56 protein-coding genes, 1 tRNA gene and 4 pseudogenes (1 of these 61 running past the window's edge) are annotated in these 55904 nt (G+C 62.9%); 21 read left to right on the forward strand and 40 right to left on the reverse strand.

Translation table 11 applies throughout. From position 1 onward, the window contains the following. Positions 1-94: 94 nt before the first annotated feature. Together mhpT and G1E_RS17525 are read right to left on the reverse strand one after the other, a co-directional pair. Positions 95-1327 (reverse strand): 3-(3-hydroxy-phenyl)propionate transporter MhpT, encoded by a 1233-nt coding sequence (gene mhpT, locus G1E_RS17520; protein WP_009685839.1) that lies wholly within the window; start codon positions 1325-1327, stop codon positions 95-97. Positions 1328-1360: 33 nt separating this feature from the next. Further along, a complete protein-coding gene (locus tag G1E_RS17525) occupies positions 1361-2752 on the reverse strand; it encodes an alginate export family protein (protein ID WP_009685840.1) in 1392 nt (463 codons plus the stop codon). Between the two features lie 249 nt (positions 2753-3001). Here G1E_RS17525 and G1E_RS17530 point away from each other — a divergent pair, with 249 nt between their 5' ends. Both G1E_RS17530 and G1E_RS17535 read left to right on the forward strand, forming a co-directional pair. Then, the gene (locus tag G1E_RS17530; RefSeq protein WP_047149970.1) at positions 3002-4684 is read left to right on the forward strand and encodes an arylsulfatase; all 1683 of its coding nucleotides are present in this window, start codon (positions 3002-3004) and stop codon (positions 4682-4684) included. Continuing rightward, the gene (locus G1E_RS17535; RefSeq protein ID WP_009685843.1) at positions 4681-5703 is read left to right on the forward strand and encodes a formylglycine-generating enzyme family protein; all 1023 of its coding nucleotides are present in this window, start codon (positions 4681-4683) and stop codon (positions 5701-5703) included. Before G1E_RS17530 ends, G1E_RS17535 begins: the two co-directional genes overlap by 4 nt. Here the strand turns inward: G1E_RS17535 and G1E_RS17540 are convergent. The 5 genes and pseudogenes from G1E_RS17540 to G1E_RS17560 all read right to left on the reverse strand — a co-directional run bounded on the left by G1E_RS17540 (position 5687) and on the right by G1E_RS17560 (position 12996). Then, a pseudogene (locus G1E_RS17540) lies at positions 5687-7437 on the reverse strand (acyl-CoA dehydrogenase family protein). The gene G1E_RS17535 and the pseudogene G1E_RS17540 sit on opposite strands and share 17 nt — an antisense overlap. A 14-nt stretch (positions 7438-7451) precedes the next feature. Continuing rightward, a complete protein-coding gene (locus G1E_RS17545) occupies positions 7452-8690 on the reverse strand; it encodes a thiolase family protein (protein WP_047149971.1) in 1239 nt (412 codons plus the stop codon). Next, a complete protein-coding gene (locus G1E_RS17550; protein WP_047149972.1) occupies positions 8687-10570 on the reverse strand; it encodes a feruloyl-CoA synthase in 1884 nt (627 codons plus the stop codon). Before G1E_RS17550 ends, G1E_RS17545 begins: the two co-directional genes overlap by 4 nt. Positions 10571-10644: 74 nt before the next feature. Then, entirely contained in the window at positions 10645-12093 is a 1449-nt protein-coding gene (locus G1E_RS17555) for an aldehyde dehydrogenase (RefSeq protein WP_047149973.1), read from the reverse strand. 72 nt (positions 12094-12165) lie between these two features. Further along, positions 12166-12996 carry a p-hydroxycinnamoyl CoA hydratase/lyase gene (locus G1E_RS17560; RefSeq protein ID WP_009685852.1) on the reverse strand — a complete coding sequence of 277 codons (831 nt, stop codon included), beginning with the start codon at positions 12994-12996 and terminating at the stop codon, positions 12166-12168. Positions 12997-13194: 198 nt separating this feature from the next. Here G1E_RS17560 and G1E_RS17565 point away from each other — a divergent pair, with 198 nt between their 5' ends. From G1E_RS17565 to G1E_RS17575, 3 genes are all read left to right on the forward strand, one after another. Further along, a complete protein-coding gene (locus G1E_RS17565) occupies positions 13195-13665 on the forward strand; it encodes a MarR family winged helix-turn-helix transcriptional regulator (RefSeq protein ID WP_009685853.1) in 471 nt (156 codons plus the stop codon). 102 nt (positions 13666-13767) lie between these two features. Next, positions 13768-14538: an SDR family NAD(P)-dependent oxidoreductase gene (locus G1E_RS17570; protein WP_047149983.1), complete on the forward strand. Its 771-nt coding sequence runs from the start codon at positions 13768-13770 to the stop codon at positions 14536-14538. Positions 14539-14713: 175 nt separating this feature from the next. After that, the gene (locus G1E_RS17575; RefSeq protein WP_009685855.1) at positions 14714-15478 is read left to right on the forward strand and encodes a hypothetical protein; all 765 of its coding nucleotides are present in this window, start codon (positions 14714-14716) and stop codon (positions 15476-15478) included. Between the two features lie 49 nt (positions 15479-15527). Here the strand turns inward: G1E_RS17575 and G1E_RS17580 are convergent, their stop codons facing one another. From G1E_RS17580 to G1E_RS17605, 6 genes are all read right to left on the reverse strand, one after another. Continuing rightward, on the reverse strand, positions 15528-15836 hold the full coding sequence (locus tag G1E_RS17580) for a hypothetical protein (protein WP_009685856.1): 309 nt from the start codon (positions 15834-15836) through the stop codon (positions 15528-15530). A gap of 195 nt (positions 15837-16031) precedes the next feature. Continuing rightward, the gene (locus G1E_RS17585; RefSeq protein WP_009685858.1) at positions 16032-17105 is read right to left on the reverse strand and encodes an aldo/keto reductase; all 1074 of its coding nucleotides are present in this window, start codon (positions 17103-17105) and stop codon (positions 16032-16034) included. A 116-nt stretch (positions 17106-17221) separates the two neighbouring features. Beyond that, positions 17222-18130 (reverse strand): glutaminase B, encoded by a 909-nt coding sequence (glsB, locus tag G1E_RS17590; protein WP_009685859.1) that lies wholly within the window; start codon positions 18128-18130, stop codon positions 17222-17224. Positions 18131-18280: 150 nt separating this feature from the next. Continuing rightward, positions 18281-19855 carry an aldehyde dehydrogenase (NADP(+)) gene (locus tag G1E_RS17595; protein WP_009685860.1) on the reverse strand — a complete coding sequence of 525 codons (1575 nt, stop codon included), beginning with the start codon at positions 19853-19855 and terminating at the stop codon, positions 18281-18283. Between the two features lie 35 nt (positions 19856-19890). Further along, entirely contained in the window at positions 19891-20880 is a 990-nt protein-coding gene (gene araD1 / locus G1E_RS17600) for an AraD1 family protein (RefSeq protein ID WP_009685861.1), read from the reverse strand. A gap of 31 nt (positions 20881-20911) precedes the next feature. Then, positions 20912-22219 (reverse strand): MFS transporter, encoded by a 1308-nt coding sequence (locus G1E_RS17605; RefSeq protein ID WP_009685862.1) that lies wholly within the window; start codon positions 22217-22219, stop codon positions 20912-20914. A 185-nt stretch (positions 22220-22404) separates the two neighbouring features. On the opposite strand from G1E_RS17605, the gene G1E_RS17610 reads away from it, so the two are divergent. Both G1E_RS17610 and G1E_RS17615 read left to right on the forward strand, forming a co-directional pair. Continuing rightward, positions 22405-24138 (forward strand): IlvD/Edd family dehydratase, encoded by a 1734-nt coding sequence (locus G1E_RS17610; protein ID WP_009685863.1) that lies wholly within the window; start codon positions 22405-22407, stop codon positions 24136-24138. 177 nt (positions 24139-24315) lie between these two features. Next, the gene (locus G1E_RS17615; protein WP_009685864.1) at positions 24316-25038 is read left to right on the forward strand and encodes a FadR/GntR family transcriptional regulator; all 723 of its coding nucleotides are present in this window, start codon (positions 24316-24318) and stop codon (positions 25036-25038) included. Positions 25039-25058: 20 nt separating this feature from the next. On the opposite strand, the gene G1E_RS17620 is transcribed toward G1E_RS17615, so the two are convergent. Both G1E_RS17620 and G1E_RS17625 read right to left on the reverse strand, forming a co-directional pair. Beyond that, positions 25059-25358: a hypothetical protein gene (locus G1E_RS17620; protein ID WP_029884935.1), complete on the reverse strand. Its 300-nt coding sequence runs from the start codon at positions 25356-25358 to the stop codon at positions 25059-25061. Between the two features lie 258 nt (positions 25359-25616). Next, the gene (locus G1E_RS17625) at positions 25617-26015 is read right to left on the reverse strand and encodes an NUDIX domain-containing protein (RefSeq protein ID WP_009685866.1); all 399 of its coding nucleotides are present in this window, start codon (positions 26013-26015) and stop codon (positions 25617-25619) included. A 377-nt stretch (positions 26016-26392) separates the two neighbouring features. Here G1E_RS17625 and G1E_RS17635 point away from each other — a divergent pair, with 377 nt between their 5' ends. After that, positions 26393-26755: a YceK/YidQ family lipoprotein gene (locus tag G1E_RS17635; RefSeq protein ID WP_009685868.1), complete on the forward strand. Its 363-nt coding sequence runs from the start codon at positions 26393-26395 to the stop codon at positions 26753-26755. Positions 26756-26814: 59 nt separating this feature from the next. On the opposite strand, the gene G1E_RS17640 is transcribed toward G1E_RS17635, so the two are convergent. The 3 genes from G1E_RS17640 to G1E_RS17650 all read right to left on the reverse strand — a co-directional run bounded on the left by G1E_RS17640 (position 26815) and on the right by G1E_RS17650 (position 29045). Beyond that, positions 26815-27078, reverse strand: a complete 264-nt coding sequence (locus G1E_RS17640) for a hypothetical protein (RefSeq protein ID WP_009685869.1) — start codon at positions 27076-27078, stop codon at positions 26815-26817. A 155-nt stretch (positions 27079-27233) separates the two neighbouring features. After that, positions 27234-27926: a lipopolysaccharide kinase InaA family protein gene (locus tag G1E_RS17645; protein WP_223809599.1), complete on the reverse strand. Its 693-nt coding sequence runs from the start codon at positions 27924-27926 to the stop codon at positions 27234-27236. A 402-nt stretch (positions 27927-28328) separates the two neighbouring features. Next, positions 28329-29045: a hypothetical protein gene (locus tag G1E_RS17650; protein ID WP_009685871.1), complete on the reverse strand. Its 717-nt coding sequence runs from the start codon at positions 29043-29045 to the stop codon at positions 28329-28331. Positions 29046-29528: 483 nt separating this feature from the next. On the opposite strand from G1E_RS17650, the pseudogene G1E_RS29645 reads away from it, so the two are divergent. Next, positions 29529-29771, forward strand: a pseudogene (locus G1E_RS29645) (hypothetical protein). A 160-nt stretch (positions 29772-29931) separates the two neighbouring features. Next, positions 29932-30195: a DUF3077 domain-containing protein gene (locus G1E_RS17660; protein WP_009685873.1), complete on the forward strand. Its 264-nt coding sequence runs from the start codon at positions 29932-29934 to the stop codon at positions 30193-30195. Between the two features lie 394 nt (positions 30196-30589). On the opposite strand, the gene G1E_RS17665 is transcribed toward G1E_RS17660, so the two are convergent. From G1E_RS17665 to G1E_RS27780, 3 genes and pseudogenes are all read right to left on the reverse strand, one after another. Then, positions 30590-30949, reverse strand: a complete 360-nt coding sequence (locus G1E_RS17665; protein ID WP_132475498.1) for a LexA family transcriptional regulator — start codon at positions 30947-30949, stop codon at positions 30590-30592. Positions 30950-31015: 66 nt separating this feature from the next. Further along, positions 31016-31555, reverse strand: a complete 540-nt coding sequence (locus G1E_RS17670) for a DUF2514 family protein (protein WP_047149976.1) — start codon at positions 31553-31555, stop codon at positions 31016-31018. Further along, positions 31521-31973: pseudogene (locus tag G1E_RS27780) on the reverse strand (glycoside hydrolase); the annotation flags it as partial. The gene G1E_RS17670 and the pseudogene G1E_RS27780, both read right to left, overlap by 35 nt. Positions 31974-32300: 327 nt before the next feature. Between G1E_RS27780 and G1E_RS27785 the strand changes: the two are divergent. Continuing rightward, positions 32301-32549 (forward strand): annotated as a pseudogene (locus G1E_RS27785) (site-specific integrase); the annotation flags it as partial. Between the two features lie 79 nt (positions 32550-32628). Here the strand turns inward: G1E_RS27785 and G1E_RS17675 are convergent. From G1E_RS17675 to thrS, 9 genes are all read right to left on the reverse strand, one after another. Further along, a tRNA-Pro gene (locus G1E_RS17675) sits at positions 32629-32705 on the reverse strand. A 116-nt stretch (positions 32706-32821) separates the two neighbouring features. Further along, the gene (locus tag G1E_RS17680) at positions 32822-33178 is read right to left on the reverse strand and encodes a MerR family transcriptional regulator (protein ID WP_009685877.1); all 357 of its coding nucleotides are present in this window, start codon (positions 33176-33178) and stop codon (positions 32822-32824) included. Then, on the reverse strand, positions 33159-33461 hold the full coding sequence (gene ihfA, locus G1E_RS17685; RefSeq protein WP_003250679.1) for an integration host factor subunit alpha: 303 nt from the start codon (positions 33459-33461) through the stop codon (positions 33159-33161). Before ihfA ends, G1E_RS17680 begins: the two co-directional genes overlap by 20 nt. A gap of 4 nt (positions 33462-33465) precedes the next feature. After that, positions 33466-35847 (reverse strand): phenylalanine--tRNA ligase subunit beta, encoded by a 2382-nt coding sequence (gene pheT / locus G1E_RS17690; RefSeq protein ID WP_047149977.1) that lies wholly within the window; start codon positions 35845-35847, stop codon positions 33466-33468. A 31-nt stretch (positions 35848-35878) separates the two neighbouring features. Further along, positions 35879-36895, reverse strand: a complete 1017-nt coding sequence (pheS, locus tag G1E_RS17695; protein ID WP_009685880.1) for a phenylalanine--tRNA ligase subunit alpha — start codon at positions 36893-36895, stop codon at positions 35879-35881. A 109-nt stretch (positions 36896-37004) separates the two neighbouring features. Further along, positions 37005-37361 (reverse strand): 50S ribosomal protein L20, encoded by a 357-nt coding sequence (gene rplT / locus G1E_RS17700; RefSeq protein ID WP_003250671.1) that lies wholly within the window; start codon positions 37359-37361, stop codon positions 37005-37007. 27 nt (positions 37362-37388) lie between these two features. Continuing rightward, entirely contained in the window at positions 37389-37583 is a 195-nt protein-coding gene (rpmI, locus tag G1E_RS17705) for a 50S ribosomal protein L35 (RefSeq protein WP_003250667.1), read from the reverse strand. A gap of 60 nt (positions 37584-37643) precedes the next feature. Next, positions 37644-38195, reverse strand: coding sequence for a translation initiation factor IF-3 (infC, locus tag G1E_RS17710; RefSeq protein WP_012052879.1), 552 nt, complete (start codon positions 38193-38195; stop codon positions 37644-37646). After that, positions 38195-40117, reverse strand: a complete 1923-nt coding sequence (gene thrS, locus G1E_RS17715) for a threonine--tRNA ligase (protein WP_009685881.1) — start codon at positions 40115-40117, stop codon at positions 38195-38197. The genes infC and thrS overlap by 1 nt, the downstream gene beginning before the upstream one ends. A gap of 50 nt (positions 40118-40167) precedes the next feature. Between thrS and G1E_RS28765 the strand changes: the two genes are divergently transcribed. The 3 genes from G1E_RS28765 (at position 40168) to G1E_RS17725 (ending at position 41132) form a co-directional block, all read left to right on the forward strand. After that, positions 40168-40377, forward strand: a complete 210-nt coding sequence (locus tag G1E_RS28765; protein WP_009685882.1) for a hypothetical protein — start codon at positions 40168-40170, stop codon at positions 40375-40377. Between the two features lie 74 nt (positions 40378-40451). Beyond that, positions 40452-40757, forward strand: a complete 306-nt coding sequence (locus G1E_RS17720) for a hypothetical protein (protein ID WP_009685883.1) — start codon at positions 40452-40454, stop codon at positions 40755-40757. A gap of 162 nt (positions 40758-40919) precedes the next feature. Continuing rightward, positions 40920-41132 (forward strand): cold-shock protein, encoded by a 213-nt coding sequence (locus G1E_RS17725; protein ID WP_003250656.1) that lies wholly within the window; start codon positions 40920-40922, stop codon positions 41130-41132. A gap of 76 nt (positions 41133-41208) precedes the next feature. Here the strand turns inward: G1E_RS17725 and G1E_RS17730 are convergent, their stop codons facing one another. Beyond that, a complete protein-coding gene (locus G1E_RS17730) occupies positions 41209-41538 on the reverse strand; it encodes an I78 family peptidase inhibitor (RefSeq protein WP_009685884.1) in 330 nt (109 codons plus the stop codon). Between the two features lie 275 nt (positions 41539-41813). On the opposite strand from G1E_RS17730, the gene G1E_RS17735 reads away from it, so the two are divergent. After that, a complete protein-coding gene (locus G1E_RS17735; protein WP_009685885.1) occupies positions 41814-42026 on the forward strand; it encodes a hypothetical protein in 213 nt (70 codons plus the stop codon). Here G1E_RS17735 and G1E_RS17740 read toward each other — a convergent pair. The 7 genes from G1E_RS17740 to G1E_RS17770 all read right to left on the reverse strand — a co-directional run bounded on the left by G1E_RS17740 (position 41998) and on the right by G1E_RS17770 (position 48940). Next, on the reverse strand, positions 41998-42999 hold the full coding sequence (locus G1E_RS17740; protein ID WP_033691009.1) for a nucleoside hydrolase: 1002 nt from the start codon (positions 42997-42999) through the stop codon (positions 41998-42000). The genes G1E_RS17735 and G1E_RS17740 overlap by 29 nt on opposite strands. 72 nt (positions 43000-43071) lie before the next feature. Further along, positions 43072-43470: a D-ribose pyranase gene (gene rbsD / locus G1E_RS17745; RefSeq protein ID WP_009685887.1), complete on the reverse strand. Its 399-nt coding sequence runs from the start codon at positions 43468-43470 to the stop codon at positions 43072-43074. Beyond that, positions 43467-44375: a ribokinase gene (gene rbsK / locus G1E_RS17750; RefSeq protein WP_009685888.1), complete on the reverse strand. Its 909-nt coding sequence runs from the start codon at positions 44373-44375 to the stop codon at positions 43467-43469. The genes rbsD and rbsK overlap by 4 nt, the downstream gene beginning before the upstream one ends. A 15-nt stretch (positions 44376-44390) precedes the next feature. Next, on the reverse strand, positions 44391-45413 hold the full coding sequence (locus tag G1E_RS17755) for a LacI family DNA-binding transcriptional regulator (protein ID WP_047149978.1): 1023 nt from the start codon (positions 45411-45413) through the stop codon (positions 44391-44393). Between the two features lie 4 nt (positions 45414-45417). Next, positions 45418-46410 carry an ABC transporter permease gene (locus tag G1E_RS17760; protein WP_047149979.1) on the reverse strand — a complete coding sequence of 331 codons (993 nt, stop codon included), beginning with the start codon at positions 46408-46410 and terminating at the stop codon, positions 45418-45420. Continuing rightward, a complete protein-coding gene (locus tag G1E_RS17765; protein ID WP_009685893.1) occupies positions 46407-47960 on the reverse strand; it encodes a sugar ABC transporter ATP-binding protein in 1554 nt (517 codons plus the stop codon). The genes G1E_RS17760 and G1E_RS17765 overlap by 4 nt, the downstream gene beginning before the upstream one ends. 26 nt (positions 47961-47986) lie before the next feature. Further along, on the reverse strand, positions 47987-48940 hold the full coding sequence (locus G1E_RS17770; protein ID WP_009685894.1) for a sugar ABC transporter substrate-binding protein: 954 nt from the start codon (positions 48938-48940) through the stop codon (positions 47987-47989). Between the two features lie 398 nt (positions 48941-49338). Between G1E_RS17770 and G1E_RS17775 the strand changes: the two genes are divergently transcribed. Further along, on the forward strand, positions 49339-50427 hold the full coding sequence (locus tag G1E_RS17775; protein ID WP_009685895.1) for an asparaginase: 1089 nt from the start codon (positions 49339-49341) through the stop codon (positions 50425-50427). A 52-nt stretch (positions 50428-50479) separates the two neighbouring features. Here G1E_RS17775 and G1E_RS17780 read toward each other — a convergent pair whose 3' ends face one another. Further along, entirely contained in the window at positions 50480-50971 is a 492-nt protein-coding gene (locus G1E_RS17780; RefSeq protein WP_009685896.1) for a GNAT family N-acetyltransferase, read from the reverse strand. 117 nt (positions 50972-51088) lie between these two features. After that, positions 51089-52009, reverse strand: a complete 921-nt coding sequence (locus G1E_RS17785; RefSeq protein WP_009685897.1) for a LysR substrate-binding domain-containing protein — start codon at positions 52007-52009, stop codon at positions 51089-51091. Positions 52010-52169: 160 nt separating this feature from the next. Here G1E_RS17785 and G1E_RS17790 point away from each other — a divergent pair, with 160 nt between their 5' ends. The 5 genes from G1E_RS17790 to G1E_RS17810 all read left to right on the forward strand — a co-directional run. Beyond that, entirely contained in the window at positions 52170-52958 is a 789-nt protein-coding gene (locus G1E_RS17790; RefSeq protein ID WP_047149980.1) for a YqcI/YcgG family protein, read from the forward strand. Between the two features lie 2 nt (positions 52959-52960). Further along, entirely contained in the window at positions 52961-53587 is a 627-nt protein-coding gene (locus tag G1E_RS17795) for a LysE family translocator (protein WP_009685899.1), read from the forward strand. A gap of 39 nt (positions 53588-53626) precedes the next feature. Next, complete coding sequence (locus G1E_RS17800) at positions 53627-54709, forward strand: hypothetical protein (RefSeq protein ID WP_009685900.1); 1083 nt, start codon at positions 53627-53629, stop codon at positions 54707-54709. Between the two features lie 139 nt (positions 54710-54848). Beyond that, on the forward strand, positions 54849-55544 hold the full coding sequence (locus tag G1E_RS17805) for a hypothetical protein (protein ID WP_047149981.1): 696 nt from the start codon (positions 54849-54851) through the stop codon (positions 55542-55544). A gap of 121 nt (positions 55545-55665) precedes the next feature. Then, positions 55666-55904 carry the 5' portion of an AzlC family ABC transporter permease gene (locus G1E_RS17810; RefSeq protein WP_029884915.1) on the forward strand. The gene runs 454 nt beyond the window's last position, so 239 of the gene's 693 nt are visible here — the first part of the coding sequence; the start codon lies at positions 55666-55668; the stop codon falls past the right edge of the window.

Consider the following 55904-nt stretch of genomic DNA (forward strand, 5'->3'; position numbering starts at 1 on the left):
ATCTTGTGACAAACACCTATCAGCCCTGATGCGCCCCCTGTGTGTGGCTTGCCTGCGATGGGCCGCAAAGCGGCCCCCTGCACTACAGGCAGGCCTACGGCGCGGCGTTCTGCGCCGCAGCAGGCAGAACTGCGCGTTTACGCTGCCCCAGCAACGCGCGCGCTGCCAACGCGGCCACCACCAGGCCGGGTGAGGCCGCCAGCAGCAAGCCCCCTACCCCCGCCCCCGCCGCCAGGATTTGCCCGGCAGCCAATGGCCCGGCCATCGAGCCCAGCCGGCCCACGGCCACAGACGCACCAACGCCTGTGGCGCGCACGTGGGTGGGGTACAGCGTGGGTGCCAAGGCATACAGCACCAGTTGCCCACCAATGGCGCAATAACCGGCGGTAAAGCCCGCCACCAGCATCAGCGCAAAACTGCTCGACAGCCCCAGCCCAGCCAGTGAGGCCAGCATCCCGGCGTAGGCGATGAACACCGCACGCCCGGCATGCCCGCGGTCCATCATGCGCCCGGTCAGGAACGAGCCTGCTGCGCCGCCAAGGTTGAACAGGATCTGCACCGCACCCGCCTGCGGCCGGCTGTAACCCTGGCCCATCAACAACGACGGCAACCAGTTCAGGAGCATGTACAGCACAGTCAGGGTGAAGAAGCACGCCAGCCAGAGCAGCAGCGTGCGGCTGACCTGCCCCGGCCCGAACAGCTGGGTCAGCAACCCCGCATCACCCGCGCTGGCAGCAGGCCGGGCGCGAAACGCCTGGGACTCTTTCAGCCACAGCATCAGCACCAGGGCAATCATGATCGGCGCAATACCGCCCACGTAGAACACCACTCGCCAGTCTTCACCCAACCCGGCCATGCCGATCACCGAAGCGATCGCCCCACCCAGCGGCACGCCGCAGTAGGTCACACTCACCGCCGTACTGCGCAGGTGCTCCGGCGCCGCCTCGCTGGCCAGGGCGATCAGGATGGGCAGCGCTGCACCAAGCCCCAACCCTGTCACCAGCCGTGCGATCAACAGCGTGCTGTAGCTGTCGGCATGCGCAGTGCCAAGCGAAAAACCACCGAACAGCAATACCGCGACGATCAACACCGCTTTTCGGCCCAGCCTGTCGGCCAGCCAGCCGCCAATGAACGCGCCCGGCAACAGCCCGAGCAACCCGGCGCTGAATACCCAGCCGAGCATCGCCGAGGTCAGCGCGAATTCCTTGGCCATGTGCGGTGCGGCGACGCCGGTGGCCTGAAGGTCCAGGCCCTCAAGCAACGCCACCAAAAAACACAGGCCGATGGTGAGCACCGGCTTGCTTGCAGCTTTGGATGAATGACTCATGTGTGGCCCCTGTTGTTGTTATGGGTCGTGAAGTCAAAGCCTGAATGTGGCACGCAAGGAAACGATCGAAGAATCTTCGCCGCCCGCCTCCTTGATGCCAGCGCCAACGTCGTAGTACTTGAGGTCCAGGTCCAGCGTGAGATTGGGTGTGGCCAACCAACGGGCGTTGGCCCGGTAGATGGTGCCGACATGGCGCCCGGTTCCTCGGGTGTTGGCCAGCATGCTCATGCCCGGCATGTACACCCCGTCCTCTTCGCGTTGCTTCCACACCGCCAGCACGGCCGGCTCGAAACGCACCGTGCGCGACGGCGAAAAACCGAACGTGGGCCCGACCACGATCAAGTTGCTCAGGGTGGTCAGGCTGGCTTCGCCATACACGCCGTTGCGCGGGAACAGCGGGTCGAAGGTACCGACCTTGCCATCGCCAGGCTCGCCATCGCCGCTGGCAGCATCGACGCGCAGCCCCAGGCGCGGTTGCCAGGGGTGGGCGAAGGTATAGCCACTGTCACTCGACAGCGCCCAGGCGCGGATCGATGCGCTGCCCAGGTGGCCCCGCTGGCCAGCCAGGTTCCAGCTCCAGTCAAGCGCTTGATAGCGGCCGAACAGGCGAGTGCCGAAGGTGTAGCGCTGCTCGTCGCCGACCTCGCCAGCCAGGCTGCGCGCGTCGGTCTGCAGGCCAAAGCCGAACAGGTCCATGTTCCAGCTGGGGGTCAGCGGCAACGTGCCGTACAGCCCATAGAACTTCACCGCGTTGTTGCTGCCGTCATCCCAGCTGTCCTCACCGGTTTTCAGTGGCCTGACGGCGAAGGCATCGAGCTTGTAGCCGCGCTTGAGGTTGAGGCTGGCGCGCACGCCATCGAAGCTCAGGCGCAGGTTCGGCGCGTCTCGGTAGGTGACGAAGACCTGATCGCCGTAGGCCATTTCCTGACGACCGACGCGGGTGGTGTACCGGCCTGCGGCAAAGTCATGATTGAAGTCGATGAACGCCTGACGGATTTCGTTGCGGCCTTCGTCGTTGGGCGAATAAAGGTCCTTGCCGAAGGCGCGGGTGTTTTCCACCTGCAAGAACGTGCGCAGCCTGTCATCGAACAGGTGCAGATCGGCATGCGCCTGCAAGCGTTGCAGCAGGTAGGAGTCGTCTTTCAGGCCCCGCAAACCGAAGAAGGGTTGGTCCAAGGCATCGGCACGGTAGCGGGCCTCCGCGCCGAGCTGCAGCCAGGCCGACTCGGACAACCGGTGGTAGCGCAGCCCATCGAACGGGTCCCTGGCCTTGGCGGGGTCATCGAGGAAGCGGTAGTCCTCGACCCAGCGCGGCGCGCCGGGCCGGCCTGGCCGGCTCTCTTCCAGCGGGTTCGCAGCATACGTGTACTGGCATAGCGAAAGCAGCACAACGGGCACCCATGCCCGGTTCAACAGCTTGGTCATCAGAAGTTTCCTTTACTTGTTTTTATAAATTTGGATAACTCTGTTAACTATTATTTTTGTTAACCATATTGCCGTCAATGGTTAAATGGCCCCGACAAGGTGCCTGCGCGCATAAGCGTTCGCTGATCGAACGCTTATGCGCCAACCGCCTGCGCAAACCCGGCCCCGGCCGCTACTATCGACGCTGCGTGGTGTCTAACCTGCGGGTAAGCACCGCCCTTTACCTACCAAAACAACAAGAGCACCCCAATGAACTGCCTAAAATCCCTTGCTGCGCTCGGCCTGCTGATGCTCGGCATCAGCCAAGCCATGGCCGCCCCTATCGTTAAACAACCAAACATTCTGCTCATCGTGGCTGACGACCTCGGGTTCTCTGACCTGTCAGCACTGGGCAGCGAAATTCAGACCCCCAACCTGGACAGCCTGCTGGCCGACGGCCGCCTGATGCTGGACTTTCATGCCGCGCCCAGTTGCTCCCCGACCCGGGCGATGCTGATGTCCGGCAACGACCCACACCTGGCCGGATTGGGCATGATGGCCGAGGCACGCAAGCGCCTGCCGCCTGGCACTGAAGTGCGCCCCGGCTACGAGGGTGTGCTGGCAGGCAATGTCGCCACCCTCGCCGAGCTGCTGCACGATGCCGGCTACCGGACCTTCATTTCCGGCAAATGGCATTTGGGCATGCAACCTGCGCAACAGCCGCAGAACCGCGGGTTCGACCAGGCCTACGTGCTGCTCGAAGGCGGCGCCGCGCACTTCAAGCAAGCCAACATGGATTTGCAGCCGAACTACAGCGCAACCTTCCTGCACAACGGTGAACCCATCGCGCTGCCCACCGACTTCTACTCCAGCACCTGGTTCACCGACCGCCTCATTGACGCGATTGACCAGCCCAACCCTGGCAACAAACCGTTCTTCGCCTTCGCCGCCTATACCGCGCCGCATTGGCCGCTGCAGGCACCGGACCAGTACCTGGCGCAATACCGCGGCCGCTATGACCAGGGCTACGAGGCCATCGCCAAACAGCGCCTGGAGCGCCAGCGCAAGGCCGGCCTGGTGCCGGCCGACTTCCCGCTGGACGCACAACTGGAGGGGGTGCCGAGCTGGGCATCGCTCAGCGCCGAGCAGCAACGCCAATCGGCGCGCACCATGGAGGTCTACGCCGCCATGGTCAGCGCCCTGGATGCCGAGGTGGGCAGGCTGGTAGCGCACCTGCGCCAGCGGGGCGAACTGGAAAATACGCTGATCCTGTTCATGTCCGACAATGGCCCGGAGAACGCCTCACGGGTGGACCCGACGTGGATCAGCCAGCACTTCGACAACCGCCTGGACAACTACGGCCGACGCGACTCGTTCCTGATGATCGGCTCGGCTTGGGCCCAGGTCAGCGCCTTGCCCAGCCGCCGCTACAAGATGACCACCTACCAGGGCGGCATCCGCGTGCCGGCCTTTGTCTACTACCCGGCCACGATCAAAGCGGGGCGCAGCGAAGCGCTGGCCAGCGTGCGCGACATCATGCCCACCCTGCTGCAACTGGCCGGTGCGCCAATGCCCGGCATCAAGTACCGCGACCGCGATATCGTGCCGCCGCAGGGCAGTTCGGCACTGGACTACCTGCAAGGCGACGACACGCTCATCCATGCCGGTGACGAAGCTCTGGGCTGGGAAATCAACGGCAGTGCTTCGCTGCGCAAAGGCCCGATGAAGCTGCTGTGGGATGCCACCGACGGCAAACCGGCGTGGCACCTGTACGACCTGCGCAAAGACCCAGGTGAGCACCACGACATCGCCGCTGCGCACCCCGAGCAAGTGGCACAGATGCTGCGCGACTGGAAGGCCTACGCCCAGCGCAGCAATATCGTGATCGATGCCGAAGGCCGCCCCGCCAGCCCTGCCAGAGTGGCGAGCCCGGCGGTGGCCAGCAAGCAATGATCGGGCGTGCAGCCGGCTGCGCGCTGCTCGCCGCCGGTTTGCTCGCCATTGGCTACAGCGCCTGGCCGCAAGCGGCGGCCCCGGCGCTGCTGTGTGATGGCTATGGCGGTCTACCCGCCCCCCGTGAAGGCCCCTGGCGGGACGGGATGGTGAAACTGCCCGGCGGCAAGTTCAGCTTCGGCTCGGAGCGCTACTACGACGAGGAGGGCCCCGCCCACCTGGCGCAAGTGTCGGCGTTCTGGATCGATGTACACCCGGTCACCAATGCCCAGTTCGCGCGCTTCGTCGCGGCGACCGGCTACCTCACCCATGCCGAGCGGGGGATCGACACGGCCGACGACCCCAGCCTGCCCCAGCACCTGCGCGTGCCGGGGGCAATGGTGTTCAAGCAAGGGCCGGATGTGCTGCACCCGGGTTGGCAGTTCGTGCCCGGGGCAAGCTGGCGCCACCCGCAAGGCCCGGGCAGCGACTTGCAAGGGCTGGATAACCACCCGGTGGTGCAAGTGGCACTGGAGGATGCACAAGCATATGCACGCTGGGCCGGGCGCAGGCTGCCCAGCGAGGCCCAGCTGGAATATGCAATGCGCGGCGGCCTGCAGGATGCCGACTTCAGCTGGGGCATGACCGAACTGCCCAAGGGCAAAGCCATGGCCAATACCTGGCAGGGCCAGTTTCCGTACCACAATGCCGCCACCGACGGTTTCACCGGCACTTCGCCGGTGGGCTGTTTCCCGGCCAACGGCTTTGGCCTGTTCGATGCCGGGGGCAATGTCTGGGAGTTGACCCGCACGGGTTACCGCCCAGGCCATGCGCCGCAGCGCGACGCTGGCCTGGACCCGCCCGGGCCAAGCCTGGACGACAGCCACGACCCCGCTGACCCCGGCGTGAAAGTGGCAGTGATCAAGGGCGGTTCGCACCTGTGTTCGGCAGACCGCTGCCTGCGCTACCGGCCTTCGGCGCGGCAACCTCAGCCGGTGTTCATGGCCACTTCACACGTGGGTTTCAGAACGGTGCGGTAATGCTGGGCAACGGGGCAGCGGCCGCCGCCACGGCCGCTACCTGGCGGTCGAAATCGAGCATCAGGTAGTTGCAGAAAAAGCCGATGCTTTCCTGCTTTTGCAGGCGCAGTGGCGCGTCCACCGGCAAGGCCTGCAGGCAACGCTCGGTGCGCGCCCAGGCAAACGCCTGCAACGCCGTGGCACACAGTTGCAGGAAGTCGCCGGCCGCGCGGTACGGGTACTCAGGGTCAGCGGCCGCCTTGGACATAACCTCGGCAAGTAGCCCTTGCAGCACCGCACATACCTTCTGCAGAACCGCAGTTGCCATGCCGGTGCCGGCTTCTTTACGCAGTTCGCCCAGAAGCAGTGCCATGCCCGCCCCGCCGTCACCCAGCACCTTGCGCAGCAGCAGGTCGTTGGCCTGCACCTCGTTGGTGCCTTCGTAGATCATGGCGATGCGGCTGTCGCGCAGCGTTTGCTCGATACTGAACTCGCAGGTGTAGCCNNGACCCCGCGGGTTTAGCCATAACCGCCGAACACCTGCAGGGCCTTGCTGGCCAGGGTGAAACCTTGCTCGGTGAAGGCAGCCTTGATGACCGGTGTCAGCAGCGCCGCCAGCGTCGACGCCTTGGCCCGTTGCCCGGGGTCAGTGGCTGCTGCGGCCACATCCAGCCAGTGCGCCGCCCAGTAGCCCAGTGCGCGCATACCTTCGCTGCGCACCCGCAGCTCAAGCAGCACCCGGCGTATGGCGGGGTGCAAGTGAATGGGGTCGGCTTGGCCCTTGGGCTGCCCGGGCGCATTCATCTGCCTACGCGCCATGGCGTATTCCCGGGCACATTGCCAGGCGGCTTCGGCGTGCGCCAGCCCTTGCAAGCCAACGTGCAGCCGAGCCGAATTCATCATCACGAACATCGCCGCCAGGCCGCCGTGCGCCTGCCCCACCAACCAGCCACTGGCCGCCTCGAAGCGCAATGCACAGGTGGCGCTCCCGCGGATACCCAGCTTGTGCTCCAGGCCTTCGCACTGCACCGCATTACGCTGACCGTCTTCCAGCCATTTGGGGACCAGCAGCAGCGACAGACCGCGGCTGCCGGCCGGCGCGCCCGGCAGCCGCGCCAGCACCAGGTGCACGATCTGGCGGGTCAGGTCGTGGTCGCCGCCGGAGATGAACAGCTTGTTGCCCGTGATGGCATAACGGCCGTCGCCCGACGGCTCGGCGCGGCAGCGCAACAGGCCCAGGTCGCTGCCGGCCTGGGGCTCGGTCAGGCACATGGTGGGCAGGATCTCGCCACTGACGATACCGGGCAGGTAGCGTGCCTGCAGTTGTTCGCTGGCATGCGCCTGCAGGCATTGATACGCGCCATGGGCGATACCGGTGTACATGGCCCAGGCATGGTTGCTGGCGAAGAGCATTTCCTGCAGCGCAGCGTCGAGCACCAGCGGCAACCCTTGGCCGCCGAACTGCGGGGTACAGGCCAGTGCCGGCCACCCTGCCTCGACATAAGCCTGGTAGGCCGCCGGGAAACCGTGCGGGGTCCGCACCTGCCCTGCCTCCATACGGCAACCCTGGCGATCACCTGTGGCGTTCAGCGGCACCAGCACCTGCTCAGTGAAGCGGGCGGCTTGTTCCAGCACCTGCCACGCCAGGTCCAGGTCCAGGTCGGCATGAGGCGGCATTGCCTGCCAGGCCTTGTCAGCCTGGAGCCAATGTTGCAGCACGAATTGCATGTCCAGCAGGGGGGCCTTCCAGGCCATGGAACACCTCTTGTTCAGGCAGTGAAACGGGGGTTTTCGATGAGCAGCGCCATGCCTTGGCCGCCGCCTATGCACGCAGCAGCCACCCCATAGCGCAGGTTGCCCTGCTGCAGTTGCCGGGCCAGTGTGTGAACCAGCCGCAACCCGGTGGCGGCCAGCGGGTGCCCGAGGGCAATGGCGCCACCGTGAACATTGAGCTTTGCCACATCGAGCTGTAGCGCCTGGGCCACCGCCACCACCTGCGCGGCTTGCGCTTCGTTGATTTCGAAGCGGTCTATCTGGTCTGCGCGCAGGCCGCTGTGGCGCAGTAGCAGCTCGATGGCCGGCACCGGCCCGATACCCATGGTGTGCGGCGATACGCCCACCGCCGTGGCCATCAACAGTTTCGCCAGGGGCGGTCGCGTGCAACTGGCGTAGGGCGCCACCACTGCCGCCGCCGCCCCATCGGCCACCGCGCAACTGTTGCCTGCGGTTTGTACCCCACCAGGGTGCACGGTACGCAGCCGCGCCAGCGCTGCAGCATCGGTGGGCCGTGGGTGGCTGTCGCGGCTGACTTCGGCGAGCCCGCGTGGCAGTTCGATACCGCGTGGCTGGTAGCCGTCGGCGAAGAAGCTTTCGCTGCTGATGCTGACGATTTCCTCAGCGAACCAACCGGCCTGCTGGGCCTGTAACGCGCGCTGATGGCTGCGCAAGGCCCAGGCATCCACGGTTTCCCGCGCCAGGCCATGCTCACGGGCCAGGTTGTCTGCGGTGCCGATCATGTCCACATCGGCCGCCGGGTCGTACAACGCCTCCCAGAGAAAGTCCTTGAACCCGACCGGCGCCCCCAGGCGGAAGCCGCCCCGGTGTTCATAGGCCGCGATCGGGTTGCGTGACATGGATTCGGCACCTACGCACAACACCTGCGGCGCCCCGCTTCGCAGTTGCTCGGCAGCCTGGCGCAACAGCTCGAGCCCCGTGCCACAGATGCGCTGTACCGCCAAGGCCGGCACTGCCAGCGGCACGCCACAGTAAAGGCCGACATGCCTTGGCAGGAAATAGGCATCGAAGCTGGCCTGGGCCATGCTGCCGGCCAGCACACTGCCCACGGCCTGCGGATCGCTACCGGCACGCGCCAGCACCGCCCGCCCGGCCTTGATGGCCAGGTCGATGGGTGAAACGGTTGCCAGCGCACCCCCAAGGTCAACCCAAGGGGTGCGCACCATATCGACGATGGCAACGTCGTCGAACACGGTGCACAGCCCGCCGCTCATGGCCGCGCCTGTGCGTGCAACTGGCCCGGGGCTTCGCGCCGATACAGCGCCTCGACCAGGGCAGCGCGCCGCTGCAACACCGCACGTTGGTTGATCGAGCCCTTGTCGGTGATTTCGCCCGCGTCGATCAAGGGTGGCTCTGCAAGCAAGGCCAACCATTCGATGCGGCTGGCGTTGCCTTGGGCGTCCCGGTTCAGGTGCGTCAGCCAGTTGGCAAACCACTGGCGCACCGCGTCGCTGCCCAGGACCTGGGCGTCGCTGGCCTCTGCCCCAAGCCCCGCCAATTGCCGGCACTCGGGTAGCCGCGGGAACACCAGCATGCCCAGGCACTCGCGATCGGGCGCCGCGACCACGACGTCCTGCACATAGGGCGAGCCTTCCAGCACCGCACGGTTGCGCAGTGGCCCGACACTGACAAATACACCCGACGACAGCTTGAAGTCCTCGGCGATGCGGCCGTCGAACATCAGGCCCTGCTCCGGCTGTTGCGGATCCGCGAGTTTCAGGGCATCGCCCGAGCAGTAGAAGCCCTCCTCGTCGAACACCTCGGCAGTTTGCTGCGGCGAGCGCCAGTAGCCCGGCATGATATGCGGGCCGCGAAAACGCGCTTCGAGCTTGTCGGCCTGGGGCACCAGCTTCACCTCACAACCCGGTGCCGGCAAGCCGACGTAGCCGGCCATCGACAGCGGCCCAGTGGTAAAGGTGCAGGACGGCGCCGCCTCGGTCATGCCCAAGCCCGCCATCATGCGGATACGCTCGCCGCAGTGCTGCTCGGCGATACGGTCCAGGCGGTCCCAAACGCTTTGCGAAAGCCCCGCTGCGGCAAAGAAGAACAGCTTCATGCGGGCGAAGAACACCTCGCGCAGCTGGGCGTCCTGCTCCAGCGCCTTGGCCAGCTCTTCCCAGCCCCTGGGTACGGTGAGATAGGCCGTGGGCGAAATCTCGCGCAGGTTGCGCAAGGTTTCCGCGAAGCCTTGCGGGGTCGGCTTGCCGGCGTCCAGATAGAAACTGCCGCCGTTGTACAGGACGATGCCCAGGTTGTGGCTGCCGCCGAAGGTGTGGTTCCAGGGCAGCCAATCGACCAGCACCGGCGGCTCTTCGGCAAACACCGGGAAGGTCTGCAGCAGCATCTGCTGGTTGGCGCAGAGCATGCGCTGGGTGGTGATCACCGCCTTGGGCAGCTTGGTGGAACCCGAGGTGAACAGGAACTTGGCAATGGTATCGGGCCCGGTGGCGGCGAACGCAGCGTCTGCCGGCGCCAGGTCACAGGGCTGCAGCAGGCTGGCGAAACTGAAATGGCGGCGGCGTGGCGGCTGGCCTTGCACGCTGACCACCGGCACCGATTCATCCAGCACGGCATCGAAGGCACGCTGGAACGGCTGGCTGTCGGTGGCGAACACCAGGCCAGGGGTCAGCACCTCGCAAACGTGGCGCAGCTTGGCGAAGTCCTGCGACAGCAGTGCGTAGGCAGGCGACACCGGGCAGTAAGGAATGCCGGCATACATGGCCCCCAGGGCAAGCTGCAGGTGCTCGATGTCATTGCCGGAAAACAGTACCAGCGGCCGTTCGGCGCCAAGGCCGAACCCCAGCAAGTGGGCAGCGATGGTACGTACCTGTTCGAGCATCTGCGCATAGCTGACTTCACGCCAGCCACCGCTGGGCTCGCGCGCGGCGATGAAGGTGGTGTGCGGGCGCACGCGCGCCCAGTGCAGCAGGCGGTCGAGCAGGCGCGCCGGCAAAGGCGCCAACGGCTCCAGCGCCAGCATGCGCAGCACACCGTCGGTTTCACTGACCTGCACTTGTGGGTGCCCAATGGACACCTGCCGGTAGCGCGGCGGTTGGCCAGGGTCGCATGACCGCAGGCGGGGTTGGGTATTCACGCAGGTTGCTCCTTGTTCTTGTTGTACAGGCTGCCGCCGCCGGGCATTGCCCGGGGCGGCCCGTTGCGTGTTGCTCAGATGGGGTAATGCCGGGGGCCCTGTTGCAGGGTGACCCAGCGCAACTGGGTGAACTGGTCGATGGCCGTGCGGCTGCCGAAGCTGCCATAGCCGCTGGCCTTCACCCCGCCGAAGGGCATTTGCGCTTCATCGTGCACGGTCGGCCCGTTGATGTGGCAGATACCCGATTCCACGCGCTGGGCCAGGGCCAGCGCCCGGCTGGTGTCCCGGCTGAAAATGGCTGACGACAGGCCAAACTCCGAATCGTTGGCCAGTTGCAGCAAGGCCTCGTCACCTTCGGCGCGCAGCACTACAGCCACCGGCCCGAACGACTCTTCGCGGTACAGGCGCATGCTGCTGTCGACATGGTCGAGCAGGGTCGGCTGCAGGATGCTGCCGTCCAGCTGGCCGCCGCAGACCAGGCGAGCGCCCTTGGCCACGGCATCGTCGATCAGCGCCTTGATGCGTTCGCCCGCCGCACTGCTGACCAGCGAGCCGAGCACCGAGTCGCTGGCCTGGGGGTCGCCGGCACGAAGCCCGCTGACCTTGACTGCCAACTTGTCGACAAAGGTATCGGCGATGCGGCTATCGGCCAGCAAGCGCTCGGTGGACATGCAGATCTGGCCCTGGTTGAAGTAGGCGCCAAAGGCCGCCGCTTCGACCGCGGCGTCCAGGTCGGCGTCGTGCAGCACCAGCAACGGCGCCTTGCCGCCCAACTCCAGCAAGGCCGGTTTCAGGTGGCGTGCGGCCAACTCGCCGACGATGCGCCCCACCTGGGTGGAGCCGGTAAAATTCACCCGCCGCACAGCGGGGTTGGCAATCAGGCGTTCGACCACCGCTGGCGCATCCTCCGGGGCGTTGCTGATGACGTTGACCACGCCATCGCCCAGCCCCGCATCCTGAAGCACCTGGCCGATCAACCGGTGCACGGCCGGGCTCTGCTCCGACGCCTTCAGCACCACGGTATTGCCGCACGCCAGGGGCATGGCGATGGCGCGCGTGGCCAGAATGACCGGGGCATTCCAGGGCGCGATACCCAGCACCACCCCGCACGGTGCGCGCAAGGCCATGGCGAAACTGCCAGGCACATCCGAAGGGATCACCTCGCCGGTGACCTGCGTGGTCATGGCGGCGGCTTCACGCAGCATGTTGGCCGCCAGCTTCACATTGAAGCCGTACCAGTTGGCCATCGCCCCGGTTTCACCGGCCGCAGCGATGAACTCGCCGGCGCGCGCCTGCAGCAGGTCTGCGCCGGCCAGCAGGCGGCCACGTCGCTCACTGGGCGCCAGTGCTGCCCACGCCGGGAACGCCGCGCTGGCGGCTGCCACGGCAGCATCGGCATCGGCCAGCGAAGCCGCGGCCACCTGCGATACCACTTCACCACTGACCGGGTTGCGTCGCTCGAAGGTTCGTCCATCGCTGGCGGGGCACGACCGCCCGCCAATCAGCAAAGGCACCTGCAACATGCTCATTCCTCTTGTTGTATTCATGGGCACTATTCGCGGGCTGCCGCCAGGGGCGGCGCGGCCCGCTGGCATTCAACGCTTGTAAGCCTGCAAGCCTGGCTTGATGCTCTTGTCGTCGAGGAACTGCTTCATGCCCTGCTCGCGCCCCCCCTCGGTGTCCAGCAGGCGGGACTGGTCGAGCTTGGCGTACAGGTAGTCTTCGTTCTGCTCCCAGGTCAGTTCGCGGCAACGCTTGAAGCCGTTCTTGGCGGCACGCAGCACCACCGGGTTTTTCTCCAGCAGGTTCAGCGCCAGTTCGCGGGTGGTTTCGCGCAGTTGCGCCAACGGCACGCTTTCGTTCACCAAGCCCATTTCGGCCGCCTTTGCCCCACCGAAGGTCTTGCCGGTCATGATGTAGTACAGCGACTGACGGTGGCCCACGGTGTCGGCCATGGCCTTGCTGACCAGGTTGCCGGGTGGGATGCCCCAGTTGATTTCCGACAGGCCGAACGTGGCTTCGTCGGCACAGATGGCCAGGTCGCAGGCCACCAGCGGGCTGAAACCGCCGCCGAAACACCAGCCGTTGACCATGGCAATGGTCGGTTTGGCGTACATGCGCAGCAGCTTCCACTGCCACTGCGATGCATCGCGGCGGATTTTTTCCTGAAGGATTTCCGGCCCGGCGTCCACCTCGCGGAAGTACTCCTTGAGGTCCATGCCGGCCGTCCACGACTCCCCGGCACCGGTCAGGACCAGTACGCCAGCCTCGGCATCCTGCTCCAGGGTTTCCAGCACGTCGATCATTTCCCGGTTCAGGGTGGGGCTCATGGCGTTGCGTTTTTCTGGCCGATTGAGGGTGACCCAGGCAATGCCCGACTCCAGCTCGACTTTCACGGTAGCCCAACGGCCTGCGTATTTGCTCATGGTTCTGCACTCTTGTTGTTCGGGGTGATGCCTTCAAGCTAAGGGAGCAAATTAGTTATGTCAATTAACTATTATAAAAATTATCTTTTGCAGCACCTCAGCCCCCGCTCTTTTTCACCAGCCCTCCTCTAGCCGGATCCTGCCAAGGCAGGCAAACTAGGTAACTTTCTTACCCATGCCCCAGGAGCCATTCACCCGATGGGAAGGTCTGCCCGCACTACCGATACCGCTGCCACCGCCGTTTCCGGGGCGGATGTCGTGCTTGAAGACTTGATCGGTTATGCCCTTCGCCGTGCCCAGTTGAAGCTGTTTCAGAACTTTATCGGTCGGCTGGCTGCCCATGATCTGCGCCCGGCGCAATTTTCGGCACTGGCGGTGATCGAGCAGAACCCAGGGCTGATGCAGGCGGACTTGGCCCGCTCGCTGGCCATCGAGCCACCCCAGGTGGTACCGCTGTTGAACAAGCTGGAAGAACGCGCCCTGGCCGTACGGGTGCGCTGCAAACCGGACAAGCGCTCGTACGGGATTTTTCTCAGCAAAGCCGGTGAAGTACTGCTCAAGGAGTTGAAGCAGATCGCCAGCGACAGCGACCGGGAAGCGACCGCGGCACTGAATGACGAGGAGCGCGAGCAATTACTGCGCTTGTTGACCAAGATCTACCAGGCGTAAAACCTGTGAGCCGCGCTACCGCGGTGCTGCTGCCGGTAGTGCATGATCTGCAATGACCCGGTGTACTCATTGGGAGTACACCGCAGTGCCGAGGGCGCCCCATTGCACCTGATCCCTGGATTGACCGGGCAAGCCAACGCCCTGATAGGCGGCGCCAGCCAAGGCATCGGCCTGGCACTGTGCCAGGCCTTGCTGGCCCGCGACGATATCGACCTGGTGTGGGCGGTATCGCGCAGTGCCAGCCGTAGCAGCGCATTGCTTGCGCTGACGGCCGCACACGACCAACGCCTGAGGCTGGTGGATTGCGATGCACGCGACGAGGCGGCCCTTGCTGCGCTGGCCTGCACGGTCAGCGCTGGCTGCAAGCACCTGCACCTGGTGGTGAGCACGCTGGGCATTCTGCACCAGCAAGGCGCCAAGGCGGAAAAATCCCTGGCCCAGCTGGACCTGGCCGGGTTGCAGGCCAGCTTCGTAACCAATGCCTTCGCCCCTATTCTGCTGCTCAAGCACCTGCTACCCCTGCTGCGCCAGCAGCCGGCCACCTTTGCCGCGTTGTCGGCGCGGGTGGGCTCGATCGGCGACAACCGCCTGGGCGGCTGGTACAGCTACCGCGCGAGCAAGGCGGCGCTGAACCAGCTGTTGCACACGGCAAGTATCGAGCTGCAACGCCTGAACCCGGCGGCTACGGTATTGGCGCTGCACCCAGGCACCACCGATACCGCGCTGTCGCGGCCGTTCCAAAGCAATGTGCCGCCGGGCAAGTTGTTCGAGCCGGCGTTTGCCGCTCAGTGCGTGATCGACCAGGTAAGCCGGACAGGCCCAGCCGACAGTGGCAGCTTCTGGGGGTGGGACGGCCAGCGGATCCCGTGGTGAGCCGCTTCGCGCCGCAGGCCCGGCCCGCGCGGCATGACTTTGCAGGCACGCCACAGCCTTGACCCCGGCCCTTGCGCCGCCGCATGCTCGCAGGCTTGCCCCCACGCACAAGGAACGATTGCATGCTGCAGCCCCTGGCCACCCACACCGAGCTGGGCCTGGGCCCATTCGCGCAATGACGCTGTTGTACCTGAAGCTGATCGTCACCCCTTTGCTGATGTGGGCCATTTCCCTGGCGTCGCGCCGATGGGGCGGCCTGCTGGGCGGGCTGTTGTCCGGCATGCCCATTACCTCGGCACTGGTCATGACCTTCCTGTGCCTGGAACAGGGCAGCACCTTTGCTGTAGCTGCAGTGCCTGGCGCACTGGGCGGCCTGGTGGCGGTGCAGGCGACGTACTGCTGCTTCATGTGGAGCACCCGCCGGGCAGCGCTGGTACCCGCCGTGCTGCTGGCGTTGCTGGCGTACGGCCTGGTGGCTTACGCATTTACCCACTGGGGCAACCTGCACCTGTCGGTGGCCATAGCGCTGATTCTGATCGGGGTGCTGATACGCGCCAGTGGCCGCGAGCCCAGCCCGGACATGCTGGCCCGCCCCAAGCACCGATACTGGGAAATACCGCTGCGCATGGTGGCGGCGACCAGCCTGCTGATGCTGACCACAAGCCTGGCCGACTGGCTGGGCCCGGCAACCAGCGGCATGCTGGCACCGATACCGGTAATCGCATGGCCGCTGGTCGTGTTTGCCTACGTCCAGAATGGCCGGCCCGGGATGGCCGCGATGGTGCGGGGCAATGCGATTGGCGCGGTGGGGGTGATCGCGTTCTACCTGGTATTGGCAGCACTGCTGCAAGCCTGGGGCGCCGCGGCTGCCATCGGCGTGGCAATCGCCAGTGCCGTGGTGCTGACCCTAGGGCTGGCCGCCGCATTACGGCGGCGCTGACGTTCAGCCTGCCACGCCAAAGGGTGCCGGGCTCACCCGTTGGCCTTCGTCACGCCACGTCGATTTGGGTCAGCCCCATTACCTTAGCCTGGGCCAAGATTTCGTCCGGGCTGGCATCAGCGGGCGGCATCAGCAAACTGTTCTCGCCGTCGCCGAAGTGCAGCACCATCAGGTGCAGCGCTGCCTGGTGCAGGGCAAGCTCGGGCTGTTCGAGCTCGAAGGTGTGGGTGCAAGGCTGGCCATTGAGTTGATAGCGGACCGTGTAGGCGTACATAAGAACCTCTTGATTGAACAAGGACTCAATACCTGACCGGTCGGGCAGAAAATAATTCAGGTAAATAGCGGCCGCCTGGCCCATTGGGCCAAACGACCACCAGGTTGGCACTGCCCTGCGCTTACTCGGCGCCCGGCGGAATGCCGTCCTTGTTCTTGTCTTTCAACCGGGCCTTCTCTTCTTCCGTGGAATGGGCTGGCACTTGGGTTTGCTGGTCTTTCTGCTGCTCGGCCATGGGCGTGTCCTCTTCGATGGTGGCTGAACGATTACCTGCACTCGTCACGGTTGCTGGCGCTGCATCGTTTTGCGGTGCAAGGCGATGAATGGCGCCTCGGCAGGGTCGATACGGTCCATTTCGGCCGCGATCCGGTGCCAGTAGGGATACTGGGGCGCGATCCGCGTGGCCTGTTCCATCTGCTCCAGGTCTTCTGGCAAGAGCACCAGCTCGGTCGCCTGCAAATTGTCATGCAGTTGCTCGAAGCTACGCCCCGCCGTGATCACGCTGGTGATGCCGGGGCGGTCCTTGAGCCAGGCCAGGCATACCCGTGCCGGCGAGCAGCCATGGCGCTGGCCGATGGTGATCAAGGCTTCGATGATGTCATAGGCCCGCTCGCGATCATGCACGTAGGGTTCTGGCCAGTCATTGCCCTGGCGGGTGCCCTTGGGGGTCTGCTGGCCGCGCCGCACCTTGCCGGTCAGCAACCCCTCGCCCAGGGGCCCCCACACCAAGGTTGCAACCCCTTGGTCGATGGCCATGGGCAGCAATTCGTACTCGGCTTCGCGCGCCTCCGGGGTGTAGTAGATTTGCTGCGAGACCGGCTGCTGCCAGCCATTCACGCGCGCGCTGCCGAGGGTTTTCATCATTTGCCAGGCGGTGTAGTTGGACGTGCCGAAGTAGCGGATCTTCCCGCTCTGCACCAGGTGGTCCAAGGCCGCCAGGGTTTCCTCCACCGGCGTCACGCCATCCCAGTTGTGTACCTGGTACAGGTCGATATGGTCGGTACCCAGGCGCTTGAGGCTGGCCTCGCAGGCGCGAATCAAGTGGTAACGCGACGCCCCGCTGTCGTTGGGGTTGTCGCCCATCGGGCTGCGCGCCTTGGTCGCAAGGATGATCGACTGGCGCCGCTGGGCCAGCGCCTGGCCAACGATTTCTTCGGCAAGGCCGTGCGAGTACAAGTCGGCCGTGTCCACCAGATTGACGCCGGCATCGAAGGCCATGTCGAACATGCGCCGTGCCTGGTCGACATCCACGCTACCGGTTTTTTCGAATGCGCCACGCCCGCCGAACGGGACCGTGCCAACCACCAGCTCCGAAACCAGCAGGCCAGTGTTGCCGAGTGCGCGGTATTTCATGGGCTACCTCCATTGCATAAGACATGCAATACCGACGGCCCATGGCGCTGAAACGTTCAATCAGGTTGGCCGAACCCGGCTGGGGCAAGCGACCACGCGCCAGGCCAGCCTGGTATTCAGAACACCGACCAGCCAATGCGTGCGCTCAGCAACTCCAGCGCGGCCATGCCGGCCAGCGAGTTGCCCGCCGCGTTCAGCTCCGGCGACCACACGCATACGCTGAACTGCCCCGGTACGATGGCGACGATGCCGCCGCCCACGCCACTCTTGCCCGGCAACCCTACCCGGTAGGCGAAGTTGCCTGCCTCGTCATACAGGCCACTGGTGGCCATGATCGAGTTCACCTGCTGGGTCTGGCGACGGCTGAGAATTTGCTGACCGCTGTGCTTGCAAAAGCCGTCGTTGGCCAGAAAGCAGAATGCCCGCGCCAGGTCCAGGCAATTCATGCGCAGTGCGCAGTAGCTGAAGTAACTGCGCAGCACCGTTTCCACCTCGTTGTGGAAGTTGCCAAACGACTGCATCAGGTAAGCCATGGCCGCATTGCGCGCGCGGAACTGATACTCCGAATCGGCGACGCGGGTGTCGATCTGGATGTGCGGGTTACCGGACAGGCGCCGGACGAAATCGCGCATCGACAAGGTTGGCGCAGCGAAGCGCGACTGGTTGATGTCGCAGATGACCAAGGCCCCTGCGTTGATGAACGGGTTGCGCGGGCGCCCGCGCTCGAACTCCAGCTGCACCAGCGAGTTGAATGGCTGGCCGGACGGCTCATGGCCAAGCCGCTCCCAGATCGCTTCACCCGAATGGCCTATCGCCTGAACCAGGCTGAACACCTTGGAAATGCTCTGCACCGAGAACGGTTCCAGGGCGTCGCCTGCACAGTAGTGACTGCCATCGTTGCTGTAGACGGCGATGCCCAGTTGCTGGGCCGGCACGTCGGCCAGGGCAGGAATGTAATCGGCAACTTTGCCCGTGCCGATCAAGGGGCGTACTTGTTCAAGGATCTCGTTCAACAGCGTTTGCATGGCGGGCCCTGGTTCAGTCCCCCTCGACGACGGCGGGGGTCGCATTCTTGACGCCGAGTGCGTGAAGGAAATCACACATTTGGCAACAAACTCCCCCGTCGGCGCCGTGCGGCCTGCAAGGCCTGGGCCGCCGCCATGCCCAAGCCTGCGTCAGATCAATGCCTCACGGCTGTGCTGGCCGTCGACCAAGCGCTGCAGCCCCAGCGGGTTGGTATTTTTCAGCGCATCGGGCAGCAGCGCATCGGGGTAGTCCTGGAAGCACACCGGGCGCAGGAAGCGGTCGATGGCCAAGGTGCCGACCGAGGTGCCGCGGGCATCGGAGGTAGCCGGGTAGGGCCCACCATGCACCATCGCTTCGCACACTTCGACACCGGTGGGGTAACCGTTGAGCAGCAGGCGCCCTGCCTTGCGCTGCAGCAGCGGCACCAGCGAGGCGAACTGCTGGAGGTCTTGCGGCTCGGCGATCAGGGTGGCGGTGAGCTGCCCGTGCAACGCTTGCACGGCGCGGCGCAGCTCGGCTTCGTCGGCGACTTCGACCAGCACCGTGGCAGGCCCGAACACTTCTTCCTGCAACACTTCGTCACCGTTCAACAGCAGGCTCGCATCGGCCTGGAACAGCTGCGCCCGGGCCTGGTCGCCAACCTGCTCGGCACCGGCCAGGTGGCGCACGCCTGGGTGCTGGTGCAGGCGCTGTACGCCACTGGCATAGCTGCGCAAGGTGCCTGTATTAAGCATGGTTTGCGCGGGCTGGTCGGCCAGTTGCGCAGCCAGCGTTGCAGTGAAGGCGGTGAATGCCTCACCGGCAATGCCAATGACCAGCCCGGGGTTGGTGCAGAACTGCCCACAGCCCAGCACCACCGAAGCCGCCAGCGCCTCGGCCACCTGCCCGCCGCGCGCGCGCAACGCCGCGGGCAAGACCAGCACGGGGTTGATGCTGCTCATTTCGGCGAACACCGGAATCGGCTGGGGGCGTGCTGCCGCCAGGTCACACAGGGCACGCCCGCCCTTGAGCGAACCGGTAAACCCCACCGCCTGGATGGCCGGGTGGCGCACCAACGCTTCACCCACACCGCTACCGTAGACCATGTTGAACACCCCGGCAGGCATGCCGGTCGCCTGCGCCGCCCGCTCGATAGCCTCGCCCACCTGCGCGGCCGTGGCCATATGGCCGCTGTGCGCCTTGACCACCACCGAGCAGCCAGCGGCCAGCGCTGCTGCGGTGTCGCCGCCGGCAGTGGAGAACGCCAGGGGGAAGTTGCTGGCGCCGAACACGGCTACCGGCCCTACGCCGGTGCGGTACTGGCGCAAGTCCGGGCGTGGCAGTGGCTGCCGGTGTGGCTGGGCGCGGTCGATGCGCGCCGCCAGGTAATCGCCGCGGCGCAGTACCTTGGCGAACAGGCGCAGCTGATTGCTGGTTCGGCCGCGCTCGCCCTGGATGCGCGCAGCAGGCAACGCCGTTTCGCGGCACACCGTGGCGATGAAGCTATCGCCCAACGCGTCCAGCTGGTCGGCAATGGCATCGAGAAACTGCGCGCGACGCTCGGGCGCCATGCCGTTGTATTCGACGAATGCCGCTTCGGCGGCCTCGGCAGCGGCGGCCACCTCGCCAGGGGTGGCCTGGGTGAAGACCCCCGGCAAGGCTTCGCCGGTGCGCGCATCGAGGCTTTGCAGGTGAACGCTGCCAGCAGCGCTGCGCTGGCCGCCAATGAAATTGCTTGCAGACATGGTTGACTCCTGTAACAAGAAAGAAGGCCTGGCCCTCACAGGCTTTTCACCAGCCCCGGGCGAACCTGCCCGGGCGCTGCGGCAATGCCGTTGCGCAGCGGCTGGCCAAAGGCGTCGAGGCTGATTTCGAAGGTATCGCCCGGTCGGGCCTGCACGCCGTCGGCGAACGACAGTGTGGCGGTGCCGAAATAGTGCACATGCACATCGCCAGGGCGCAGGAACTGGCTGTATTTGAAGTGGTGGTACTCCAGGTTCTCGAAGCTGTGGCACATGTTCTGCTCGCCGGACAGGAACGGCTTGCTCCACAGCACCTGGCCATCGCGCAGAATGCGGCTGGTGCCTTCGAGGTGCGCTGGCAACGCCCCCAGGCGAAGCTCCGGGCCGAAACTGCAGGCGCGCAGCTTGGAATGCGCCAGGTACAGGTAGTTGCGCCGCTCCAGCACATGGTCGGAAAACTCGTTGCCCAAGGCGTAGCCAAGACGGTACGGGGTATTGCCCGGGCCGATCAGGTACAGCCCGACCAGCTCAGGCTCCTCGCCGGCGTCTTCGGCAAAGGCCGGCAGCGGCAGGTCGGCGCCGGGGCGCACCACGATCGCGCCGTCGCCCTTGTAGAACCACTCCGGCTGCGCCCCCTCCTCACCCGCTGGCGGCCGCCCGCCCGCCAGGCCCCACTGGAACATGCGCATGCTATCGGTCAAGGTACCTTCGGCCTGTTGCTGGTGCATTTTGTCGCGGGTGGCGGCGCTGCCCAGGTGGGTCAGGCCGGTGCCGGTGACCAGGCAGTGCGCCGGGTCCGGGTGGTCCAAAGGTGGCAGCACACGGCCCTGGGCCAGCAAGGCCAGGTAGTCGTGCCGCTCACCCAGCCCAGCGGCCCGGACTTCACTGGCCAGATCGCGGCCGGCGGCAATGGCCTGCAAGGCCAGCTCACGGGTGCTGCTGGCGCCACGCACTTCAAGGGCGTACTCGCCTTCCACCACGCCCACATGGCGCGCGCCGGCGGCGCTTTCGAATTGAATCAGTCGCATGGTTGATGTGCTCGCTTGTCGGTTGCAAAGTTCAGCGGGCGCCTTCGGCGGCCCGCGTGGAAGCCAGGCGTTGGCGACGCTCCAGGCGGTTGTAGACGACGCCGGTGAGCAGCACGCCGAACAGCATCACCAGGGCAAGGAAATACAGCCCCGAAGACAACTGCCCGGTGTGTTCCTTGAGCGCGCCGATACCGAACGGCCCCAGGTAGCCGCCAAGGTTGCCGATCGAGTTGATCAGGGCGATGCCTGCGGCTGCGCTGGCACCTGAAAAGAACCGCCCAGGCAGCGTCCAGAAGATGGCCGTGCAGGAAAACAGGGCAAACGCCACCACGCACAGCGCAGCCAACTGCAGCACCGGCACCGTCAGCCAGGCACTGAGGAACAGGCCTATGGCGCCCAGCGCACACAGCAGGCCCAGGTGCCCGTAGCGGTCGTTTAGGCGGTCAGAGCTGCGGGGCATGATCAACAGGCCGATGATGCCGAACAGGTACGGCACCGCCGAAACGAAACCCGTGACCAGATCGCTGCCGCCAAACTGGTGGATCAGCGTTGGCAGCCACAAACCGAGACCGTAGATGCTCAAGGTGACCGGCAGGTAGAACAGCGCCAGCAACAGTACGCGGCCGTCCTTGAGCGCATGCAGCGGGTTGCCATGGCGGGTCTGGCCAAAATCACGCAGGTCGTTGGCCAGTTGCTCCTGCAGCCAACTGCGTTGTGCCTCGCTGAGCCAGCGCACCTGGGCAGGCCCGTCCGGCAGCAGGCGCAAGGTAGGCCAGGCGAGCAGCACCGCCGGGGTGCCGATGCAGATGAACAGCCACTGCCAGCCATGCAGGCCGTAGCTGCCCTCCAGCCCCAGCAGCGCGCCGGAAAGCGGCCCGGTGATCAGCATGGCCAGGGGCTGCGAGAGGATGAAAAAGCCCAGGATCTTGCCGCGATGCCGCACCGGGTACCACTGGGTTATGTAGTACAGCACCCCCGGAAAGAAGCCCGCCTCGGCGGCGCCGAGCAAGAAGCGCATCACGTAGAAGCCATTGGGCCCGGTCACGAAGGCCATGCCGATGGTGATTGCACCCCACGTCACCAGGATGCGGGCGAACCAGCGCCGCGCGCCAAAGCGGTCGAGCAGCAGGTTGCTCGGCACTTCGAACAGAAAATAGCCGATGAAGAACAGCCCGGCACCCAGGCCATAGGCCGCGTCACCCAGGCCGATGTCGGCGCCCATGTGCAGCTTGGCAAAGCCCACCGCCGAACGATCGACGTAGGCCACCAGGTAAAGCAGAACCAGAAAAGGGATGAGTTTCAGTGTGATCAGGCGGACAAGCCGCTGCTCCTGAATCATGGCGATGTCTCCAATTGTTCTTGTAATGAGCACAGCACCCGGCCGGGGCTTTTTGGCAGACCGCTAACCTGGCGACAGGATCATATAGTAATACTATTTGGAACAACAAGCCTTCACATGCGCGATTTCACGCAGTACAGTTAGGAAATAAACGACAAATAGTAATACTAATAAGGTCTCCCGATATGTCTGACGCCAAACGCCCCCTGCGCTCTGCCCAATGGTTCGGAACCGCCGACAAGAACGGCTTCATGTACCGCAGCTGGATGAAGAACCAGGGCATTCCGGACCATGAATTCCAGGGCAAGCCGATCATCGGCATCTGCAACACCTGGTCGGAGTTGACGCCGTGTAACGCGCATTTCCGCAAAATTGCCGAGCATGTGAAAAAAGGCGTGCTGGAGGCTGGCGGCTTCCCGGTGGAGTTCCCGGTGTTTTCCAGCGGCGAGTCCAACCTGCGCCCCACCGCCATGCTCACCCGCAACCTGGCGAGCATGGATGTGGAGGAAGCGATCCGCGGCAACCCGGTGGACGCCGTGGTGCTGCTGACAGGCTGCGACAAGACCACCCCGGCGCTGCTGATGGGCGCTGCCAGCTGCGACGTGCCGGCGATCGTGGTGACCGGCGGGCCGATGCTCAACGGCAAGCACAAGGGCAAGGACATTGGCGCCGGCACCATCGTCTGGCAGATGCACGAGGCCTACAAGGCCGGCCAGATCGACCTCAACGAGTTCCTTTCCGCCGAAGCTGGCATGTCGCGCTCGGCGGGCACCTGCAACACCATGGGCACCGCCTCGACCATGGCCTGCATGGCCGAAGCGCTGGGCACCTCCCTGCCCCACAATGCCGCCATCCCGGCAGTGGATGCCCGCCGCTATGTCCTTGCCCACCTTTCCGGCATGCGCATTGTCGATATGGTTCGCGAAGACCTGCGCCTGTCGAAAATCCTCACCCGCGAAGCCTTCGAGAACGCGATTCGCGTCAACGCCGCCATCGGCGGCTCGACCAACGCCGTTATCCACCTGAAGGCGATTGCCGGGCGCATTGGGGTAGACCTGCAACTGGAAGACTGGACCCGCGTTGGCCGCGGGACACCGACCTTGGTCGACCTGCAGCCATCGGGCCGCTTCCTGATGGAAGAGTTCTATTACGCCGGTGGCTTGCCCGCGGTCATCCGCCGCCTGGGCGAACATGGCCTGCTGCCCAACCCCAGCGCGCTGACGGCCAACGGCAACAGCCTGTGGGCCAACTGCCAGGCCGCGCCGTTATATGACGAAGCAGTGATACGCCCGCTGGCCAACCCACTGGTGGCCGATGGCGGTATCTGCATCTTGCGTGGCAACCTGGCGCCCAAGGGCGCGGTGCTCAAACCGTCAGCCGCCACCCCGGCGCTGATGCAGCACCGTGGCCGCGCCGTGGTGTTTGAAAACTTCGAAGACTACAAGGCCCGCATCAACGACCCTGAACTGGATGTAGACGCCAATTCGGTACTGGTGATGAAGTACTGCGGGCCCAAGGGCTACCCGGGCATGGCCGAAGTCGGCAACATGGGCCTGCCGGCGAAGTTGCTGGCCCAGGGCGTAACCGACATGGTGCGTATTTCGGACGCACGCATGAGCGGCACTGCCTACGGCACCGTGGTACTCCATGTGGCGCCCGAGGCCGCAGCAGGCGGGCCATTGGCCGCAGTGCGGGAAGGTGACTGGATCGAACTGGACTGCAAGGAGGGCCGGCTGCACCTGGATATCAGCGCCGAGGAACTTGCCGGCCGGCTTGCCGACCTGCAAGCCCCGCCGCAGTTGATCACTGGCGGGTATGCCAAGCTGTACCTGGACCATGTGATGCAGGCCGATGAAGGCTGCGATTTCGACTTCCTGGTGGGCTGCCGAGGGGCAGCGGTGCCCAAGCACTCCCACTGACCAGCCGCACCCCGCAATGAAGGAGCGGGCTCAGCCGCGAACACCGGCGAAGCCCGTTCCACCCACCACGCTGTTTCCCGCCGAACCAAGCCAAACTGCTGCGACCTCGCCAAAAGGCCGCCGCCCATTCACTGATGTTATGATGCTCCCCCGCTTGTAGGACCACCCGCGCCCCCCATGAACTACCGCCAGCCCTCCACGCGCAAGAGCATGCACACCACTCTGGTACAGGACCTCGGCCTGCAGATCGTCTCTGGCCAACTCGCGCCTGGGCAGAAGCTGCCCAATGAGGCCAGCCTGTGCGAAAGCTACGCGATCAGCCGGCCCGTGTTCCGCGAAGCGATGCGTGCGCTGACTGCCAAAGGCCTGGTCGAAGCCCGCCCCCGGGTCGGTACCCTGGTGCGGCCGCGCCATGACTGGCACATGCTTGACCCAGACGTGCTGCACTGGCTGATGCAGGCCACGCCGCAGAAGGACTTTTTCAATACCTTGTCCAGCGTACGCTGGGTCATCGAGCCCGCTGCCGCCGCGCTGGCCGCCACCAACGCTACGGCCGAAGATGTGCAGTCGATCAGCGAAGCGTATCAACGCATGGAAGCCGCGCGGACCCATGAAGAGCGGCTGCAACCGGACCTGGACTTCCACGCACGCATCGCCGACGCCACCCACAATGACCTGCTGGCCTACCTGTGCAACATGTTGTCCATGGCCCTGCGCGAATCAGTGCGCTATTCCAACCAGCGGCCAAACTTCGACCAGCTCGCCCTGCCCCGGCACAAGGCCATTTTGACCGCCATCCAGAATGGCGACGCACTCGGTGCACGCCATGCCTCGCTGGTACAGCTTGAGGATGCCCGCGTGGCGCTGAGCAAAGTATTGGGGCAGGACCCGACCAGCTAAGGCAGAAGGCCGTCGGGTGCTTATTGCAGGGCGGCCTTGGGGGGCACGGCAGACACCCCTGTTTCGGCTATCTGCCGCGCACGCATGCTGCCCCAGGCCAAGGCACGAACCAATGAACGCTTCGGCCAGCAGTCGTAGGCCTCTTCGTGCAATGCCATCCCGGAACGGGCATACACCCCCAGGAACATCTGCGTGGTCCCGCTGCGCGAAAGCCTGACCTGTACATCGATCCGGCTGCCGTCTGCCAGGGTTTCTTCATGGCTGCGATGGTTCAGCGCAGGGTCGACCCACGCCCAATACACGTTACCCCTCATCCGCATAGCGCCTCCAGCGATCGAAATTGGCTGTACCCCAAGCCGTGCGGCTTACCCTACTTTGGGATTAAGCCGATATAACTGGATCGACCGCCGGGCGTGCGTATGTGCTGCAATTATTTATCAGCCGCATTTGCCATGATCTACCGTCAACCGGCCTGGGTGCGCTGCGTGCACGCTCAGCCCTGGCAACCTGCTGGATGCCAATGATGAGCAAGATGTGAGAAAGATGAGACCAGGCGCGATGCCGCTGCGCTGAAGTAACTAAGCGGTCAACGCAGGCAGTTGGCTTGATAGCAGCTCAGCGGCCCTAGCATTGAGAATGGCTGGGCTCAGCTTGTCTCTGAGCACCCATTTGCAGGCCACGATCTCATTGCGAGCCACGGGTTTTTCCTGATCATCGACATGCGTAGTGAACACATGGTGAATGGTTGACCCCAGCTGAAGGGTGCACAGGTGAAAGAGACCGTGGCCTTCAATGGACGTTTCCTCTTGCAGCTCCCGCGCAGCCGCTGCAACAGGCGACTCGCCCGGTTCGATAGCGCCGCCGGGGAAGTTCCACTTCCCGCTTTTTTTTCGTACCAGCAAGATCCTGCCACTGCGCAGGCAGAGGACCGTTGCCCTGTCTTTGATCTTGGCTCCGCGCGCCTTCTTGTCCCGCATACACACACTCAGCTCGTCAGTAGGTCCATGTCCGTATCGGTGCAGCCAATAGAGACTTGCTTCCTGAAGACTCACTTCGGTGACGACTCGTTCACCCTGAACGGCACAAATCACAGGCTGAGCACGTTATTTTCACCTCATTTTCACGCCTGCAGAGGGACAATTAAGCCATCCCCATGTGAAACACCTCTAGCCCGACTAGCAGCGGGCTTTCTTTTGCCTCCAAGAAATAGAAGTCGCGGGCCTTGCCGGCATGGCGTGCCCTGAGGTGATCCAGAAGCGTCAGAAACGAACGAGGTATGATCACTAACCTTGTACGTGCAAGCGACGAATAGAGCTGATGCACAATGGCTGGCCATTGCAGAGGAGACAGCATCATGAGGCCATGGATCGGGATCATCATCGCAGCGGTGATAAGCGGATGTGGAACCGTGCGTACGGTATCGAATGAGTCAAAGGCAGTGGGCGATCTGGCTGAGTGGAACTCCTATTGCCCAGCCATTCCACGGATGTATAGCGGTGTAGCCTACCAATTTTGCAATTTGACTGGCCCTGAGAGAACTGGAGCCCATTCAGATCCGTACCAGATTCTGGTCGATATGGCGATGTCGGGCATTGCGGACACCGTTATGCTGCCCTACACCAGTTACCAGCAATACAAACTCGGCAACATGGTTGTGCCTAGCATAAACCCACAAATGCCCCAGGCACCGGCTCAAACCAGCCTTGCGCAGGAGTGAGCGGTGCGCCAGGCGAACGGCCGTAGTACAACACTGCGGCCATCTCGAGGCTGGATAGATCAGGATCTGCCGCGGATGGCCTCGAGGCGATCCCGACCAGCCTGTGTGATGGCGTTCTCCCCTTCATCGCTGATGCGATACCGGCCAGACGCCATCTTGGCGATTGTGAACTGGACCAGACCGCTTTCGGATAGGGCTTCGCCCGCTTCGAAGCTCATCGCCTGTTCCAGGTCGAAGATTTTGATTTCTCCGATTTTGTAGCGGGCGAAGGCTACCAGAGCGTTATCCAATGCTTGTTGGCTGATCTTTCGAGCGACTTCCATTCGACCTCCCAGGTCATGAGAGTCCCGGTCCGTGGGATTGGCGACAACGCACCGGGGGGTTGTTGAAGGCGGACCGTACTATGCAACCAGGGAAGTCGCTACTGGCTTTCCATCCATGCTGGATGGGTGGGCAGGTCATGGAGCACAACGGGCTGTCAAAGCAATACATCGGCTTTTGTGCCGAACGAATGCCTGTAGCCCCGGCAGAACGCCCCCCACTCTTCGCCATCCCAGCCTGACCGACGCTTGACCTGCCGCAAGTCATGGCGGGCGGCCTGTTTGGCGCTGAAGCGCTTTCTGGCCTTTTCCAGGTCTAGCAAGGCGACAGCCACGCCTGGCGCCCTGAAATCGACGAAGACATGTTTCAGATACAAGCAACCGTGCTGCCACTTTCCAAGATTCAGCTTGCCAAGTGCTCGACCATAGGCTTCAAGAATTTCGAGATAGCGATGATGCCCTAGCGTTTTTTCCAGCTGCCGGGCACGGAAGTCTTCGAGCGACACGTAGCCCTCCAGCGCCGCCGTGACCATCACGGCCTGCCACTCTCCCTGGTGTTTATGAATATGGCTGTACACAAGCTCGGGCGTACCAACCCCCAGCGCTGTTGCAGCACGCACAGCCTTTGCCTCGCGTGCAACGGTTGGGTGGCCGAAAGGGTGGCGCAGGCTTCGATAGACATGCCCGACCTGCTGCTTTTTGTAGAAGGTCAGCCCACCCAGCTCCACCCGCAATACACCGCTCTCACCTCCCCTGCGGACATTAGGCGGCTCTACCCACACGCCTGGAGCGTTGAGAACATCAGCCAGCAGTAACTCGCCAAGCTTCACATCGGTTGGATTTGCAGTCACGGAACACCTTAACGCCTGGCGCCAATTTGGCTGAAATATCTTGAAAACAACAGTGAAAGTATATGGAAATCGAAGGGAAATCAGGGTGGCAGAACTGACACAACACCTATCCATTCGGCCAACACTTACGAGCTGCGGCTGGAGAGCTCGTGGCCTGTGCAGCATGCGCTTGCTTGCGAGCGATGAAGCCAGACCAGGCCCTGGAGGTTCGATCGCGGCCAAATCACATCGTTCAGGTGGCGTGCCTATCCGACCTTGCGTGGCGACCGGACCGCAAAGCGGTCGCCAGCTCTTCAACGCCGTTCAGCAATCCCAGACTCAAGAAAAAATCAGCATTTCTGACAAAAATTCCCTTTCGCTCCCACCCCCGCCAAACACCAACAAGCCAACCTTGCTGCAGCTTCACGGCTTCATCAGCGGCTCGATGCCGATCCATTTCTTCGCCGGGTGATAACACAACTGCAATGGCGGAATCGCCACTGTGCGCCCCTGCACCTGCAAGCTACCCAGGTGAATGGTCCACTTGGAGTCAGCGTTCAGCTTGTCCGTCTGGAAGATTACATACGCCGAGCCGTAGCGCTTGTTGTTGGTGAGCTTGGGAATCATCCGGTGCACTTCATCGCTGTTGATGTCGTACGGGGACGGCCTGGCAGCCCGCTCATTCACTGAGGGATAGTCGTAGACATCGTTGAGGCCTACGTACACCTCGGGCCGCGCATTCAGGCGCGAGCCGTCTTCGAAAATGATGTAGGCCTGGCGGCTGTCGTACAGCACCGGAATCGGCGGTTCACCACGTTTTGAGTCGGTGGACGGGCGCTGGCGGTCCTTGTTGTAGGCGATCATCTGCACGAAGAATTCTGGCCGCGGGTATTCCTCGCCTGGGTACTGCACGTGCAGGCCTTGCTCGTAACGCTTTTCACCCCACTGTGCCGCGTGGTCGTAGAGGTAGGTTTCCAGGTAGAGCGTGGTTTCGCCCTGCGGGCCTGGCACTTTGAACTGGAACTCGGATTCGCAAAGGTCCGCGTAGGCGGCGCGTTCGCGTTTCCAGGGGAGGCACGCGGTGAGTGAGGCTGTGGCCAACAACAGCAGGAGGGAGGTGGCGCGCTTGAGGTTGGTCATGACCTGCCTTGGTCTGGGTGCGATGGGGCAGTTTCGGGGGATTAGAGGGCGGAAGTCCATGGTGACCGTTTGCCATCATGGGGACATGACTGGATACAGGGATGGGTGGGCGGTTTGCTTTTCGAGAGGTTTGTTGGGTTGGCAGAGCAGTGAACACTGCGAAAATTGACGGTAAATGCGGGGAAAGCATCAGAAAAAAGAACTTCCTTGTAGGGCATTTCCCAAAGATACTCGCTGTGCCTGATTTTTCGTTGCACACGCAAATCGTGGGACATAGTCTCGATCCGTCGCTGCCAATTCAGCGACCGACCTTGACGGGCCGCTGATTGTTGTTCGTGTGCATACGCTTATGGCGGCTGTACGTACGGGCACATTGTGTGCGCCGAGTGCCAACAATCTCGGTCCGTCAACCTACGTACAGCTGCCACCCTTCCTGCTTGACGGCTAACTGGTGTGCGGCTCAACCATTGTTGGAGCGTGAGCATGCTGAAGATAGTCCCTGATCCTCCCCTCAAAACTCTCTGCCTTGAAGACACCTTGATCCAGGCGACGGAATACGCGCTATGCGCTGCGACCGTTGTGCATCAAGCAATACTGCTGCAGCCCAAATCGATAGTCTCGATTCTGATGATGACCTAGATGCATGAATTGGAGACGCTGCGCGCTTTGCTTGAGTCCGCGTTGGCTCAGCTGCAGGTGCCCGCCGAGTCCAGCATTTCGCACTGAGGCCTAACTGATAATGTCGCCTGGGCATGATCTATCACCGGCAAGCCAGTTCCCGACAGTTAACTGACCTATTACACAGGCTTCGGCGCTTGGGAAAAGCCGTGGAGATCGCTGGCAAGAAGGCCAGCCCAGGTACTTGAGATTTCGGGGAGATTGAACAATGTCTACAGAAGCAACCAAATTCACCGTCGGCAAAACTACCTTTTACCAAGGTACGAATCAGACCCATCCCCTCTTCCGCATCGAAGCTGGCATCCCGTGCCAGAGCGCCCGTGAACAGGCCTCGGAACTGATGGGTTATGCACGGGATATGACCTTGGACGGTTTGATGGAAGACAAACCGCAGCTGATATGGGCTTCGCACTATCTCTGCGCCATGGCGAAAGCGCTTATGGATGACGCCGAGCTGGGAATGATGCGCTGACTGACCAAGTCCTCCACGAATGTCTTCGAGACCAACATCAACTACCAGTCTCGAAGGCGATCCGACATCACGGCCTAGCCGGAAAAGCTGGGTGCAGAGTCCGCCGTAGGGATATCGATTAAGTCGTTGCCCGCATTCTTATCTACACCGAATCGTTGACCCACCGCCCGCGTAGCATACCTTTCAACTCCTCAATACTTAGAGTCATGTCCCGCTTGCGGTCCACCACCGCCCACGACTTAATCATTAAAACGTCGCGGGATCGGTTGGGGCACAGCGAATGCCGTCAACGTGACCGGACATTTTAACTTAGCAATACGCTGATATTTAAAGGATGTGGACTCAGATCCCCGGCTTACCAGATCGCTGTGCAGGGATACATTTATATAGCTGCTCACAACCGACGATCGTGATCCCGGATACTGTGGGTCACCACACCCCAAACCTCGAACTGGTCACCCTCCATGATGTCCCTGGACGGGAACTTGGGGTTGTCCGATATCAGCACCACCTGGCGGTCACGGATCACCATCCGCTTGCAGGTGGCATCCCCGTTCTGCGCGACGATGATGATGCTGCCTGACGTTGGCTCAGCCAGGCGATCGACTATCAGCAGGTCACCGGTATAGATGCCGGCCCCCTGCATGCTGTCGCCCTCCACCTTGACCAGGTAAACGTTGGGCGCGCGCAGTTGAAGCATATCGTCGATGGACACCTGCAGGTGGTCAGTTTCTGAGGGTATGGTTGAAGGCATGGTGGCTGGCCGATAACTGTATATAGATACAGTATGTGATGGGCGCCAGCTTCAGGCAACAGCCGGTCAGCGGCTCGCCTTCATGCCGTCGGTCACCGCTTCGCACGCCAGGCCCGCTATTCGGCTTCGCTCAAGCGCTGCTGCGCAGCTGCCCGCCATTCGGTCAGACTCTTCAAGCAATCCCCCGAGCACCACGACGGCAGAGGTTCCTGCCTGGCGCTGCTGGGTAGCGATGGCACCGCAGGTGGCTGCTCGGCCGGCGCGCAGTCGATCGATTTCCCCGCGCAGCCCGCCAGCAGCAGACTCAGCAGCAGCGGCGCGGCCCTGGGCCAGTTCCAGTTTTTGTCGTGCACTCTCGCCCTCCTTGTCCGCCACGGCTTGGCGGCGCTGTTCTTCGGTTCTGGCCTGGGCCACGGCGCGCCGGTCGCGCTCAGCTACCTGCAGGCGGTAATCTGACAGTTCGGTTCGGGCCTCGGCCGTCTCGCCCTGGGCGGCCACCACGCGGTACTGCTGTCCGCCAGCGACCAGCACCAGCGCGATCAACCCCCAGCACCAGGCAGGCACAGCGCTCGAGCAACTTGTCCAGGCGGTGCGGGTTTTGCCCATAGCTGTTGCCCGGAAAGCTGGCCCAAATGTTCGAGCACTTGGCGATCGCCTCCTGGATGCGGTCGGCTTTGACATCGTCGAGGGCGCGGCGCTCCCTGATCTGCTGCAGCGCTACCCGGTCCTGGTTTTCCGGAGCGAATCCGCCGGACAGCCTCAGGCTCACGCGGTAAGCGTCCCAGTAGCGCTCGAGCAACTGATACCGTCCGGCGGCCGTGCTGGTGACCGGCTTGCCGTTTATGGGAAAAGTCAGCTTGCGGCGCGGGTGATCGGCATAGCCTTGAAACAGCCCACCGCCGTACAGCACGTTGTAGCCATCATCACTGCCTTTGACGGTAGAGGTGCCTTCTGAAAAGGCGATCAGATCCAGAAACCGGAGCACATTCGCGCCTCCGGCGTGGGATTCGGTGAGTCTGGCAATGGTTCTCCAAGCAAAAAGAAGCCCGCACTTGGCGGGCATGAATGTGTCTTTTAGGCTGCTAAATCGTCAAATGTGCATTGACTTATGTGCGAGGCAGGATATGAAAAAAGGATTGTTGGTACTTGGGTTTGGGATCTGTTTGCTAGGCGGTTGCTCTCATTTCTCCAATAGCACTTATGGGAGCCCTACCCACGCACACAATATCGCGTGCGATGACACCCCGCCGAATCAACCTGGTTGTTACAACCGCCAGTACCAAGAAGGCATTCTCAACAAGCTGGTTGATTCCTTTAGCGAAGGACGTTGATGCCTGCTCTATAGTTGATCTTGCGGCCGGCACACCCTGGGTTCGCTTCGATCAGGGTCCACGACTTGAAGCACACTTTCGACAGACGCCTGAAAGCAGCTGGTGTAACACAGGAAGATCGGAAGTCGCTACTTGGTCACAAAAACGGAAGCGTGACCAGTCACTATTCTGGCGCGGAGCTGGGGCAGTTGATAGAGGCGGCAAACAAAGTTTCAGCGACGGACTCGCGTGGGCCGGTACTGACCATTTTGAAGAGGAGGCAGGCGTAAAAACCTGAGAAGTCACGCAAAAGTCACGCACATGAAAAAGGCCACTCCTTTCGGAAATGGCCTAAGTCATTGAAATATATGGTCGGGACGGAGTGATTCGAACACTCGACCCCTTGCACCCCATGCAAGTGCGCTACCGGGCTGCGCTACGCCCCGACTGGGCTTGAAGCATGTTCTCAATACTGCCGAGAACGTTGAAGAATGTACCCTAACCCTCTGATAAATGAAAGCTTTTTCTCAAAAAATTTTTCACTCACCCGAAAAGCCACAGCTCACTTCTTCAACACCACCAGCACATCCTCCAATTCGACAATCATCTGCCGGATCAGCTGCTTGTACTGGCTCGAATCATCTTTAGCCTCATCACTGGAGAGCCGCAACCGCGCCCCGCCAATGGTGAACCCCTGCTCATACAGCAGCGCGCGAATCTGCCGGATCATCAGCACGTCTTGCCGCTGATAATACCGCCGGTTCCCCCGCCGCTTCACAGGGTTGAGCTGGTCAAACTCCTGCTCCCAATACCGCAGCACGTGTGGCTTTACGGCACACAACTCGCTCACTTCGCCAATGGTGAAGTAGCGTTTGCCCGGTATGGGGGGCAGTTCGTCGTTATGGCTTGGTTCCAGCATAGGCCTCAACCCGGGCCTTCAACTTCTGCCCTGGACGAAAGGTGACGACGCGCCGTGCGGTGATCGGAATTTCTTCCCCTGTCTTGGGGTTGCGGCCCGGCCGCTGGCGTTTGTCGCGAAGGTCGAAGTTGCCGAAACCAGACAGCTTGACCTGCTCGTTCTCTTCAAGTGCGTGCCGAATTTCTTCGAAAAACAGCTCGACCAGCTCCTTGGCCTCACGCTTGTTAAGCCCCAGCTCCTCGTACAGCCTTTCGGCCATCTCAGCTTTCGTCAGAGCACCCATGCCGTTATTTCCTTAACGTGGTGTTCAACCTTTGTTCGAGCGAGGTGAGGATGTTTTGCAGGGTAGTGTTCACCTCATCGTCGTTAAGAGTGCGCGATGGATGCTGCCAGGTCAAGCCGACGGCCAGGCTTTTTCTATCAGGATCAATACCTTTACCCTGGTAGACATCAAACAGCCTGAGGTCTGTGAGCCATTCGCCTGCATTGTCACGAATTAATTCAAGCACCGCGCTGGCTGCTACGTCACGGCCGGCGATCAAGGCCAGGTCACGACGGGTTTCCGGGAACTTGGACAGTTCGCTGAATTTCGGCAGGCGGCCTTCGACCACGTCGCCCAGCACCAGCTCGAACAGGAACACCGGGCGGTCCAGGTCCAGGGCTTTGGCCAGCTCTGGGTGGATGGCGCCGAGGTAACCGACCAGTTTGCCGTCGCGCTCGATGGCGGCGGTCTGGCCTGGGTGCAGGGCTGGGTGCTTGCCGGCGCTGAAGGTGAAGTCGCTCAGGGCACCGGAATAACCCAGCAAGGCTTCCACGTCGGCTTTAACGTCGAAGAAATCGACGCCGTCGCGGCCGTTGGCCCAGCCTTCTGGCAGGCGGCTGCCGGTGACCACGCCAGCGATCATGGGCTGCTGTTGCAGGTCACCCAGCTGGCCGACGAAACGCAGGCCGCTTTCGAACAGGCGCACGCGGTCTTGCTGGCGGTTCAGGTTGTGCTGCAGGGCTTTGACCAGGCCCGGCCACAGCGAGGCACGCATGGCGGCCATGTCGCTGGAAATGGGGTTGGCCAGCAGCAGCGGCTCTACGCCCGGGCTGAACAGTTCGAACAGTTTCGGGTCGATGAAGCTGTAGGTGATGGCTTCCTGGTAACCGCGGGCAACCAGCAGGCGGCGCAGGGTCGGTAGGTCACCGCGGGTTTCCGGCTTGCCCTGTGGCGCCAGGCGCGCTTGCGGGTAGCGGACCGGCAGGTTGTTGTAGCCGTACAGGCGGGCCAGTTCTTCGATCAGGTCCACTTCCAGGCTGATGTCGAAGCGGTGGCTTGGCACGGTGACGGTCCACTCCCCTTCGGCTGCCTTGCTGGTGGTCAGTTCCAGGGCGTTGAGCAGTTGCTCGACCTGGGCTGGGTCCATTTCCATGCCAAGCATCTGGGTGATGCGTTCGGCGCGCAGGGTAACCGGGGCCACCTGCGGCAGGTGCTGCTCGCTGACGGCTTCGACGACCGGGCCGGCTTCGCCGCCGACAATGTCCAGCAGCAGCTGGGTGGCGCGTTCCATGGCTTCGCGGGCCAGGTGCGAGTCGACGCCGCGCTCGTAGCGGTGCGAGGCATCGGTGTGCAGGCCGTAGGAACGGGCTTTACCGGCAACCGAAATCGGCTCGAAGAAGGCACTTTCCAGGAACAGGTCGCGGGTTGTTTCGGTGTTTACACCGCTGTGCTCCCCCCCCATGACGCCGGCGATGGCCAAGGCACGGGTGTGGTCGGCGATCACCAGGGTGTCGGCGCGCAGGGCCACTTCCTGGCCGTCGAGCAGAACGAGCTTTTCGCCCTCTTCGGCCATGCGTACGCGAATACCGCCGTTGATTTCTGCCAGGTCGAAGGCGTGCATCGGCTGGCCGAGTTCGAGCATCACGTAGTTGGTGACGTCTACGGCGGCGTCGATGCTGCGCACGTCGCTGCGGCGCAGGCGCTCGACCATCCACAACGGGGTTGGCTTGCTCAGGTCGACGTTACGGATAACGCGGCCCAGGTAGCGCGGGCATGCAGCCGGGGCGCTGACTTCAACCGGGCGCACTTCGTCGTGGGCCGGTGGTACGGCCGGCACTACCGGGCGGGTCACCGGGGTGTCGTACAGGGCGCTGACGTCACGCGCCAGGCCGGCGATGGACAGGCAGTCACCGCGGTTCGGCGTAAGGCCGATTTCGATGCTGGCGTCGTCCAGGCTCAGGTAGGTACGAATGTTCTCGCCTACCGGGGCATCGGCTGCCAGTTCCAGCAGGCCGTCGTTTTCTTCGCTGATTTCCAGCTCGGCAGCCGAGCACAGCATGCCGAAGGACTCGACGCCACGCAGCTTGGCCTTCTTGATCTTGAAGTCGCCAGACAGCTCGGCGCCGATCATGGCGAATGGCACCTTGATGCCTGGGCGGGCGTTAGGGGCGCCGCACACGACCTGGAAGGTTTCCTGGCCGTTGGTTACCTGGCACACGCGCAGCTTGTCGGCGTCCGGGTGTTGTTCGGTGGCCAGGATCTCGCCTACCACGATGCCGCTGAACTGGCCGGCAGCGGGGGTAACGCTGTCGACTTCAAGGCCGGCCATGGACAGGCGGGCAACCAGTTCGTCACGAGAGACTTGCGGGTTTACCCAACCGCGCAGCCACTGTTCACTGAATTTCATGCTGTTCTCCTGAAAGTTGCGTCGATTGGGCCTAGCGGAATTGCGCCAGGAACCGCAGGTCGTTGTCGAAGAACAGACGCAAATCGTTGACGCCATAGCGCAGCATGGCCAGGCGCTCGGCCCCCATGCCAAAGGCGAAGCCCTGGAACTCTTCCGGGTCGATGCCAGACATGCGCAGCACGTTCGGGTGCACCATGCCGCAACCCATCACTTCCAGCCAGCCGGTTTGCTTGCACACCCGGCAGCCGTTGCCGGAGCACATCACGCACTGGATATCGACTTCGGCGGACGGCTCGGTGAAGGGGAAGAACGATGGGCGGAAACGCACCGCCAGTTCTTTCTCGAAGAACACGCGCAGGAACTCTTCGATGGTGCCCTTGAGGTCGGCGAAGTTGATATCGCGGTCGATCAGCAGGCCTTCGACCTGGTGGAACATCGGCGAGTGGGTGATATCCGAGTCGCAGCGGTAAACGCGGCCCGGGCAGACAATGCGGATGGGCGGCTGGGTGGACTCCATGGTCCGCACCTGCACCGGCGAGGTGTGGGTACGCAGCAGCATGTTGGCATTGAAGTAGAAGGTGTCGTGCATCGCCCGCGCCGGGTGGTGGCCGGGGATGTTGAGCGCTTCGAAGTTGTGGTAGTCGTCTTCCACCTCAGGGCCTTCGGCAATGCCGTAGCCAATGTGGGTGAAGAACTGCTCGATGCGCTCGAGGGTACGGGTGATCGGGTGCAGGCCACCGGTGGCCTGGCCACGGCCTGGCAGGGTGACGTCAATGCATTCGGCAGCCAGGCGAGCGCTGAGCTCGGCTTCTTCAAAGGCAGCCTTGCGGGCATTGAGTACAACGGTAACGCGCTCTTTGGCGTCGTTGATCAGCGCGCCGACTTTCGGCCGCTCTTCGGCTGGCAGGTTGCCCAGGGTCTTCATCACCTGGGTCAGCTCGCCTTTCTTGCCGAGATAGTTAACCCGGATCTGTTCCAGGGTAGTGATGTCTTCAGCGCGCTCCACGGCCTCTAGGGCTTGGGAGACCAGCGCATCCAGGTTTTCCATGTACAGACTCCAGATACGAAAATAGGGGAAGAGCTTTGAAGGCTCTTCCCCTATCGATGACGTTCAATGCCCGGCGCCGCGAGCGCCGCCGGGTGATTGTCGCGGGTACTTAAGCCAGAACGGCTTTAGCTTTCTCGACAATCGCAGCAAACGCCGCTTTTTCGTTCACTGCCAGATCGGCCAGAACCTTACGGTCGATTTCGATCGAAGCCTTTTTCAGGCCAGCAATCAGACGGCTGTAGGACAGACCGTTGGTGCGGGCACCGGCGTTGATACGAGCGATCCACAGTGCGCGGAACTGACGCTTCTTCTGGCGACGGTCGCGGTAGGCGTATTGGCCAGCCTTGATGACCGCTTGCTTGGCTACACGGAATACGCGCGAACGTGCACCGTAGTAACCTTTAGCCAGCTTCAGAATTTTTTTGTGACGCTTACGAGCGATAACGCCGCGCTTAACACGAGCCATGAGTAACTTCCTCTATCTTAACCAGAATTAACGTACGCGCAGCATGCGCTCGACTTTCGCCACGTCGGACGGGTGCAGCAAGCTGGCACCGCGCAGTTGACGCTTACGCTTGGTCGACATTTTGGTCAGGATGTGGCTCTTGAAAGCGTGCTTGTGCTTGAAGCCCGAAGCAGTCTTCAGGAAGCGCTTCGCAGCACCGCTCTTGGTTTTCATTTTTGGCATGTTGGAACTCCGCATTCGATAAAATTACACATAATCATCAGGCCTGCCGTGCCCGGGAGATTATTTCTTTTTCTTGGGGGCGATGACCATCATAAGCTGGCGTCCTTCCATCTTAGGATGCTGCTCAACGGTGCCGTATTCGGCGAGGTCGGCTTCGACCCGCTTCAACAGCTCCATGCCCAGCTCCTGGTGGGCCATCTCACGGCCGCGGAATCTCAGAGAGATCTTGGCCTTGTCCCCATCGGTAAGGAAACGTACCAGGTTGCGTAGTTTTACCTGGTAATCCCCATCCTCCGTCCCTGGACGAAACTTGATTTCTTTGATCTGGATCTGTTTCTGGTTTTTCTTGGCTTCGTTAGCCTGCTTCTTCTTCTCGAAGAGGTGCTTGCCGTAGTCCATCACCTTGCAGACAGGTGGTACTGCGTCTGCAGAGATTTCTACCAGGTCCAGCTTCGCTTCATCAGCGATACGCAGCGCTTCATCAATCGAGACGATGCCAACTTGCTCGCCGTCTGCGCCAATTAACCGAACCTCGCGGGCCGAGATATTCTCGTTGATCGGGGCCTTCGGTACAGCACGCTTATCGTTTCTCATTTCACGCTTAATAGTCATTACTCCGATTCTTGGCGACCACGCCGGGAAACCGCTTGATTCAGCAGCTCAACGAACTGGGCGACGGGCATGGAGCCCAGGTCAGCACCTTCGCGAGTGCGCACAGCGACGGTTTGCGTTTCGACTTCGCGGTCCCCTATAACCAAAAGGTACGGGACCTTGAGCAAAGTATGCTCGCGGATTTTAAAGCCGATCTTCTCATTTCTCAAGTCCGACTTGGCACGGAAACCGCTACCGTTCAGAGATTTCTCCACCTGAAGGGCGAAATCGGCCTGTTTGTCGGTGATGTTCATGATCACCGCCTGGGTCGGTGCGAGCCAGGCCGGGAACACGCCAGCGTAGTGCTCGATCAGCATGCCGATGAAGCGCTCGAACGAGCCGAGGATGGCACGGTGCAGCATTACCGGGCGCACGCGGCTGTTGTCTTCGGCGATATAGCTGGCATCCAGGCGCTCTGGCAGGTTCGGATCGTACTGCAGGGTACCGCACTGCCAGTTACGGCCAAGGCAGTCACGCAGGGTGAACTCGATCTTCGGACCGTAGAAGGCACCTTCGCCTGGCTGGTATTCCCACTCCAGGCCGGATTCGTTGAGGGCGTCGGCCAGTGCACCTTCGGCACGGTCCCACAGCTCTTCGGAACCGACACGCTTGGCCGGGCGGGTGGACAGCTTCATGGCAATGTCGCTGAAGCCGAAGTCCTTGTACACGTCCAGGGTCAGCTTGATGAAGTCGGCTGCTTCTTTCTTCACCTGCTCTTCGGTGCAGAAGATGTGTGCGTCGTCCTGTACGAAGCCACGTACGCGCATGATGCCGTGCAGGGCGCCGGATGGCTCGTTACGGTGGCAGGCACCGAACTCGGCCAGGCGCAGCGGCAGGTCGCGGTAGCTTTTCAGGCCCTGGTTGAACACCTGCACGTGGCACGGGCAGTTCATCGGTTTTACCGCGTAGTCGCGGCTTTCCGACGAGGTGGTGAACATGTTCTCGGCGTAGTTGGACCAGTGGCCGGAACGCTCCCACAGAATACGGTCGACAACCTGCGGGGTCTTGATTTCCTGGTAGCCGTTTTCGCGCTGCACGCCACGCATGTACTGCTCGAGCACCTGGTAGACGGTCCAGCCGTTGGCGTGCCAGAACACCATGCCCGGGGCTTCTTCCTGCAGGTGGAACAGGTCGAGCTGCTTGCCGATCTTGCGGTGGTCGCGTTTTTCGGCTTCTTCGATGCGCTGGATGTAGGCTGCCAGCTGCTTCTTGTCCGCCCAGGCGGTGCCGTACACGCGCTGCAACTGCTCGTTCTTGGCATCGCCACGCCAGTAGGCGCCGGACAGCTTGGTCAGCTTGAAAGCCTTGAGGAAGCGGGTGTTGGGCACGTGCGGGCCACGGCACATGTCGACGTATTCTTCGTGGTAGTACAGGCCCATGGCCTGTTCGTCCGGCATGTCTTCGACCAGGCGCAGCTTGTAGTCTTCACCACGGGCGGTGAAAACATCGATGACTTCGGCGCGCGGGGTGACCTTCTTGACCACGTCGTAGTCTTTGTCGATCAGCTCCATCATGCGCTTTTCGATGGCGGCCAGGTCTTCAGGGGTGAAGGGGCGCTCGTAGGCGATGTCGTAATAGAAGCCTTCGTCGATCACCGGGCCGATCACCATCTTGGCGGTCGGGTACAGCTGCTTCACCGCGTGGCCAACCAGGTGGGCGCACGAGTGGCGGATGATCTCCAGTCCCTCTGCATCTTTAGGGGTGATGATCTGCAGGGTGGCGTCGTGGCTGATCAGGTCGCAGGCGTCGACCAGCTTGCCGTCGACCTTACCGGCCACGGTGGCCTTGGCGAGGCCTGCACCAATGGATGCGGCGACATCGGCTACGGATACGGCGTGATCAAACGAACGCTGACTGCCATCGGGAAGAGTAATAACGGGCATGGCGCCTCCTCTCCTAGTGGTGACCCCTACCAAAGGTCACGTGGGTTGGGATGAGCCAGTACAAGATCCGACCTGCCTTCCTGCAAAGGAAGCCTGCCTCACAGTGGCAGAAGCCTTTCGGCTTGCAAGGGACGAACCAGAGTGACTGGAAAGAAAAATGGCTGCGCCAGGCAAAGGCGCGAACACAAGCCGAGCATGCTAGCACGCGGGTTGCACCGCAGGCAGAAATATTTGGAAATTACAGGGTCGGTGTGAACTAACCCGGAAAAAGCCCTATCAGACTTTGGGAAGCAACCTACTCTTGATGAGACCTTAACCCAAGGAGTAACTGGTTATGCGAGTTCCGTCTCTTCTGGCCCTGGCGGCCACTGCTGCCCTGCTGCTGCCGGTAGCCGCGAACGCTGGCAACTTCCCACCGGGGAAAGAGGCCGGCTACATGGCCCAGTGCACGCAGGTGGCCAGCGGCCAGGGCGTTGATGCTGCAACTGCGAAGAAACACTGCGACTGTGGCGCCCAAGCCATCAAGAAGAACTTCACCGATGCCGAAATTGCTGACCTGGACAGCAAGGATGGCGTGGACGCCAAGCTGATGCAGAAAGCGCAAACGGTTGTGAAACAGGCCTGCGCACCAAAGGGCTGAAACCTTAAAGCCAAAGTCGGCTGGTAAATCTTTGAGCTGGATCAATATCCGGCGAAGGTAAAAGGCGCTAGATGCGCAGAAATGGACTATGATACGTCCCGTGCTCCGTAGCCTCGGCCGCATTGCACCACCGAAAAAACTAAATGTTCTGGAGATTCACCCATGTCCAATCGCCAACAAGGCACCGTCAAATGGTTCAATGATGAGAAAGGCTACGGCTTCATCACCCCAGCAGGCGGCGGCGACGACCTGTTCGTTCACTTCAAAGCCATCGAATCTGACGGCTTCAAGAGCCTGAAAGAAGGCCAGACTGTTTCCTTCGTCGCCGAGCGCGGCCAGAAAGGCATGCAGGCTGCACAGGTTCGTCCGGAGTAATTCGGATAGCTGTAAAAAAACCCGCCCTTGTGGCGGGTTTTTTTTGGGCGCGCCCCAGGGGCCGGGGGTAGCTGAATCAACCGCAGTTGACGCGGTTGACCACACCCTGCTCATTGACGTTAAGGTTCAGGCGCTCGGACCGGTACTCCAGGGTTACCACGTCGTGCGGCTTGAGAATACGCGCTATTTGCGAACCACTGGCCTTGCGCGCCTGCTCCAGCAACTCGGCACTGGCCTGCTTGCCCATGGCAAAGTCTGCGCCGCTGGCATCGCAGCGGCCGTCGTTGCCGGCCGGCGCAGCCGGTGCAGCCCCACCGGCATTACCACCAGCATCGCCACCAGTGCTGCAACCAGCCAGGACAGCAGCCATCGCCAGGGTTGCCAGGTAAGCACGGGTACGGAACATGAAGCCTCCTAAATCGGTATGGGAATGTCTGATCCGACAGTTCCGCTCATCATTTGTTGCAAAACCGGCCAAGTCTGCCTGAACTCGATCAGCGAGGGGGAAAAGCAATCGTGACCGGATTTTGCACAACCCGCTGCGTTTGCCATATGCTTAGCGCGCACGGTCACTGGCGCAAAGCCATGATTTGCTGCAAGAAGTGGAGTGCATCCCGCCTCCATCGAACACCAGGGTCAGGTGTTCACCCCTTCGTTCCGGGCCCCTAGCGAGAGCTTTTCATGAGCAGCCACACCATCGATGCCGATATCAAGGTCAAGTGGGCCGAGGGCCAGAGTGCGTACAGCCCTGGCACACCAGAGGAGTTGCTGTTGATCGGCATCGACCTGCTGGTGCGCGACCGCGGCCCCGAAGCAGCACGCAGCTTCATCGAGCAGGTGCTGGAGCGCTACGCCCCGCACGCAGCTATTGCAGCCGCGCCAACCGGGCGCTAAGCAGGTCGAACAGGCCTTGGGCGTCACCCTGCTCCACCCACAGCACATTGGCCGGCTGCTTGAGCACGCCGTACCAGTCAGCGACGGTCTGACCAAAGGTCGGGCCTTCGCGGCTGTCGATGCTCAGGTGAATGCGCCGGCCGCTGAACAGTTCGGGCTTGAGCAAGTAGGCAATGACGCTGGCGTCATGCACCGGACCGCCGGGCATGCCGTACAACGCCATGTCGTGCTTGATGTACACGTTGAGAATGTCCACCACCCGCTTGCTGGCTTGTGTATTCACCGCGGCCAACTGCTGCAGCCGGGCGTCGCTGGTCAGCAGCTTGTGGGTGACGTCCAGCGGTAGATAGGTCAATTGCACCCCGCTGGCCAGAACCACCTGGGCTGCATGGGGGTCGGCGTAGAGGTTGAATTCTGCCGCCGGGGTGATGTTGCCGCCGTTGAAGTGGGCGCCGCCCATGACCACCACCTCCTTGATGCCCTTGGCAATCTCCGGGCGCTGGATCAGCGCCAGGGCCAGGTTGGTCTGTGGGCCGAGCATGGCCACGGTGATGCTGTGCGGCTTGGCGGCCGCCAAGGTGTCTACCAGGTACTGCACGGCGTTGCCGGCGGCCAGCGGGGCCTTCGGCTCATGCACTTGAACGCCGGCCAGGCCTTCTTCGCCGTGCACTTCTGCGGCATAGACAGGGGCGCGCACCAGCGGGCGGCCGGCCCCCGCGTAAACCGGGATGTCTTCGCGGCCAGCCCATTCGCGCGCCAGGCGCGCGTTGCGGGAGGTTTTATCCAGGCGCACATTGCCGGCCACGGTGGTGATGGCGCGAACATTGAGTTCTTCTGGCGAGGCCAGGGCCAGGAACAAGGCGACCACGTCGTCAGCACCGGGGTCGGTGTCGATGATCAGGTCGATGGGGGCAGCCTGCAAGCTGGTGGCAGTGAGCATGAAAGCGAGTCCTTGAAGCCAGGGCTTGAGCATGGAATGGCACTCCTGTTGCCTTTGGTGAATAACGGCCGACGCGCCGGGTGGCACCGGCGGCTGGTCAACGGCTCAGAACGTGACGCCGGAAACCAGCGCGATATTGCTGTAGGGCTGGCACTCACCGGTACGCACCACCGCCCGGGCACTGCGCGACAGCACCTTGAATGCTTCATGGCTAAGCCATTCGCGCTTGCCCAGCTTGCCCTTCAGGCGCTCGAGCTCGACCAGCGCTGGCGGCACCACTTTCTGCATTTCCTCGGCCAGCACATGCCGCTCCACCTGAAGCTCGCTCAGCACGGCCCGCAACACACTGGCGAAGTCCGGCAAGCCAGGGGTGATCGCCAGGTCGATCATTTCCACGCCTGGCGGCACCGGCAGGCCGGCATCGCCGATCACCAGGATATCGCCATGGCCCATGCCGGCGATGGTGCGCGAAAGGGCAACGTTCAGCAGCGGGGTTTTCTTCATGGCACCAGCTCCGCCAGGTAAGGGATTGATGGCTGCGCGCCAGCGCGTGTCACCGACAGCGCCGCAGCACGCTGGCCGAAGGCGATGGCCTCGCCCTCCTCCAAACCACGCACCAGGCCCGCAGCGAAGCCGCCAATGAAGGTGTCGCCAGCAGCAGTGGTGTCCAGCGGCTGCACCACCGGTGCGGGGTAATGCTGGTGCCCCTCGGGCGTTACCAGCAACGCCCCTTGCGCGCCCAGCGTGACGATCACCTTGCCCGCCCCCGCCTGCAGCAAGCGCTCTGCGGCAAGCTGCGCGCTCGCCTGGTCGGTCACCGCAATGCCGGTCAGCGCTTCGGCCTCGCTTTCATTGGGGGTAAGGTAATCGATGAACGCAAACCATTGCGCAGGCAGCGGGCCGGTGGCAGGCGCCGGGTTGAGGATCACCTGCTTGCCCAGATCGTGCGCCCGCTTCAGCGTCCAGGCCACTGTCTCGACCGGCACCTCCAACTGGCAGATGACCACCTGCGCAGCCTGCAACAACGCCTCGAAGTGCTGCACCGACTGCGGCGTCAGCAGGCCATTGCCGCCGGGGATGACGACAATGCAATTCTGGCTGGCGGCATCCACGGTGATCAGGGCTACACCGCTGGACACGCCCGGGCAGGTACTGACGCCCTGGCAGTCGATGCCTTCTGCGGACAATGCCTGGTGCAACTGGCGGCCATAATCGTCATCGCCGACATTGCCAATCATCGCCACGCTGGCGCCCAGGCGCGCAGCCGCTACGGCCTGGTTGGCCCCCTTGCCGCCCGGCACCGTGAAAAAACGCTCACCGGGCAGGGTTTCGCCGGCGCGAGGCAAGCGCTGGGCGCGGACCACCAGGTCCATGTTGAGGCTGCCGACCACCACAACCTTGGCATTCATGACAGTTCCTTAGCGTTAGCGGTAATCGTTGAACAGGTCCGGGCGCGGCCCGGTGGATTCGCGCAAGACAATGCGCGGGGCGACGATGCGCTGCTCCGCCACGCCTTGCCGGGGTGTGCCGATGCGCGCCAGCAACAGCGAGGCAGCGCTCTCGCCTAGTTCGCGGATCGACTGGCCCACGGTGGTCAACGGCGGGTACACGTAGCGGCTGAGCTCGATGTCGTCGAAGCCGATCACCGACAATTCGCCGGGCACGTTGATATTGCGTTCGGCGGCAGCGCGCAGCACGCCGAAACCGATCATGTCGTTGCCCGCAAAAATGGCCGTAGGTCGCCGCCCCTGCAACACTTGCGCAGCGGCGGCATGGCCGCCCGGGCTGGTGAAGTCGCAGTGCAGCACACGGTCACTGTGCACCGGCGCCTGCGCCTCGGCCATGGCCCGATGAAAGCCGCGCAGGCGCAGCTGGGTTACCCCGGTATCGGCGGGGCCGCCGATATAGGCGATGTCGCGGTGCCCCAGGGCCAGCAGGTGCTGGGTCGCCAAGTAAGCGCCGTGCTCATGGTCAATGCGCACCAGGTCAGCGTCCACCCCTTCCAGCTCGCGGTCGACGATCACCATGGGCGTACGTACGCCGGCCAGGCTCTGCAGCAGGTCGCTGTCCTCGCCCACCGACGCCACCACCAGCCCGTCAATACGCTTTTCCAGCAACACGCGCAGGTAACTGCGCTGCTTTTGCGGGTTGTCGTCGGAGTTGCACAGAATCACGCAATAGCCGTTGCGTTCACAGGCATCCTCAATGCCCCGCGCCAGCTCGGCAAAGTAAGGGTTCACGCTGCTGGGCACCAACAGGCCGATGGTCGCCGTGCTACGAGCCTTCAGCGAACGCGCCACGGCACTGGGCACATAGTCGAGCTCGACAATCGCGGCCTCCACTTTCTGCCGCACCTGCTCGCTGACCGGTCGGGTCTTGTTCAATACATGGGACACCGTGGTATAGGAAATACCCGCCAGTGCCGCGACATCTTTGATGGTTGCCATGTTGTCAGTTCCGCCGGCCTGCACGCCGGCTACGGTAAGTGTCGAGCACCACGGCAATGACGATCACCGCCCCGGTGATGATGCGCTTGGTCGGCTCGCTGGCACCGATCTGCGCCAGCCCCGCGGCCAGCACGGAAATGATCAGCACGCCGAAGAAGGTGCTGATGACCGAGCCACGCCCGCCCATCAGGCTGGTGCCGCCGATCACCACGGCGGCAATGACCTGCAGTTCCAGGCCAGAGCCGGCATTCGGGTCGGCCGCTTCCAACCGGGAAATCTGGAACAGCGCAGCCAGCCCGGCCAGCAGGCCCATCAGCGCGAACACCAGCACTTTGTAGGGCCGTGGGTCGATACCTGCCAGGCGCACGGCCTCTTCATTGGTGCCGATGCCGATCAGGTAGCGGCCGAACACCGTGCGGGTCAGTACCAGGTGGGCCAGCACGATCACCAGCAAGCCGATGATGAACGCTGGCGAGATGCCAAAGGCGACCGGGTCGGAGAACCAGGCATAGGCATCGCCGATATAGGCGGTGCGCGAGTCGGTGAACTGGTAGGCCAGGCCACGGGCCATTTCCAGCACGCCGAGCGAGACGATGAACGACGGGATGCGCCAGGCCACGGTCACGCTGCCAGTGATGCTACCGGCCAGCGCAGCCACGGCCATGCCCAGCAGCGCGGCGGGTAGCACGCCCCAGCCCCAACCGAGCATCGCCACGCTCACCGTAGACGCGGCCAGGGCCAGCACCGACCCCACCGACAGGTCGATACCGCCGATGATCAGCACGAAGGTCATGCCGACCGCCAGTACCATCAGGTCCGGGATCTGGTTGGCCAATGTGCTGAAAGTGTTGTACGACCAGAAGTGGCTGCTGAGGAACGAGAACAGCACGATCATCGCCAGCAAGGCGCCGGCCAGGCCCAGGTAGGTACCCAGGCCATAATAGGAACCGTTGCGGCGCACGGCGGCGCCTTGGCTGTCGAGCGGTGTGGTTTTCATACGTCCATCCTGGGGGCTGCCTCATGCAGCAGAGCGTCACGTTTCTGATAACCGGCAAAGGCTGCCGCCAACAGTTGATCCTGCGTCCAGTGCTCACGGTCGAAGGTGTCGATCAGGCGGCCGGCAGACAGCACGGCGATGCGGTCGCAGATCAACATCAACTCGCGCAGGTCGCTGGACACCACCACCAGGGCCTTGCCTTGGCGTGCCAGCTCGGCCAGCAGGCCGTAAATGTCGAACTTGGCACCGACATCGATGCCCCGGGTGGGCTCGTCGAACAGCAGCACCTGGCAGTTGCGCTCCAGCCAACGGCCGATCACGACCTTCTGCTGGTTGCCACCCGACAGCTCGCCCACCACCTGGTGCGCACCGGCGCTGCGAATACGCATGGCCTGGATCTGGCGCTCGGCCAAAGCCCTTTCCGCCTCGCCGTCGAGCACGCCGGCCCGTGACACGGCGCCAAGGTTGCCCAAGGCAATGTTGGCGCTGATCGACTGGCTCAGCAGCAGGCCCTCGCCTTTGCGGTCTTCGGTGATCAAGGCTATGCCTGCGCGCACGGCCGCCTTGGGCGAATCGATGGTCACCGGCTGCGGTGGCTGGCCCAATGCGATGCTGCCGCTGTCAGCACGGTCGGCGCCGTAGATCAGGCGCAACAACTCGGTGCGGCCCGCGCCGATCAGGCCGGAGATGCCGAATATCTCCCCCGCCCTGACCTCGAAAGATACCTCGCGCACCTTGTCGCTGCGGGTAAGCCGCTCGACCTTGAGCAAGGGTGCGCCAAGCTGCCGCCGGCCCAGGTCGATGTGTTCGCCCAGTTCGCGGCCCACCATGAGGTTGACCAGTTCGGCGCTGCTGTAGCGCTGGATGGGCTCGTCACACACCTGCCTGCCGTCGCGCAGTACGACGATCCGCTGGGCCACGCGCTGCAGTTCTTCCAAGCGGTGCGAGATGTAGACGATGGCCACCCCGCGCGCGCGCAGGCGGTCGATCTGGGTAAATAACAGTTCCACCTCACGCGCGGTCAGCATCGCGGTGGGTTCGTCGAAGATCAGCACGTGGCAGTCGCCGATCAGGTTACGGGCGATTTCGACCATTTGCTGGTGGCCGATACCCAGTTCGCCGACTGGGGTATCCGGGTCGATGGCATCGAGCCCGACCCTGGCCATGGCCGCCGTGGCCAACTGGCGCAGGCGTTTGTGGTTGATCCAGCCAAAGCGGCTGGGCAGGTTGTCGAGAAACAGGTTTTCCGCCACGGTCAAGGTTGGCAGCAGGTTCAGTTCCTGCATGACCATGCGCACGCCAAGGCGCTCGGCCTCGCTGCGGCTGGCGGGGGCGTAGGCCTGGCCGCGGTAGGTCATGTGCCCGGTGGTGGGGGTTTCCAGGCCGCTGATCAACTTGGACAGCGTGCTCTTACCCGCACCGTTTTCGCCGGTCAGGGCCAGCACTTCGCCGGCACGCAGATTCAGGCTGACCTCGCCCAGCACCGGCTGGGCGTAGGTCTTGCCAAGGCCGCTGGCAGCGAGCACCACTTCATTGGCCGATGCAGGCATGGCCGGTTCTCCTGGCAGGGTCGGGGCTACTTGGTAACGAGCTTGACTGGGGTCTGGATGACGTTGTCGGCATCCACGTCAGGCTTTTCGCCTTTGACCATTTTCAATGCTGCCTGAATACCGAATACGGCTTGCTGGCTGGCGGCCTGGTCAAGGGTGGCGAGCACGCGGCCATCGGCCAGCATGGGCTTGATGGCGTTGATATTGTCATAGCCGACCACTTGCACCTGGCCCGCCTTGCCGGCGGCACGCACAGCCGAAACCGCACCCAGCGCCATGCTGTCGTTACCGGCCAGCAGCGCCTTCAGGTCGGGGTATTCGTTGAGCATGGAAGCGGCGACGGCGTTGCCTTTGTCGATCTCCCAGTTACCGCTTTGGACCGAGACGATGTTCATTTTGGCGGCTTCCATGGCGTCCTTGAAGCCTGCGGTGCGCTGCTGGGCGTTGGTGGTGGTTGGCACCCCTTCGATGATGCCCACCTGGTCACCGGCCTTGAGCTTCTGTTGGGCCAGGTACTCGCCCACCATACGCGCGCCTTTGCGGTTGTCAGGGCCGACGAAGGGCACGCTGATGCCTTTGCTCTTGAGCAGGTCGGGGTCCAGGCGGTTATCGATGTTGATCACCACCACGCCTTTGTCCATGGCTTTCTTCACCGCTGATACCAGCGCCTTGGAATCGGCCGGCGCGATCACCAGCGCCTTGGCGCCGGCGTTGACCATTTGCTCGACGATGCGGATCTGTTCGCCAGTGTCGGTTTCGTTCTTGATGCCGTTGGCAATCAAATCAAACTCAGCGGCGTGGCTTTTCTGGTAGTCCTTGGCACCGTCTTCCATGGTGCGGAAGAACTCGTTGGCCAGCGATTTCATGACCAGGGCGACCTTGGGCTTGTCTTCGGCGTGGGCGGCAGAAAACGGCAAGGCAAGGGAGAGTGAGGAAACGACAGCGAGGGCCAGCAGACGACCGGGGAACGGCAGCTTCATGGACGATGACTCCGAATCTTGTTTTTTTATCGGATCGCAAACGTTTGCGGTACGTAACTATGGAAACAGTACCAGGGTTTGTCAAATCCGTTTTTCAGGTCAGCGGCCGAAACCGTTGGCGCTGATTATCCAGAATCTTTCCGCAAAACCGAACACCTTTTCCTACGCCTGTTCGGATTCTCGAATGGAACACTACCCCCGCAACGCCCCCCCTGGGTCGCGCCGGGCTGCGCTGCACCTGCGCCAACCTGCGCTGCGGCCGTGGTTTCGGGGCTGCTGCGCACAGCACTGCAACACATGGCGGTGCCTGCACCACTGCGCGCGCAAGCTGGTATGAAAGATGCCTTGCAAGCTGCGCGATTCAAAAACCATCTCATTTGGAAGAGAGCACAAGAACGATGAATGCCGCACTGAAAACCTTTGCCCCCAGCGCCCTCGCCCTGCTGCTGGTCCTGCCCACCGCCGCCTCGGCCAAGGAAGCCGAAACCCGGCAGAAACTGGCCAACGTGGTCATCCTCGCCACCGGTGGCACCATCGCCGGCGCTGGCGCCAGCGCCGCCAACAGCGCCACCTACCAAGCTGCCAAGCTGGGGGTGGACAAGCTGATCGCCGGCGTGCCGGAGCTCGCCGACATCGCTAATGTGCGCGGCGAGCAGGTGATGCAGATCGCCTCGGAAAGCATCAGCAACGATGACCTGCTCAAGCTGGCCAAACGCGTCGCCGAACTGGCCGACAGCAAGGATGTGGACGGTATCGTCATCACCCACGGTACCGACACCCTGGAAGAAACCGCCTACTTCCTCAACCTGGTCGAGAAGACCGACAAGCCAATCGTGGTAGTCGGCTCGATGCGCCCGGGCACCGCCATGTCCGCCGACGGCATGCTCAACCTCTACAACGCAGTGGCCGTGGCCGGCGACCAGCAGTCGCGAGGCAAGGGCGTGCTGGTGACCATGAACGACGAGATCCAGTCTGGCCGTGACGTAAGCAAGGCCGTCAACATCAAGACTGAAGCGTTCAAGAGCGCCTGGGGGCCAATGGGCATGGTCGTGGAAGGCAAGTCGTACTGGTTCCGCCTGCCGGCCAAGCGTCACACGGTCAACTCCGAGTTCGACATCAAACAGATCAGCAGCCTGCCACAGGTGGACATTGCCTATGGCTATGGCAACGTGACCGACACCGCCTACAAAGCGTTGGCGCAACATGGCGCCAAGGCGCTGATCCACGCCGGTACCGGCAATGGCTCGGTGTCTTCACGGGTAGTGCCGGCGCTGCAGGAACTGCGCAAGGAGGGTGTGCAGATCATTCGCTCGTCGCACGTCAACCAGGGTGGCCTCGTGCTGCGTAACGCCGAACAGCCAGATGACAAGAACGACTGGGTGGTGGCACACGACCTGAACCCCCAGAAGGCGCGGATTCTGGCCATGGTGGCGATGACCAAGACCCAGGACAGCAAGGAGCTGCAGCGGATCTTCTGGGAGTACTGATACCCCAGCAACCTCAGCAGCCACAGGCTGCTGAGGCCCGCTTCACGGTTGCCTAAAGGGCCATGACCATTTCGTGCCAGGCCATGCCGCCGTGGTCGGAGGGCGAAGGCCGCACGTACTGGTAGCCCATCTTGCGGTACAGCTCGACATGCTGCTCCTTGCACATCAGGTGAATGGTCTGCTTGCCTTGCGCCTTGGTCCGCGCAATGAATTCATCCATCAGCCGCTTGGCGTAGCCTTTGCCCTGGTGCGCAGGGTCCACCACCACCGACATGATCACCACATTGGCTGCCTGCGGGTCATGCCCGACCAACTCTTTGAACGCCTCGTCAGCCATCACCACGGCATGGGCACAGCCGCTGTTGATGAATCCCACGATGCCGCCCTGCTCTTCGAGCAACAGGAAGCCCTGTGGATACTGGCTGATACGGGTGCGGATCTTTTCCAGGGTGGCCGCCTCGTCGCCCTCGTAGGCACTCACCTCAATCTGGTAGCAGCGCTCGGCGTCGGTCATGACGGGCTGGCGGAATTGCAGGTTGCTCATGGGCAGGCTCCGGGTAACAAAATGGCAAGCCGGCCATTCTAAACCGCTGGCTGGCATGCGCGCAGCCGTTGCAAGGCACTTTGGCCACAGCGCTCTGCCACCGCGAAGCAGTACGGCTCAACCGTACAGGTAGTCGATATCCTTGTAGGCCAGCAGCGGCACCTGGCCCATCAGGAAGTCACGCAGCTTGTGCATCTGCCGCGCCTTGGGGCTGGCCTTGAGCCAGGTCATGTAGTACCCGTCGCCGGTGGCCACGGCATGCTTGAATGGCGTAACCAGGCGCCCGGCCGCCAGGTCGGCACTGGCCAGTACCAGGTCGACGACCGAAATGCCCAGGCCCTGCTGGGCAGCCGAAATGCCCTGGTCCAGCGTGTCGAATACCTGCCCCTGGTCGATACTGATGTGCAGCGCGTCCATCCGCGCCAACCAGCGCCGCCAGTCGCGCCGGTCGGGGGAAGGGTGCAGGAACTCGCACTGCGGCAGGTCGCTGAGGGCTGGCTGCGCTTGCGCCATGTAATCGGGGTGGCATACCGGTATCAGCCACTCGTCGAACAGCTTGAAGCTGTCGATGTCGGCAGGGAAGCGCCCGCTGGCCAGAAGAATGGCGCAGTCGTAAGGCTCGGAATAGAAGTCGACGCTGTCGATGTCCATCCACACGCTCGACAGCTGCACACTGCAGTGGTCTTCGTGCTTCTTGAACGCATCCAGCGCCCGCAACAGCCAGCGTACGGTCAGCGTGGAAGGCGCCTTCAGGCGCAAGCCATAACGGTCCTGGCGCAACAACGCGCAGGCATTTTCGATGATCTTGAAGCCCACTTTCAGTTCCTGGGCCAGCACACGGCCATGCTCGGTCAGGCTCAGCTTGGGCCCACGGCGCTCGAACAGGTCGCAACCAAACATGGCTTCGAGGGTCTTGATGTGGTGGCTGACCGCACCCTGGGTCAAGGCAAGCTCTTCGGCCGCACGGGTGAAGGAGCCATAGCGTGACGCCACCTCGAAGGCACGCAATGCGTGCAGGGCCTGGATGCGTTCCGACATGGCGATATCCCGAGCATGAGTGAGACTAATAGTAGGTCATAGTTCCACGCGTTTTACAACGTGAAGTGCGTCTCGGAAAATGCAGGTAAAAAACAAATATAACCAAGATCCTGCCTGCATATGACTGGAACGTTCATTTAAATTCACGCCTGGGGAAATCATGTTTACGGGATATGGAAATTGCTATCGCCTGGATGCGCTAGAGCTCGCCGCTGAACATGGTCATGACATGCAACACTGGACGTACACCACCGTAGAACAATTTCGCACCATTCTCGCCAACCCCGAATTTCCGTGCCTGTTCGGCCGCAAGGCGGTAAACGGCGAAACCTGTTACATCCTGTTCGCACGCGCCGAGCAACTGGCGGATGATATCGCACAGGGCCTGGCCGATTATGTGCGCCTCATCGCACCTATCACACCCCGGCAGCGCATCGGCAGCCCACTGGTGGTGTTTCTGCAGACGGCAGCCGACAGCAGCCTGAGCGAACAGCAGGCGCTGGCCTGGAAGGTGCTGCGCGGGGTGCATGCGCGCGACCCCCACCCCTGGCCACAGGGCATACCGACCGACCCCGCCGATACCGGCTGGTCGTTCTGCTACGCCGGCATGCCGCTGTTCATCAACATGAACTTCCCCGGCCACCAGCGCATGAAAAGCCGCAACCTGGGCCAGCACATCACCTTCGTCATCAACCCCCGGGAAAACTTCGACGAAGTGGCCGACACCAGCAGCGAAAGCGGCCGGCGCATCCGCGCGCGCATCCGCGAGCGGGTACACCACTACAACGATGGCGTCGTGCCCGACACCCTTGGCGCTTTTGGCGATGCCGACAACTACGAATGGAAGCAGTACCAGCTGCAGGAGGCAGGTTCGCTGAACCCGTCGCGCTGCCCGTTTCATACCCACACCGCACACCAGCCGACACCCGACATACTGATCGAGAACTGACCGTGAATACCGCACTCACCGCCACTTATGCCCTCACCGTCCTGCTGCTGATCGCCACGCCCGGCCCAGTGGTGGCACTGATCGTCAACACTGCGGCCGCTTCGGGCTCGCGCAAGGCCATGTTCACCGCCGTCGGCACCAACTGGGCGTCCCTGGTGCTGATTGGCGCAGCCGCCTGGATCATCCTCACCAGCGCGGCCATCGACAAGACCTGGCTCAACATCATGAGCCTGCTGGGCTGCCTGTTCATCGGCCACATTGCCGTGGGTACCCTGCGCGAGGCGCTGCAGGCGCCGGCTGCTGCGGCCCCGAACGAGGCCCCGAACGAGGCCCGTGGCGGGCTGCTGCAAGGGTTCATGGTGGGCATTTCCAACCCGAAGGACATCATCTTCTTCATCGCCTTCTTCCCGCAGTTCATCCAGATCACCGAGTCGTTCGGCAAAAGCATGGTGGTCCTGTCGCTGCTCTGGGTGGCCATCGACTTCGCTGTGCTCAGCCTGTACATCTTCGCCATCGGCAAGATCGCCTCGCAGCGTAGCAACCGGGTCATCAGCCTGGCGTCCGGAGTGGCGCTGCTGCTGATCGCCGCAGGCGGCCTGCTGTACAACCTGAAAGAACTGGCGGCCTGAAACTGCTGTGCACCCTACGGCGCCATTGAAGGAGCATTCATGAACCCCACCCACACCAGCCCGCCTCCTTCGCCGCTACCACAGGACTACCAGCGCTTTCTGCTGCGCGGCAGCCGCCGCGCGCCACACACCATGCATGTGCACGAAACCAGCTACCGCTCCGGCACCATCAACACCGATGCCCTGGGCCTGCGCTACAGCCATTGCGCCGGCAAGCGCTTTTCTGCGGGCGAGCGCGGCGGCGCTTCACGCATCAACTTGCTGGTGGGTGGCTCGACAGCCCTGGGCATCGGCGCCAGCTCCGACGAGCACACCGTGGCCTCGCACCTGTCGATGCTCACCGGCGAAGTCTGGCTGAGCCTGGCCGGTTGCGGGCTCAATGCCAGCCAGGAGCTGCTGTTGTTCCTGACCCACCAGCATCGCCTGGGCCAGCTCGGCCACGTGGTCGTGCTCAGCGGCCTGAACAGCCTGGCCCACGAAGCCCTGTGCGAAGTGCTTGCCAGCCCCGCAGCGGCCCATGGCAAGGCTTACCAAGACTTTCTCAACAGCTTCAGCGAAGGCCTGCAGCCTGCCACCGCCGCCCGCCGGCAATCGTTGTGGCGGCGCATTGGTCAAGCCTTGGCGCCGCCGCCGCCAGCCGAAGCCGTGGGCAGTTGGCCGCTATCCGCCCCGGAGAAGCGCCTGGCCCGCGCCGCCGACACCATTGGCCGCACGCTGCGGCAGTGGGACCGGTTGCTGGCCGACAGCCATGCCACCCTGACCTTCATCCTGCAACCGTTGCTGCCCTGGTGCCGGGAAACCCTGCCTGCCGGTGAACAGGCCATGTTGGCGGCACTGGAGCAGCAGCCGGGCAACTTCGACCGGCTGCTCGACGGCGCGTTCGACAGCCAACTGCACTCGGCGTTTTTTCGCCGCATCAAGAGCCAGGCCGATCCGGTCCCCTGCTACGACATGAACGGCATGCTCAGCAGCTCGCCCGTGTTCGGGGCAGATTTGTTCATCGATCGCCTGCACCTGAACGACCTGGGCAACAATGCCTTGGCCAAGGTGATCACCGCCAAGCTGGGCCTGGCCCAGGAAAAACACGCCCAACGTAATGTCACCCCTATCAGACTCGTCTGACATTTGCACAGCGGCCTTTCGGCCAGGCCCCTTGGCTGGCTAGAATACGTGGTCGTTCCGATTTCCCCGAGGCGCAATGCTTGACCGCCATGACCGTCGAAACCGTGCACTCTCACCTGGCCGCCCATGGGGTTCACCTGTGAGCCTGGCCATGCGCCTGCCCGCGCTGCTGGTTGCGTTACTGCCGCTGGCTGCCCAGGCGCTGGAGGTTAATATCGACCCGCATGCCGACCTGCTCTACCGCCAGGCGTTGCCATTGCTGGAACAGGCCGACAATCAGGAAGAAGGCAGCAGCACCCTGCGCACGTCGCTGGGCGCCGACCCGGAGCTCAGCCGCCAGGGGCAGGCAATGGCTCACACCTTGCCTACAGCGGTGGCCCTGTTGAAAAAGTCGGTCGAGCTGGGCCACCCGGTCGCCCAGTACCGGTTGGCCCTGTACTACATGACCTACCTTCCCGCGGCGCAGATCCCTGAAGCTGCCTGCCCGTTGCTCGAAGCCAGCCTAAAGCAGGGCTTTGCCGCACCCGCACCGGCCATCGCCACCTGGTGCCAGCCCTACAATGCCAGTAGCGATTACCGCACAGCCCTGGAGGCCATCCCCAGCATGGCCACCGTGTACGCCCCCTATTACCCGCAGCCTGCCACCCAGCTGGCCTGCCGACGCAACCAGCCACAAGGCCTGGAAATGCTGTGGGGCCGCCAGCGTGACTACCAGGCCGAGGTGTACCGCCTGCTCAGCGAACTGGACCCACAGCACCGGTTGAGCCTGCTGCAGAAGGCGGTCGACATCAATGGCTGCGTGACAGCGCAGCAACACCTGACCCGACACCCCTAGCCGGTGCCCGGGGGCATTACGGGCGCCCATGCCAAAAGCGCTGTCGACCAGCAAGATCGTTCAAGCCAACCCCCTGCCCGTCTGGCATGCTGGCCTGCCCTGTAAACGCATTGCAGACACCATGCCCACCATTGCTCGCCAAGCCTTTCTCCACGGCGCCATCGCCATCCTGCCGCTGTCCCTTGCCGTCGCCCCTTGGGGCCTGCTCGCCGGGTCGATGGCCATCGAGGCCAACCTAAGCCCTTGGCAGGGCCAAGGGCTGTCGGCCATCGTCTTTGCCGGCGCCGCGCAACTGGTGGCCATCGGCATGCTCAAGGGCGGCGCGAACCTGGCATCGATACTGCTGACCACTTTGCTGTT

It is taken from the genome of Pseudomonas sp. TJI-51, from assembly GCF_000190455.2.
Taxonomy (GTDB): Bacteria; Pseudomonadota; Gammaproteobacteria; order Pseudomonadales; family Pseudomonadaceae; genus Aquipseudomonas; species Aquipseudomonas juntendi.

Bases quoted from the DNA above. Each gene is read 5' to 3' on its own strand.
- G1E_RS17660 (WP_009685873.1), top strand. From the start codon at position 29,932: ATGTCTACAGAAGCAACCAAATTCACCGTCGGCAAAACTACCTTTTAC.
- G1E_RS17535 (WP_009685843.1), top strand. From the start codon at position 4,681: ATGATCGGGCGTGCAGCCGGCTGCGCGCTGCTCGCCGCCGGTTTGCTC.
- pheT (WP_047149977.1), bottom strand. From the start codon at position 35,847: ATGAAATTCAGTGAACAGTGGCTGCGCGGTTGGGTAAACCCGCAAGTC.
- ihfA (WP_003250679.1), bottom strand. From the start codon at position 33,461: ATGGGTGCTCTGACGAAAGCTGAGATGGCCGAAAGGCTGTACGAGGAG.
- G1E_RS17560 (WP_009685852.1), bottom strand. From the start codon at position 12,996: ATGAGCAAATACGCAGGCCGTTGGGCTACCGTGAAAGTCGAGCTGGAG.
- G1E_RS17735 (WP_009685885.1), top strand. From the start codon at position 41,814: ATGAGCAGCCACACCATCGATGCCGATATCAAGGTCAAGTGGGCCGAG.
- G1E_RS17680 (WP_009685877.1), bottom strand. From the start codon at position 33,178: ATGCTGGAACCAAGCCATAACGACGAACTGCCCCCCATACCGGGCAAA.
- G1E_RS17640 (WP_009685869.1), bottom strand. From the start codon at position 27,078: ATGGAAGTCGCTCGAAAGATCAGCCAACAAGCATTGGATAACGCTCTG.
- G1E_RS17635 (WP_009685868.1), top strand. From the start codon at position 26,393: ATGAGGCCATGGATCGGGATCATCATCGCAGCGGTGATAAGCGGATGT.
- G1E_RS17530 (WP_047149970.1), top strand. From the start codon at position 3,002: ATGAACTGCCTAAAATCCCTTGCTGCGCTCGGCCTGCTGATGCTCGGC.
- rbsD (WP_009685887.1), bottom strand. From the start codon at position 43,470: ATGAAGAAAACCCCGCTGCTGAACGTTGCCCTTTCGCGCACCATCGCC.
- G1E_RS17615 (WP_009685864.1), top strand. From the start codon at position 24,316: ATGAACTACCGCCAGCCCTCCACGCGCAAGAGCATGCACACCACTCTG.
- G1E_RS17605 (WP_009685862.1), bottom strand. From the start codon at position 22,219: ATGATTCAGGAGCAGCGGCTTGTCCGCCTGATCACACTGAAACTCATC.
- G1E_RS17790 (WP_047149980.1), top strand. From the start codon at position 52,170: ATGTTTACGGGATATGGAAATTGCTATCGCCTGGATGCGCTAGAGCTC.
- G1E_RS17575 (WP_009685855.1), top strand. From the start codon at position 14,714: ATGACGCTGTTGTACCTGAAGCTGATCGTCACCCCTTTGCTGATGTGG.
- G1E_RS17545 (WP_047149971.1), bottom strand. From the start codon at position 8,690: ATGAGCGGCGGGCTGTGCACCGTGTTCGACGACGTTGCCATCGTCGAT.
- G1E_RS17775 (WP_009685895.1), top strand. From the start codon at position 49,339: ATGAATGCCGCACTGAAAACCTTTGCCCCCAGCGCCCTCGCCCTGCTG.
- G1E_RS17730 (WP_009685884.1), bottom strand. From the start codon at position 41,538: ATGTTCCGTACCCGTGCTTACCTGGCAACCCTGGCGATGGCTGCTGTC.
- thrS (WP_009685881.1), bottom strand. From the start codon at position 40,117: ATGCCCGTTATTACTCTTCCCGATGGCAGTCAGCGTTCGTTTGATCAC.
- mhpT (WP_009685839.1), bottom strand. From the start codon at position 1,327: ATGAGTCATTCATCCAAAGCTGCAAGCAAGCCGGTGCTCACCATCGGC.
- G1E_RS17725 (WP_003250656.1), top strand. From the start codon at position 40,920: ATGTCCAATCGCCAACAAGGCACCGTCAAATGGTTCAATGATGAGAAA.
- G1E_RS17565 (WP_009685853.1), top strand. From the start codon at position 13,195: ATGGGAAGGTCTGCCCGCACTACCGATACCGCTGCCACCGCCGTTTCC.
- G1E_RS17720 (WP_009685883.1), top strand. From the start codon at position 40,452: ATGCGAGTTCCGTCTCTTCTGGCCCTGGCGGCCACTGCTGCCCTGCTG.
- G1E_RS17765 (WP_009685893.1), bottom strand. From the start codon at position 47,960: ATGCCTGCATCGGCCAATGAAGTGGTGCTCGCTGCCAGCGGCCTTGGC.
- G1E_RS17780 (WP_009685896.1), bottom strand. From the start codon at position 50,971: ATGAGCAACCTGCAATTCCGCCAGCCCGTCATGACCGACGCCGAGCGC.
- infC (WP_012052879.1), bottom strand. From the start codon at position 38,195: ATGACTATTAAGCGTGAAATGAGAAACGATAAGCGTGCTGTACCGAAG.
- G1E_RS17525 (WP_009685840.1), bottom strand. From the start codon at position 2,752: ATGACCAAGCTGTTGAACCGGGCATGGGTGCCCGTTGTGCTGCTTTCG.
- G1E_RS17740 (WP_033691009.1), bottom strand. From the start codon at position 42,999: ATGCTCAAGCCCTGGCTTCAAGGACTCGCTTTCATGCTCACTGCCACC.
- G1E_RS17625 (WP_009685866.1), bottom strand. From the start codon at position 26,015: ATGCGGGACAAGAAGGCGCGCGGAGCCAAGATCAAAGACAGGGCAACG.
- G1E_RS28765 (WP_009685882.1), top strand. From the start codon at position 40,168: ATGAGCCAGTACAAGATCCGACCTGCCTTCCTGCAAAGGAAGCCTGCC.
- rplT (WP_003250671.1), bottom strand. From the start codon at position 37,361: ATGGCTCGTGTTAAGCGCGGCGTTATCGCTCGTAAGCGTCACAAAAAA.
- G1E_RS17755 (WP_047149978.1), bottom strand. From the start codon at position 45,413: ATGGCAACCATCAAAGATGTCGCGGCACTGGCGGGTATTTCCTATACC.
- G1E_RS17785 (WP_009685897.1), bottom strand. From the start codon at position 52,009: ATGTCGGAACGCATCCAGGCCCTGCACGCATTGCGTGCCTTCGAGGTG.
- G1E_RS17665 (WP_132475498.1), bottom strand. From the start codon at position 30,949: ATGCCTTCAACCATACCCTCAGAAACTGACCACCTGCAGGTGTCCATC.
- G1E_RS17580 (WP_009685856.1), bottom strand. From the start codon at position 15,836: ATGGGCCAGGCGGCCGCTATTTACCTGAATTATTTTCTGCCCGACCGG.
- G1E_RS17760 (WP_047149979.1), bottom strand. From the start codon at position 46,410: ATGAAAACCACACCGCTCGACAGCCAAGGCGCCGCCGTGCGCCGCAAC.
- G1E_RS17800 (WP_009685900.1), top strand. From the start codon at position 53,627: ATGAACCCCACCCACACCAGCCCGCCTCCTTCGCCGCTACCACAGGAC.
- araD1 (WP_009685861.1), bottom strand. From the start codon at position 20,880: ATGCGACTGATTCAATTCGAAAGCGCCGCCGGCGCGCGCCATGTGGGC.
- rbsK (WP_009685888.1), bottom strand. From the start codon at position 44,375: ATGAATGCCAAGGTTGTGGTGGTCGGCAGCCTCAACATGGACCTGGTG.
- G1E_RS17610 (WP_009685863.1), top strand. From the start codon at position 22,405: ATGTCTGACGCCAAACGCCCCCTGCGCTCTGCCCAATGGTTCGGAACC.
- G1E_RS17595 (WP_009685860.1), bottom strand. From the start codon at position 19,855: ATGTCTGCAAGCAATTTCATTGGCGGCCAGCGCAGCGCTGCTGGCAGC.
- G1E_RS17770 (WP_009685894.1), bottom strand. From the start codon at position 48,940: ATGAAGCTGCCGTTCCCCGGTCGTCTGCTGGCCCTCGCTGTCGTTTCC.
- pheS (WP_009685880.1), bottom strand. From the start codon at position 36,895: ATGGAAAACCTGGATGCGCTGGTCTCCCAAGCCCTAGAGGCCGTGGAG.
- G1E_RS17620 (WP_029884935.1), bottom strand. From the start codon at position 25,358: ATGCGGATGAGGGGTAACGTGTATTGGGCGTGGGTCGACCCTGCGCTG.
- rpmI (WP_003250667.1), bottom strand. From the start codon at position 37,583: ATGCCAAAAATGAAAACCAAGAGCGGTGCTGCGAAGCGCTTCCTGAAG.
- G1E_RS17585 (WP_009685858.1), bottom strand. From the start codon at position 17,105: ATGAAATACCGCGCACTCGGCAACACTGGCCTGCTGGTTTCGGAGCTG.
- G1E_RS17670 (WP_047149976.1), bottom strand. From the start codon at position 31,555: ATGGGCAAAACCCGCACCGCCTGGACAAGTTGCTCGAGCGCTGTGCCT.
- G1E_RS17650 (WP_009685871.1), bottom strand. From the start codon at position 29,045: ATGACCAACCTCAAGCGCGCCACCTCCCTCCTGCTGTTGTTGGCCACA.
- glsB (WP_009685859.1), bottom strand. From the start codon at position 18,130: ATGCAAACGCTGTTGAACGAGATCCTTGAACAAGTACGCCCCTTGATC.
- G1E_RS17555 (WP_047149973.1), bottom strand. From the start codon at position 12,093: ATGTTGCAGGTGCCTTTGCTGATTGGCGGGCGGTCGTGCCCCGCCAGC.